Annotated in this window: 51 protein-coding genes (2 of these 51 only partly in view); 29 read left to right on the forward strand and 22 right to left on the reverse strand. The window is 59.6% G+C overall.

What is annotated here, in order from left to right; all coding sequences use genetic code 11:
- Together rlmM and tusA are read left to right on the forward strand one after the other, a co-directional pair.
- Positions 1–772 carry the 3' portion of a 23S rRNA (cytidine(2498)-2'-O)-methyltransferase RlmM gene (gene rlmM / locus PSFL_RS20435; RefSeq protein ID WP_029300064.1) on the forward strand. The gene continues 302 nt to the left of window position 1, outside the view, so only the last 772 of its 1,074 coding nucleotides appear in the window; its start codon lies beyond the left edge, outside the window; it ends in the stop codon at positions 770–772.
- Between the two features lie 23 nt (positions 773–795).
- On the forward strand, positions 796–1,047 hold the full coding sequence (gene tusA / locus PSFL_RS20440) for a sulfurtransferase TusA (RefSeq protein ID WP_057438513.1): 252 nt from the start codon (positions 796–798) through the stop codon (positions 1,045–1,047).
- On the opposite strand, the gene PSFL_RS20445 is transcribed toward tusA, so the two are convergent.
- Positions 1,044–2,429, reverse strand: a complete 1,386-nt coding sequence (locus PSFL_RS20445) for an MATE family efflux transporter (RefSeq protein ID WP_057438638.1) — start codon at positions 2,427–2,429, stop codon at positions 1,044–1,046. The two genes, tusA and PSFL_RS20445, sit on opposite strands and share 4 nt — an antisense overlap.
- A 142-nt stretch (positions 2,430–2,571) precedes the next feature.
- Between PSFL_RS20445 and pdxB the strand changes: the two genes are divergently transcribed.
- A complete protein-coding gene (gene pdxB / locus PSFL_RS20450; protein ID WP_057438514.1) occupies positions 2,572–3,714 on the forward strand; it encodes a 4-phosphoerythronate dehydrogenase PdxB in 1,143 nt (380 codons plus the stop codon).
- A 63-nt stretch (positions 3,715–3,777) separates the two neighbouring features.
- Here pdxB and PSFL_RS20455 read toward each other — a convergent pair whose 3' ends face one another.
- The gene (locus PSFL_RS20455; RefSeq protein ID WP_032863322.1) at positions 3,778–3,951 is read right to left on the reverse strand and encodes a PA1571 family protein; all 174 of its coding nucleotides are present in this window, start codon (positions 3,949–3,951) and stop codon (positions 3,778–3,780) included.
- 245 nt (positions 3,952–4,196) lie between these two features.
- Between PSFL_RS20455 and PSFL_RS20460 the strand changes: the two genes are divergently transcribed.
- Positions 4,197–5,972: an ABC transporter transmembrane domain-containing protein gene (locus PSFL_RS20460; protein ID WP_164844806.1), complete on the forward strand. Its 1,776-nt coding sequence runs from the start codon at positions 4,197–4,199 to the stop codon at positions 5,970–5,972.
- A gap of 63 nt (positions 5,973–6,035) precedes the next feature.
- On the opposite strand, the gene PSFL_RS20465 is transcribed toward PSFL_RS20460, so the two are convergent.
- Positions 6,036–7,964: a transglycosylase SLT domain-containing protein gene (locus PSFL_RS20465; RefSeq protein WP_170044388.1), complete on the reverse strand. Its 1,929-nt coding sequence runs from the start codon at positions 7,962–7,964 to the stop codon at positions 6,036–6,038.
- A 212-nt stretch (positions 7,965–8,176) separates the two neighbouring features.
- On the opposite strand from PSFL_RS20465, the gene PSFL_RS20470 reads away from it, so the two are divergent.
- Positions 8,177–10,093, forward strand: a complete 1,917-nt coding sequence (locus PSFL_RS20470) for an ATP-binding cassette domain-containing protein (protein WP_057960300.1) — start codon at positions 8,177–8,179, stop codon at positions 10,091–10,093.
- Between the two features lie 178 nt (positions 10,094–10,271).
- Here PSFL_RS20470 and PSFL_RS20475 read toward each other — a convergent pair whose 3' ends face one another.
- Positions 10,272–10,709, reverse strand: coding sequence for a universal stress protein (locus PSFL_RS20475; RefSeq protein ID WP_057438517.1), 438 nt, complete (start codon positions 10,707–10,709; stop codon positions 10,272–10,274).
- A 95-nt stretch (positions 10,710–10,804) separates the two neighbouring features.
- On the opposite strand from PSFL_RS20475, the gene PSFL_RS20480 reads away from it, so the two are divergent.
- Complete coding sequence (locus tag PSFL_RS20480) at positions 10,805–11,242, forward strand: hypothetical protein (protein WP_057438518.1); 438 nt, start codon at positions 10,805–10,807, stop codon at positions 11,240–11,242.
- A gap of 105 nt (positions 11,243–11,347) precedes the next feature.
- Here PSFL_RS20480 and PSFL_RS20485 read toward each other — a convergent pair whose 3' ends face one another.
- The gene (locus PSFL_RS20485) at positions 11,348–11,689 is read right to left on the reverse strand and encodes a hypothetical protein (RefSeq protein WP_157717225.1); all 342 of its coding nucleotides are present in this window, start codon (positions 11,687–11,689) and stop codon (positions 11,348–11,350) included.
- 17 nt (positions 11,690–11,706) lie between these two features.
- On the opposite strand from PSFL_RS20485, the gene fadB reads away from it, so the two are divergent.
- The 6 genes from fadB to PSFL_RS20515 all read left to right on the forward strand — a co-directional run bounded on the left by fadB (position 11,707) and on the right by PSFL_RS20515 (position 19,134).
- Positions 11,707–13,854 (forward strand): fatty acid oxidation complex subunit alpha FadB, encoded by a 2,148-nt coding sequence (gene fadB / locus PSFL_RS20490; RefSeq protein WP_057438519.1) that lies wholly within the window; start codon positions 11,707–11,709, stop codon positions 13,852–13,854.
- Positions 13,855–13,883: 29 nt separating this feature from the next.
- Positions 13,884–15,059: an acetyl-CoA C-acyltransferase FadA gene (fadA, locus tag PSFL_RS20495; protein ID WP_005786153.1), complete on the forward strand. Its 1,176-nt coding sequence runs from the start codon at positions 13,884–13,886 to the stop codon at positions 15,057–15,059.
- A gap of 95 nt (positions 15,060–15,154) precedes the next feature.
- Positions 15,155–15,391, forward strand: a complete 237-nt coding sequence (locus PSFL_RS20500; protein WP_029300088.1) for a DUF1653 domain-containing protein — start codon at positions 15,155–15,157, stop codon at positions 15,389–15,391.
- A 114-nt stretch (positions 15,392–15,505) separates the two neighbouring features.
- Entirely contained in the window at positions 15,506–18,127 is a 2,622-nt protein-coding gene (gene topA / locus PSFL_RS20505; protein ID WP_057438521.1) for a type I DNA topoisomerase, read from the forward strand.
- Positions 18,128–18,256: 129 nt separating this feature from the next.
- Positions 18,257–18,778, forward strand: coding sequence for a DUF6586 family protein (locus tag PSFL_RS20510; protein WP_057438522.1), 522 nt, complete (start codon positions 18,257–18,259; stop codon positions 18,776–18,778).
- A 122-nt stretch (positions 18,779–18,900) separates the two neighbouring features.
- A complete protein-coding gene (locus tag PSFL_RS20515) occupies positions 18,901–19,134 on the forward strand; it encodes a hypothetical protein (protein WP_026136850.1) in 234 nt (77 codons plus the stop codon).
- 150 nt (positions 19,135–19,284) lie between these two features.
- Here the strand turns inward: PSFL_RS20515 and sulA are convergent, their stop codons facing one another.
- Together sulA and lexA are read right to left on the reverse strand one after the other, a co-directional pair.
- Positions 19,285–19,764, reverse strand: a complete 480-nt coding sequence (sulA, locus tag PSFL_RS20520) for an SOS-induced cell division inhibitor SulA (protein WP_057438523.1) — start codon at positions 19,762–19,764, stop codon at positions 19,285–19,287.
- A gap of 10 nt (positions 19,765–19,774) precedes the next feature.
- Positions 19,775–20,383, reverse strand: a complete 609-nt coding sequence (gene lexA, locus PSFL_RS20525) for a transcriptional repressor LexA (protein ID WP_029300096.1) — start codon at positions 20,381–20,383, stop codon at positions 19,775–19,777.
- Between the two features lie 263 nt (positions 20,384–20,646).
- Here lexA and PSFL_RS20530 point away from each other — a divergent pair, with 263 nt between their 5' ends.
- Positions 20,647–21,354 carry a TetR/AcrR family transcriptional regulator gene (locus PSFL_RS20530; protein WP_057438524.1) on the forward strand — a complete coding sequence of 236 codons (708 nt, stop codon included), beginning with the start codon at positions 20,647–20,649 and terminating at the stop codon, positions 21,352–21,354.
- 140 nt (positions 21,355–21,494) lie between these two features.
- Positions 21,495–22,505 (forward strand): beta-N-acetylhexosaminidase, encoded by a 1,011-nt coding sequence (gene nagZ / locus PSFL_RS20535; RefSeq protein WP_057438525.1) that lies wholly within the window; start codon positions 21,495–21,497, stop codon positions 22,503–22,505.
- A gap of 528 nt (positions 22,506–23,033) precedes the next feature.
- On the opposite strand, the gene PSFL_RS20540 is transcribed toward nagZ, so the two are convergent.
- The 3 genes from PSFL_RS20540 to mfd are packed head-to-tail and all read right to left on the reverse strand — an operon-like array spanning position 23,034 to position 29,766.
- A complete protein-coding gene (locus tag PSFL_RS20540; RefSeq protein WP_397470421.1) occupies positions 23,034–25,727 on the reverse strand; it encodes an SNF2-related protein in 2,694 nt (897 codons plus the stop codon).
- 9 nt (positions 25,728–25,736) lie between these two features.
- The gene (locus PSFL_RS20545) at positions 25,737–26,306 is read right to left on the reverse strand and encodes a CsiV family protein (RefSeq protein ID WP_057438527.1); all 570 of its coding nucleotides are present in this window, start codon (positions 26,304–26,306) and stop codon (positions 25,737–25,739) included.
- A gap of 10 nt (positions 26,307–26,316) precedes the next feature.
- Entirely contained in the window at positions 26,317–29,766 is a 3,450-nt protein-coding gene (mfd, locus tag PSFL_RS20550) for a transcription-repair coupling factor (RefSeq protein ID WP_057960297.1), read from the reverse strand.
- Positions 29,767–30,104: 338 nt separating this feature from the next.
- Between mfd and PSFL_RS20555 the strand changes: the two genes are divergently transcribed.
- Positions 30,105–31,568, forward strand: coding sequence for a glyceraldehyde-3-phosphate dehydrogenase (locus tag PSFL_RS20555; RefSeq protein WP_115128680.1), 1,464 nt, complete (start codon positions 30,105–30,107; stop codon positions 31,566–31,568).
- A gap of 176 nt (positions 31,569–31,744) precedes the next feature.
- On the opposite strand, the gene PSFL_RS20560 is transcribed toward PSFL_RS20555, so the two are convergent.
- A complete protein-coding gene (locus PSFL_RS20560; protein ID WP_397470422.1) occupies positions 31,745–33,043 on the reverse strand; it encodes an MFS transporter in 1,299 nt (432 codons plus the stop codon).
- 263 nt (positions 33,044–33,306) lie between these two features.
- Between PSFL_RS20560 and PSFL_RS20565 the strand changes: the two genes are divergently transcribed.
- Positions 33,307–34,320 (forward strand): FAD:protein FMN transferase, encoded by a 1,014-nt coding sequence (locus tag PSFL_RS20565; RefSeq protein ID WP_397470423.1) that lies wholly within the window; start codon positions 33,307–33,309, stop codon positions 34,318–34,320.
- A 190-nt stretch (positions 34,321–34,510) separates the two neighbouring features.
- On the forward strand, positions 34,511–35,905 hold the full coding sequence (sthA, locus tag PSFL_RS20570) for a Si-specific NAD(P)(+) transhydrogenase (RefSeq protein ID WP_057438530.1): 1,395 nt from the start codon (positions 34,511–34,513) through the stop codon (positions 35,903–35,905).
- Positions 35,906–35,947: 42 nt separating this feature from the next.
- Here the strand turns inward: sthA and PSFL_RS20575 are convergent, their stop codons facing one another.
- Entirely contained in the window at positions 35,948–36,670 is a 723-nt protein-coding gene (locus PSFL_RS20575; RefSeq protein WP_057438531.1) for a glycerophosphodiester phosphodiesterase, read from the reverse strand.
- A gap of 43 nt (positions 36,671–36,713) precedes the next feature.
- Positions 36,714–37,298, reverse strand: coding sequence for a PilZ domain-containing protein (locus tag PSFL_RS20580; protein ID WP_057438532.1), 585 nt, complete (start codon positions 37,296–37,298; stop codon positions 36,714–36,716).
- A 94-nt stretch (positions 37,299–37,392) separates the two neighbouring features.
- Here PSFL_RS20580 and PSFL_RS20585 point away from each other — a divergent pair, with 94 nt between their 5' ends.
- The 3 genes from PSFL_RS20585 to PSFL_RS20595 are packed head-to-tail and all read left to right on the forward strand — an operon-like array spanning position 37,393 to position 40,637.
- On the forward strand, positions 37,393–38,643 hold the full coding sequence (locus PSFL_RS20585; protein WP_057438533.1) for a lipoprotein-releasing ABC transporter permease subunit: 1,251 nt from the start codon (positions 37,393–37,395) through the stop codon (positions 38,641–38,643).
- 7 nt (positions 38,644–38,650) lie between these two features.
- Positions 38,651–39,334 (forward strand): lipoprotein-releasing ABC transporter ATP-binding protein LolD, encoded by a 684-nt coding sequence (gene lolD, locus PSFL_RS20590; protein ID WP_019818240.1) that lies wholly within the window; start codon positions 38,651–38,653, stop codon positions 39,332–39,334.
- 58 nt (positions 39,335–39,392) lie between these two features.
- A complete protein-coding gene (locus PSFL_RS20595; RefSeq protein ID WP_057438534.1) occupies positions 39,393–40,637 on the forward strand; it encodes a lipoprotein-releasing ABC transporter permease subunit in 1,245 nt (414 codons plus the stop codon).
- 56 nt (positions 40,638–40,693) lie between these two features.
- Here PSFL_RS20595 and PSFL_RS20600 read toward each other — a convergent pair whose 3' ends face one another.
- A complete protein-coding gene (locus tag PSFL_RS20600) occupies positions 40,694–42,103 on the reverse strand; it encodes a heavy metal sensor histidine kinase (RefSeq protein ID WP_397470424.1) in 1,410 nt (469 codons plus the stop codon).
- A complete protein-coding gene (locus PSFL_RS20605) occupies positions 42,100–42,780 on the reverse strand; it encodes a heavy metal response regulator transcription factor (RefSeq protein ID WP_057438535.1) in 681 nt (226 codons plus the stop codon). Before PSFL_RS20605 ends, PSFL_RS20600 begins: the two co-directional genes overlap by 4 nt.
- 156 nt (positions 42,781–42,936) lie before the next feature.
- On the opposite strand from PSFL_RS20605, the gene PSFL_RS20610 reads away from it, so the two are divergent.
- The gene (locus tag PSFL_RS20610; protein ID WP_057438536.1) at positions 42,937–43,461 is read left to right on the forward strand and encodes a plastocyanin/azurin family copper-binding protein; all 525 of its coding nucleotides are present in this window, start codon (positions 42,937–42,939) and stop codon (positions 43,459–43,461) included.
- Positions 43,462–43,528: 67 nt separating this feature from the next.
- Positions 43,529–44,359 (forward strand): NADPH-dependent 7-cyano-7-deazaguanine reductase QueF, encoded by an 831-nt coding sequence (gene queF / locus PSFL_RS20615; protein ID WP_397470425.1) that lies wholly within the window; start codon positions 43,529–43,531, stop codon positions 44,357–44,359.
- Positions 44,360–44,495: 136 nt separating this feature from the next.
- Here queF and PSFL_RS20620 read toward each other — a convergent pair whose 3' ends face one another.
- Positions 44,496–44,762, reverse strand: coding sequence for a DUF4404 family protein (locus tag PSFL_RS20620; protein WP_057438538.1), 267 nt, complete (start codon positions 44,760–44,762; stop codon positions 44,496–44,498).
- A 110-nt stretch (positions 44,763–44,872) separates the two neighbouring features.
- Positions 44,873–45,484 (reverse strand): HAD family phosphatase, encoded by a 612-nt coding sequence (locus PSFL_RS20625; RefSeq protein ID WP_169960496.1) that lies wholly within the window; start codon positions 45,482–45,484, stop codon positions 44,873–44,875.
- 196 nt (positions 45,485–45,680) lie between these two features.
- Here PSFL_RS20625 and PSFL_RS20630 point away from each other — a divergent pair, with 196 nt between their 5' ends.
- Entirely contained in the window at positions 45,681–46,367 is a 687-nt protein-coding gene (locus PSFL_RS20630) for a VacJ family lipoprotein (protein ID WP_057438540.1), read from the forward strand.
- Positions 46,368–46,426: 59 nt separating this feature from the next.
- Here the strand turns inward: PSFL_RS20630 and PSFL_RS20635 are convergent, their stop codons facing one another.
- Positions 46,427–46,723, reverse strand: coding sequence for a PilZ domain-containing protein (locus PSFL_RS20635; protein WP_032863288.1), 297 nt, complete (start codon positions 46,721–46,723; stop codon positions 46,427–46,429).
- A 277-nt stretch (positions 46,724–47,000) separates the two neighbouring features.
- Between PSFL_RS20635 and rssB the strand changes: the two genes are divergently transcribed.
- Both rssB and rssC read left to right on the forward strand, forming a co-directional pair.
- Positions 47,001–48,182, forward strand: a complete 1,182-nt coding sequence (rssB, locus tag PSFL_RS20640) for a two-component system response regulator RssB (RefSeq protein WP_032863287.1) — start codon at positions 47,001–47,003, stop codon at positions 48,180–48,182.
- The gene (gene rssC / locus PSFL_RS20645) at positions 48,182–48,664 is read left to right on the forward strand and encodes an anti-sigma factor antagonist RssC (protein ID WP_029293846.1); all 483 of its coding nucleotides are present in this window, start codon (positions 48,182–48,184) and stop codon (positions 48,662–48,664) included. Before rssB ends, rssC begins: the two co-directional genes overlap by 1 nt.
- Before the next feature lie 130 nt (positions 48,665–48,794).
- Here rssC and tal read toward each other — a convergent pair whose 3' ends face one another.
- Positions 48,795–49,721, reverse strand: a complete 927-nt coding sequence (gene tal / locus PSFL_RS20650; protein WP_057438541.1) for a transaldolase — start codon at positions 49,719–49,721, stop codon at positions 48,795–48,797.
- A gap of 229 nt (positions 49,722–49,950) precedes the next feature.
- Complete coding sequence (gene dusA / locus PSFL_RS20655; RefSeq protein WP_397470426.1) at positions 49,951–50,946, reverse strand: tRNA dihydrouridine(20/20a) synthase DusA; 996 nt, start codon at positions 50,944–50,946, stop codon at positions 49,951–49,953.
- 859 nt (positions 50,947–51,805) lie between these two features.
- Here dusA and PSFL_RS20660 point away from each other — a divergent pair.
- Both PSFL_RS20660 and PSFL_RS20665 read left to right on the forward strand, forming a co-directional pair.
- Complete coding sequence (locus PSFL_RS20660; protein ID WP_029293933.1) at positions 51,806–52,576, forward strand: hypothetical protein; 771 nt, start codon at positions 51,806–51,808, stop codon at positions 52,574–52,576.
- A 74-nt stretch (positions 52,577–52,650) separates the two neighbouring features.
- A complete protein-coding gene (locus PSFL_RS20665; RefSeq protein ID WP_397470427.1) occupies positions 52,651–53,433 on the forward strand; it encodes a hypothetical protein in 783 nt (260 codons plus the stop codon).
- Between the two features lie 246 nt (positions 53,434–53,679).
- Here the strand turns inward: PSFL_RS20665 and PSFL_RS20670 are convergent, their stop codons facing one another.
- Complete coding sequence (locus PSFL_RS20670; protein ID WP_397470428.1) at positions 53,680–54,030, reverse strand: Bro-N domain-containing protein; 351 nt, start codon at positions 54,028–54,030, stop codon at positions 53,680–53,682.
- A gap of 947 nt (positions 54,031–54,977) precedes the next feature.
- Positions 54,978–55,298, reverse strand: a complete 321-nt coding sequence (locus tag PSFL_RS20675) for a hypothetical protein (RefSeq protein ID WP_273506548.1) — start codon at positions 55,296–55,298, stop codon at positions 54,978–54,980.
- Between the two features lie 189 nt (positions 55,299–55,487).
- On the opposite strand from PSFL_RS20675, the gene PSFL_RS20680 reads away from it, so the two are divergent.
- Positions 55,488–56,345: a winged helix-turn-helix domain-containing protein gene (locus tag PSFL_RS20680; RefSeq protein WP_143110362.1), complete on the forward strand. Its 858-nt coding sequence runs from the start codon at positions 55,488–55,490 to the stop codon at positions 56,343–56,345.
- A protein-coding gene (locus PSFL_RS20685; RefSeq protein ID WP_273506554.1) for a hypothetical protein crosses the window boundary here: on the forward strand, positions 56,342–56,689 show its 5' portion. 147 nt of this gene lie beyond the right edge of the window; only the first 348 of its 495 coding nucleotides appear in the window; it begins with the start codon at positions 56,342–56,344; its stop codon lies beyond the right edge, outside the window. The genes PSFL_RS20680 and PSFL_RS20685 overlap by 4 nt, the downstream gene beginning before the upstream one ends.

The raw sequence follows: 56,689 nt of genomic DNA on the forward strand, positions 1-56,689 counted from the left end.
GCTGGAGATGGTCGATACCAACGACGGCAAGGAACTGTCGAACTTCTGCAAGAAATTCGAAGTGCATCTGCGCAAGGCCCTGCTGGCCGCCGGCAAACTGGTCGAAGACCCGAGCAAGCCGCGCCTGCTGCTGACCTTCAAGAGCGGTCGCGAAGTGTTTATGGGCCTGGCCGAGTCAAACAACTCGGCGATGTGGCCGATGGGCATCCCGCGCCTGAAATTCCCCCGTGACGCGCCCAGCCGCTCGACCTTGAAGCTGGAAGAGGCCTGGCACCACTTTATCCCCCGCGACCAGTGGGACGAGCGCCTGCACGGCGACATGACAGGGGTAGACCTCGGCGCAGCGCCAGGCGGCTGGACCTGGCAGTTGGTCAATCGCGGCATGCTGGTGACGGCGATTGATAACGGCCCCATGGCCGAAAGCCTGATGGACACCGGCCTGGTGCAACACTTGATGGCGGACGGTTTTACCTTCACCCCCAAGCAGCCGGTGGACTGGATGGTCTGCGATATCGTCGAGAAACCGGCTCGTAACGCGGCCCTGCTGGAAACCTGGATTGGCGAGGGGCATTGCCGCGAAGCGGTGGTCAACCTCAAGTTGCCGATGAAACAGCGCTACGCCGAAGTAAAACGCCTGCTGGAGCGCATCGAAGAAGGCTTCAAGGCGCGGGGCATCCGGGTAGAAATCGGTTGCAAGCAGCTGTACCACGACCGTGAGGAAGTGACCTGCCACCTGCGCCGCCTGGACGTAAAGAAACCCAAGGCCCGCTAAAGACGACCTTGTAGGAGTGAGTGATGAGCGACATTTTTGACCCTGCCGTCGACGGCACCCTCGACGCCACCGGCCTCAACTGCCCGGAGCCGGTAATGATGCTGCACCAGCACATCCGTGACCTGGCGCCCGGCGGCCTGCTCAAGGTGATCGCGACTGATCCCTCGACCCGCCGCGATATCCCCAAGTTCTGCGTGTTCCTGGACCATGAGCTGGTGGAACAGCGCGAAGAGGCGGGGACTTACCTGTACTGGATCCGCAAGAAGCTCGCTTAAACCGCCGTGCGGATACGCTTGCGCGCACTGCGTGCCAGGCGCACCACCAGCATCGCCGCCGCGCAACTGAGGCCGACGATCAGGCCCTGCCACAAGCCGCTCGGGCCGCTGGGCTGGCCCAGCCAGTCGGTCAGCCCCAGCAAGTAACCCACCGGCAGGCCCAAGCCCCAATAGGCGAACAGGGTCAGGACCATGGTCACCCGGGTGTCCTGGTAGCCACGCAAGGCGCCGGCGGCCGTCACCTGGATCGCATCCGAGAACTGGAACAGCGCCGCAAACACAATCAGCATCGCCGCCACCTGGACCACCTGCGGGTCGGCGGTGTAGATCGTGGCGATCTGCTCGCGAAACAACAGCATCAGGCTGCACGATAGGCAGGCATAGGCCAGTGCGGTGCCCATCCCCACGCCAGCGGCGAAGCGCGCTTCACGGGGTTCGCCACGGCCCAGGGCCTGGCCGACCCGCACGGTCACGGCCATGCTCAGGGAGTAGGGGATCATGAACACCAGGGAACTGAAGTTCAGGGCGATCTGATGCCCGGCGACCACGGTTGCGCCCAGGCTGCCGATCAGCAGGGCGATCACCGCAAAGATGCTCGACTCGGCAAATACGGCGATGCCAATCGGCAGGCCGATGCTCAGGATACGCTTGATCACCGACCATTTCGGCCAGTCGAAGCGTTTGAACAGCTCGCTGGCGTGATAGGCCGGGGCCCAGCGGGTCCACCCGACGAAGCCCAGCATCATTGCCCACATCACAATTCCGGTGGCCCAGCCGCAGCCCACGCCGCCCATGGCCGGCACACCGAAATGGCCATAGATGAACACGTAGTTCAGCGGAATATTCAACGCCAGCCCGCCCAGGCCGAGGAGCATGCTTGGGCGCGTGCGGCCCAGGCCGTCACTGAAGCAGCGCAGCACGTAGTACAGCGCCACCGCCGGCATGCCCGCCGCGATGCCGTGCAGGTAGCCCATGCAGGGGGCGATCAGCTCGGGATCAACGTTCATCGCATGCAGGATCGGTTCGGCACTGATCAGCAGCAATGACGCGGTGCCTCCCACCACCAGCGCCAACCACAACGCCTGGCGCACCAGCGGGCCGATCTCGGCGTGGCTGCCGGCGCCAAAGCGCTGCGCGACTTTTGGGGTAGTGGCCAGCAAGGTGCCGGTCATCAACAGATATACCGGAATCCAGATGGAGTTACCCAGGGCCACCGCCGCCAGGTCTCGCGCACTGACGCGCCCGGCCATCACCGCATCGACAAAACCCATGGCGGTGGTTGCCAGTTGCCCGATCATGATCGGCAGGGCCAGCGCCAGCAGGCTGTGGACTTCCCGGCGAACGCGGGCAGGGCGGGAGAGGGTTGTGGTGGCAGTGTTCACGTACAGATGTCCGATAAGGGAGAACTCAGGACGGCGCATTCTACGCCTTGACGGATGGGTCAGGAAAATACCTGTGTAGCGGATTTGTAAACGCGCCGCAGGCTGGTGCCTGTACACTGCGGGTCCGCCAAAGGAGCCTGCCATGCTGATTGTTGCCGACGAAAATATCCCGCTGCTCGATGCGTTCTTCGAAGGGTTTGGCGAGATCCGCCGCGTGCCCGGTCGGGCCATTGACCGCGCCGCCATTGAACAGGCCGATGTGCTGCTGGTGCGCTCGGTGACCAACGTCAACCGCGCGCTGCTGGAAGGCACGCCGGTACGGTTCGTCGGCACCTGCACCATCGGCACCGATCACCTGGACCTCGATTACTTTCAGCGGGCCGGTATCCAATGGTCCAGCGCGCCGGGTTGCAACGCCCGGGGGGTGGTGGATTATGTGCTGGGGAGCCTGTTGACCCTGGCTGAAATCGAGGGCGCAGACCTGAACCAGCGGACGTATGGCATCGTCGGTGCCGGTGAAGTGGGCGGGCGCCTGGTCAAGGTGCTCAAGGGCCTGGGTTGGAAAGTGCTGGTCTGCGATCCGCCACGCCAGGTCGCCGAAGACGGTGATTACGTCAGCCTGGAACAGATCATCGAGCAATGTGATGTGATCAGCCTGCATACCCCGCTGAAAAAATCCGGCAGTGGCTCGACCTGGCACCTGCTGGATCGCCAGCGCCTGGAGCAGTTGCAGCCGGGTACCTGGCTGATCAACGCCAGCCGCGGCCCGGTGGTGGATAACGCGGCGCTGCGCGAGGTGTTGCTGGACCGCGAAGACCTGCAGGCGGTGCTGGATGTGTGGGAAGGCGAGCCCGAAGTGGATGTCGAGCTGGCCGAGTTGTGCGTGCTGGCGACCCCGCATATCGCCGGCTACAGCCTGGACGGCAAGCAGCGCGGCACGGCGCAGATCTACCAGGCGCTGTGCGCGCACCTTGGGCAGCCGGCGAGCATTCAGTTGAGTGACTTGCTGCCTGAGCCTTGGCTGGCGGAGGTTAACCTCAATGCCAGCACCGACCCGGCCTGGGCCCTGGCGACGCTGTGCCGCAGCGTCTACGACCCGCGGCGCGATGATGCAGATTTCCGCCGCAGCCTCGTGGGCACTGTGGAGGAGCAGCGCAAGGCGTTCGACCTGCTGCGCAAGCACTACCCGGACCGCCGCGAGATTGACGGCTTGAAGGTGCGGATCAGCGGTGAGTCGGCAGCCTTGCAGACCCTCGTCACCAGCTTGGGCGCAAGCCTTTGCTGATCGACATAGCGCAGGCATAAAAAACCCGGCCACCTGGGCCGGGTCTGAAAGAGCTGGGGCGTATCAGCCTTGCTGGGCAGGCTTGACCAGTTTCTGCTCCAGTTCGGCGCAGGCGCCCTGGATCATCTCTTCGGTAATCTGCACTTCACGGCCTTGTGCATCGATGTACGAGCAAGGCAACTGCTGTGGCTGGCGGATTACTTCAACTTTGTCAGTGCTGCTGGTTTGCAAGGACATGGCCTGTCTCCTCATCAGGTTGTGTACCTACTCTAATTCCCCCGCGTGACCGAGCTGTTACAACTCCATGGCCCGTCGACGGATCGAATGCCCACTCCAGCAGAAATCACGCTGGATTTCCAGCCGGAGTTTAGACCGATAGCCTCTAGGGCCTAGTCTTGCCGGGCATAATTAACCTGACTCATTGTGATTTGCCCAAGTTCAATCCGATTGCAGTGTAGGCTTGGGGTTGTCTTCCTCAGGTGATGCTTTCCATGCTTTCAGCCCGTCAACGCCGCGCCATTCGCCTGGCCACCCGCTTTATTGCCCCCTATCGCTGGCAGGCCGTCGGCGCCTTGCTCGCGCTGATCGTCACCGCAGGCATTACCTTGTCCATGGGCCAGGGCATTCGCCTGTTGGTGGACCAGGGCTTTATGACCCAATCGCCGCACCTGCTCAACCAGTCCATCGGCCTGTTCATGATCCTCGTGCTGGGCCTGGCGGTGGGCACGTTTGCGCGCTTTTACCTGGTGTCGTGGATCGGCGAGCGGGTGGTCGCGGACATTCGTCGGCTGGTGTTCAACCACCTGATCTACCTGCATCCGGGGTTCTACGAGCACAACCGCAGCTCGGAAATCCAGTCGCGCTTGACCGCCGACACCACATTGCTGCAATCGGTGATCGGCTCATCCTTGTCGCTGTTCCTGCGCAACGCGTTGATGGTGATCGGCGGGATTGTGTTGCTGTTTATCACCAACCCCAAGCTCACCAGCATTGTGGTGGTGGCGCTGCCGCTGGTGCTGGCGCCGATCCTGATCTTCGGTCGCCGCGTGCGCAGTTTGTCGCGCCAGAGCCAGGACCGGATTGCCGACGTCGGCAGCTACGTGTCCGAGACCCTGGGCCAGATCAAGACCGTGCAGGCCTACAACCATCAGGTGCAGGATGAGCAGCGCTTCGCGCGGACGGTGGAGGAGGCGTTCACCACGGCGCGCAAACGCATCGTCCAGCGTGCCTGGCTGATCACCCTGGTGATTGTGCTGGTGCTGGGTGCCGTCGGCGTGATGCTGTGGGTGGGCGGCATGGATGTGATTGCCGGGCGCATCTCCGGCGGTGAGCTGGCGGCCTTTGTGTTCTACAGCCTGATCGTCGGCAGCGCCTTTGGCACCTTGAGCGAAGTGATCGGCGAGTTGCAACGGGCTGCCGGGGCGGCAGAGCGGATCGCCGAGCTGTTGCAGTCGAGCAATGACATCCAGGCGCCGGCGACTGGCGCGATCAAGTTGCCGCAACGGGTCAGTGGCCGTCTGGAGCTGCAAGACCTGTATTTCTCCTACCCCTCGCGTCCCGACCGCTATGCCATCGAGGGCCTGAACCTGAGCGTCAAGGCTGGCGAAACCCTGGCCCTGGTCGGCCCGTCCGGGGCGGGCAAGTCCACCCTGTTCGACTTGCTGTTGCGTTTCTATGACCCGCAGCAGGGGCAGGTGCTGCTCGAAGGCCAGCCGCTGACCGATCTCGACCCGCTGGATCTGCGTCGCTGCTTTGCCTTGGTGTCCCAGAGCCCGGCGCTGTTTTTTGGCAGCGTCGAAGACAACATCCGCTACGGCAACCCGCAGGCCAGTTTTGCCCAGGTCGAAGAAGCGGCGCGCATTGCCCATGCCCACGATTTCATCCTGCAAATGCCTGACGGTTACCAGACCCATCTGGGAGATGGCGGCCTGGGCCTTTCCGGCGGTCAGCGCCAGCGTCTGGCCATTGCCCGGGCCTTGCTGGTGGATGCGCCCATTCTGTTGCTGGACGAGGCCACCAGTGCCTTGGACGCGCAGAGCGAGCATTTGATCCAGCAGGCGTTGCCGCAACTGATGCAGGGGCGCACCACCCTGGTGATCGCCCACCGCCTGGCCACGGTAAAAAACGCCGACCGGATTGCGGTGATGGATCAAGGGAAATTGGTCGCAGTGGGCACCCATCAGCAGCTGATTGCCAGCAACCCGCTGTATGCGCGGCTGGCGGCCCTGCAATTCAGCGATGGCCACGACGAACCCTAAAAAAATGCCCGCGTCTCACAACGCGGGCACTTGCAGCTTCAAGCGGGCAGCATCTACCGGCTGTTACTGGTCATCAAAATAACGTTCGTGCCAGTCCACCAGCGGCTGTGGCGAGTTGAGCTTCTGCCCGTAGATCACCGAATAAGACAGCACGTTCTGCACATACTGGCGGGTTTCGTCGAACGGGATGCTTTCCACCCACACGTCGAAACTCAGGTGGTCGGCGCCGCGCAGCCATTGGCGTACGCGGCCAGGGCCGGCGTTGTAGGCCGCGGAGGCGAGCACGCGGTTGCCGTTGAACTGGCTGTGCACCTGGCTCAGGTAGGCGGCGCCGAGTTGGATATTCTTGTCCGGGTCCAGCACCTGCTGCGGTGACGCCAGCGGGATGCTGAACTTGCGCGCGGTTTCCTTGGCGGTGGCGGGCATCAGTTGCATCAGGCCGCTGGCGCCGACGCCGGAGCGGGCGTCATCCATAAACGCGCTTTCCTGACGGGTGATGGCGAACACCCAGCTCGAATGCAGGCCACGGACCTTGGCTTCACGCACCAGAGTGTCGCGGTGGGCCATGGGGAAACGGATATCCAGGTCGTCCCAGTACTTGGCCTGGCTGATGGTGCGGATCGCCGGGAAGTACCACTTCATGTCGTAGGCGAGCTTGGCCTGGGCAACCATTTCGTCACGGTTGAAGTGGCGGCTGACGTGATACCACTCGCGGCGGCCGTCGACGATCTGGCCACGGGCATAAAACTCCAGGGCGCGGCGTACACCCGGGGTATTGCGCACCTTGTTGACCAGCGCCTGGCTCATGACCAGCGGCTGATTATTGAGTTGATACGGGGCCTGGGAGCGATCCGCGGCAAGGAAACCATAAAAATCCCGCTCCTTTGCCAGGCCCTTGTACAGCACCAGTGCATGGGGGTTCTTCGGCTCGGCCAGTTCCAGGGCGCGGGCCTGCCAGTAGCGCCAGCGGTTGGTGGTGGCCAGGTCCTGGGGCAGCTTGCGGGTCAACTGGTAGGCATCTTCCCAGCGGGCCAGGCGCAGCAGCAGGCGCAGGCGCCATTCGGAGACGGTGTTGTCACGCAGCTCCGGGTCGTACTTGGTCATCACATCCAGGGCGCGCGGGTCGTAGCGGCGCGCCAGGGTCAGGCCGATTTCCCGGGCGATGGAGACTTTTTCGTCACGGGAGAAGTGCATGCTGCTGGCATACCCATCCAGCAGGGCCATGGCTTGTTCCGGGTCCTGGCGCGCCAGGCGGCGCAAGCCCAGGCCGACGGCGTCGGACATGGCCTCGGTGGCCGGCAGGAAGCGTGATGGGTCGCTGAGCATGGCGGGCTTTTGCGCCACATCCACCATCAAGCGGCCCTGTGCGCCCAGGGTGGGCAAGGTTTTCACCAGGCTGTTGGCCAGCGCATAGTTACGGGCTTCGGCGGCCAGCTTGGTGCGGTCCCAGATTTTCTGTTCGGTCAATTGCCCGGCGGCGGCCCATTGGCCAAAGGTGGCATCGCAGGCGGCGGGTTGGGATTTACCGGTCATCCACAGGGCTTCGGCGGTCTTGTAGCCTTCGGCCTTGAGGTTGTGGCTCAACTGGTATTGGCCGTGGAGGCAGTCCAGTTCGGTGAAATTGAGCTTGGCGTCGTAGTACTTTTCAAAGGTCTGCCAATCGCCACGCTCGGCCAGCCAGCGCAACCAGCGCAGTTTCATCCAGTTGGCCTGGGGCAGGTCGCCATGTTTGGCCAGGAACTGTTCGATTTCCTGGTTGCTCGCGGACTTCAGGCGGGCGGTCAGTTCGTCATAGGCCAGGTAAGGCGTCAGCGGATAGTCGGCCAGGGCCTGGCTGTATTGCATGTACGGCCCGGTGTCACCTTTGGCCAGGGCGCGCTTGGCTTGGTCGTAATATTGGCGTTGGGTGGTCAGGTCCACGGCCTGGGCGGTCTGGACGGCGGTGGAGGAAAGAAGCAGGCAAGATAAAAAGCTGAAAAGGCGACTGCGCATGAGACGTCCGTGCAAAGAAATCAGGACTAGTGCCGGCGCCGCCGACACTGATTACCCCTAGCTTAGCCTTTTGCCTACAGCCGGTGAAAGCTTTGCTGGCTGCTTCGCTGAAGTTCTCAAGAAATGTCCTACAGAACGTGTCGGGCACGAAAATGCCGGCCGCTTCACCCCCCAATTCAGGTAGAATGCGCGCCCAGTTTTTGGAGAAGCGTATGACCCTGCTCAAATTCAGCGATGTGTCCCTTGCTTTCGGCGCTATGCCGTTGTTGGACAAGGTGTCCTGGCAGATCGCCCGTGGTGAGCGGGTGTGCATCATCGGCCGCAACGGCACCGGCAAGTCCAGCATGATGAAGCTGGTAAAAGGCGACCAGAAGCCCGATGACGGCTCCGTGTGGCGCGCCCCGGGCCTGAAGATCGGCGAATTGCCGCAAGAATTGCCGGTGGCCGACGAACGGACCGTGTTCGACGTGGTTGCCGAAGGCCTCGACGGTGTGGGCGCATTGCTTGCCGAATACCATCACCTGGCGCAGAACTGCGTCACCGATGCCGACCTGGACAAACTGATGCACGTCCAGCAAGACCTCGAAGCCCGTGATGGCTGGCGCTTGCAGCAATTGGTCGACAGCACCCTGAGCCGCCTGCAACTGCCGGCCGACAAGACCCTCGCCGAATTGTCCGGCGGCTGGCGTCGCCGTGTGCTGCTGGCCCAGGCTCTGGTTTCCGAGCCGGACCTGCTGCTGCTCGACGAACCAACCAACCACCTGGACATCGGCGCGATTGCCTGGCTTGAAGAAGCCCTCAAAGACTTCCAGGGCGCCGTGCTGTTCATCACGCACGACCGTTCTTTCCTGCAGAACCTCGCCACGCGCATCCTCGAGCTGGATCGCGGCGGCCTGATCGACTGGAACGGCGACTACGCCAGCTTCCTGGTGCACAAAGAAGCCACCCTGGCCGCTGAAGAAACCGCCAACGCGCTGTTCGACAAGAAGCTGGCCCAGGAAGAAGTGTGGATCCGCCAGGGCATCAAGGCCCGCCGCACCCGTAACGAAGGCCGTGTACGGGCCCTGAAAGCCTTGCGTGTGGAGCGCAGCGAACGTCGCGAGCGCACCGGCAAGGCCAATATCCAGCTCGATACCGCCGACAAGTCGGGCAAGCAGGTGATGGTCCTGGAGAACGTCAGCTTCCATCACCCGGATGGCCCGTTCCTGATCAAAGACTTCTCCATGGTCCTGCAGCGCGGCGACCGCATCGGCCTGCTGGGTGCCAACGGTACCGGCAAGACCACCCTGCTCAAGCTGATGCTCAGCGGTCTGCAACCGACCAGCGGCACTGTGGAAGAGGGGACGCGCATCGACGTGGCCTACTTCGACCAGTTGCGCCACCAGTTGGACCTGGAAAAGACCGTGATCGACAACGTCGCCGAAGGCCGCGACTTTATCGACATCGACGGCCAGAGCCGCCACGTGTTGAGCTACCTGGGCGACTTCCTGTTCAGCCCGCAACGTGCGCGCACGCCGGTCAAGGCGTTGTCTGGCGGCGAGCGTGCGCGCCTGCTGCTGGCCAAGTTGTTCAGCAAACCGGCCAACCTGCTGGTGCTCGACGAACCGACCAACGACCTCGACGTGGAAACGCTGGAGTTGCTGGAAGAGGTCCTGCTGACCTTCAACGGCACCGTACTGATGGTCAGCCACGACCGGGCATTCCTCGACAACGTGGTCACCAGCACCCTGGTCTTCGAAGGTGAAGGCAAGGTGCGCGAATACGTCGGTGGTTACCAGGACTGGCTGCGCCAGGGCGGCTCGCCGCGCCTGCTGGGCGTGACCGAGAGCAAGTCTGGCAAGGCCGACTTGAACTCTGCTGTGGTTGCACCGGCTGCTGTTGCGCCGGTTCAGGAAGCCGCGCCGGCTGCCAAGAAGAAGCTCAGCTACAAGCTGCAGCGTGAGCTCGAAGCCCTGCCGGGTGAAATCGAAGCCAAGGAAAAGCAGATTGCTGCAGTGGAGGCCGACATGGCTGACGCGGGCTTCTACCTGCGTCCGGCGGCAGAAACGGCCAAGGTCATCGAGTCCCTGGAGAAGCTGAACCAGGAGCTGGAAGTCTTGGTTGAGCGTTGGGCCGAGCTGGATGCCTGATTGATTCAGCGGCAATAAAAAACCGGTGCTCTTACGAGTACCGGTTTTTTTATATGAAATGCACTTCAACAGTTAGGAGCTGGCTTGCCGGCGATAGCGGTCTGCCAGCCACCAGCTGTATCAGCTGACAGGCTGCTCTCGCAGGTAAGCCAGCTCCTACATTTGATGTGCAGTGCTCTTACGAGCTTTTTACCAGCTTCACTGCCAGTACGTCGCACGGTGCGCCGTGCAATACGTCGTTGGCGGTCGAACCCAGCAGCAACGCCAAGCCGTGGCGACCATGGCTGCCGACCACGATCAGGTCGCAGTTCTGTTCCTTGGCCAGATGATGGATTTCCTGGCGTGGCTGGCCGTAAGTCAGGTGGCTTTGGTCTTTTTTCAGTGCGGGATACTTGGCAATCAGTCGGTCCAGGCGCTCCTTGGCCTGGTCGAATTGCTGCTGTTGCAGTTGCGAAAGGTCCATCGGTACGTCGCCGCCAAAGGCCATGGCCATGGGTTCGACGATATGCACCAGGGACAGCTTCACGGTATCACCGGCAATGGCCACGGCGCGCTTGATCACCGGATCGCACTCTTCGGTCAGATCCACGGCGACCAGAATATGTTGGTAAGTCATGAGGCGTTCCTCCAGGGGACTGCAATAAGTTCAGTATGGCTGCTTTCAAGCGGATGGGGTCAAATCCGCTCATCTAGAAATTCGGGAGTACACATATGACGGTCTGGATAGTGGTGTCAATCCTTCTAGTGGTCTTGAGCCCTCTGGCATGGCTGCGGCCCTCGCGCCACCAGAGCGGGCGCATGGCCCTGCGCATGGAGGCGCGACGCATCGGCCTGGCGATGCAACTGTCGCCCCAGGAATGGCCGCACTGGCTCAAGCAGGAGCCGCCCAGCCCCTGTGCGCAGTACTGTCGGCCACGGCGCGGCAGCAAACCCGCGCTGTGGGTTTACTGGCAGCAGGAGCCAGGTGTGTGGGTCAACCAATGGCAGGAAATCTGCGTGGACGAGAAGTTGTTGCCGCATTTTGCAACGCTGCCGGCCAATGTCTTCAAAGTGGAGGCGGACAAGCAGATGATCGCCCTGTACTGGGGCGAGAAGGGCGAGTCCAGCGACTTGCAGGCCATCAGTGCGTTACTCAAGGCCCTGGCCTGAGGCAATAAAAAGCCCGACATCATCATCGGGCTGGAGTTGGCCAGGCAGGCCGGTCATTCTGCGTTTCATCGCGCCGCGCATTCGCGCCGGCGTTCCCACATGCGGCTAGCCTAGCCGGATATCCGCCGCTGTACAGGCCTTTGCTGGCTCTTTTGGATTATTGATCAGGTGAATACCTGCGCATTGATTCGCCTTGGCGGTTATGAAATGACTGAAAAGTCGCGTTTTTACGGCGCTTTCGGGCGATTGACAATTGTCGGAATTTGGCTGAAGGTGGCGTACCCAAATCAAACGGGCGTATGAATTGAGTGTTTGTCTGTCAGGCATCTCATACATAATCCCGACTATCGCATTGGCGGGTGTGCCTGGCGCGTTGGCGTGAGCATTGACGAAATGATCAATGCCCGACCAGGGGCCAGCGTCCGATGTGTACTGTTCAGCTTCCATATCGTGGAGATCAGTTGATGATTTACGAAGGTAAAGCCATCACGGTTAAGGCTCTTGAAAGTGGCATCGTCGAATTGAAATTCGACCTCAAGGGTGAGTCCGTCAACAAGTTCAACCGTCTAACCCTGAACGAACTGCGTCAGGCCGTAGACACCATCAAGGCTGATGCATCGATCAAAGGTGTGATCGTCTCCAGCGGCAAGGACGTGTTTATCGTCGGCGCTGACATCACCGAATTCGTCGACAACTTCAAGCTGCCCGATGCCGAGCTTGTGGCTGGCAACCTCGAAGCCAACAAGATTTTCAGCGATTTCGAAGACCTCAACGTGCCGACCGTTGCCGCGATCAATGGCATCGCTCTGGGCGGCGGTCTGGAAATGTGCCTGGCTGCGGACTTCCGCGTCATGGCTTCCAGCGCGAAAATCGGCCTGCCGGAAGTCAAGCTGGGTATCTACCCGGGCTTCGGCGGTACCGTGCGCCTGCCGCGTATCATCGGTGCCGACAACGCCATCGAGTGGATCGCCGCCGGCAAGGAAAACCGTGCTGAAGACGCGCTGAAAGTCGGCGCCGTTGATGCTGTGGTTGCTCCGGAAAAACTCGCAGAAGCTGCACTGAACCTGATCAAGGGCGCCATCAGCGGCGAATTTGACTACAAGGCCAAGCGTCAGCCTAAGCTGGAAAAACTCAAGCTCAACGCCATCGAACAAATGATGTCGTTCGAAACCGCCAAGGGTTTCGTGGCCGGTCAAGCGGGCCCTAACTACCCGGCGCCGGTCGAAGCGATCAAGACCATCCAGAAAGCCGCGAACTTCGGTCGCGACAAGGCCCTGGAAATCGAAGCTGCCGGCTTCGTCAAGCTGGCCAAGACTTCTGCTGCGCAGAGCTTGATCGGCCTGTTCCTGAACGATCAGGAACTGAAGAAAAAAGCCAAGGCCTACGACGAAATCGCCAAAGACGTGAAACAGGCTGCCGTACTCGGCGCCGGGATCATGGGCGGTGGTATTGCCTATCAGTCGGCGTCCAAAGGCACGCCGATCCTGATGAAAGACATCAACGAGCACGGTATCGAGCAAGGCCTGGCGGAAGCTGCCAAGCTGCTGGTCGGCCGCGTTGATAAAGGTCGCATGACCGCTGCGAAAATGGCTGAAGTGCTTAACGGCATTCGTCCTACGCTGTCCTACGGTGATTTCGGCCACGTCGACCTGGTGGTCGAAGCGGTTGTCGAGAACCCGAAGGTCAAGCAGGCGGTACTGGCTGAAGTCGAAGCCCAGGTCAAAGAAGACACGATCCTGGCGTCCAACACCTCGACCATTTCCATCACCTTGCTGGCCAAGGCCCTCAAGCGTCCGGAAAACTTCGTCGGCATGCACTTCTTCAACCCGGTGCACATGATGCCGCTGGTAGAAGTGATCCGTGGCGAGAAGTCCAGCGAGCTGGCTGTTGCCACCACCGTTGCCTACGCCAAGAAAATGGGCAAGAACCCGATCGTGGTCAACGACTGCCCGGGCTTCTTGGTCAACCGCGTGCTGTTCCCGTACTTCGGCGGTTTCGCCAAGCTGGTCAGCGCTGGCGTGGACTTTGTGCGTATCGACAAGGTCATGGAAAAATTCGGCTGGCCCATGGGCCCGGCGTACCTGATGGACGTGGTCGGCATCGACACCGGCCACCACGGTCGCGACGTCATGGCTGAAGGCTTCCCGGACCGCATGAAGGACGACCGTCGTTCGGCTGTCGATGCGCTCTACGAAGCCAAGCGCCTGGGCCAGAAGAATGGCAAGGGCTTCTACGCCTACGAGACCGACAAGAAGGGCAAGCAGAAGAAAGTTGCCGACCCATCGGTCCACGAAGTGCTGGCACCCATCGTCTACGAGCAGCGTGAAGTGTCTGACGAAGACATCATCAACTGGATGATGATCGCCCTGTGCCTGGAAACCGTACGTTGCCTGGAAGACGGCATCGTCGAAACCGCCGCCGAAGCCGATATGGGCCTGGTGTACGGTATTGGTTTCCCTCCATTCCGTGGCGGTGCGCTGCGTTACATCGACTCGATCGGTGTGGCCGAGTTCGTTGCCCTGGCTGATCAGTACGCTGATCTGGGCCCGCTGTACCACCCGACTGCGAAGCTGCGCGAGATGGCCAAGAATGGCCAGAGCTTCTTCGGTTAAGTGCCCAGACGACTAGAGCGAGAATATTTATGAGCTTGAATCCAAGAGACGTCGTGATTGTCGACTTCGGTCGTACTCCGATGGGCCGCTCCAAGGGCGGCATGCACCGCAACACCCGTGCCGAAGATATGTCGGCGCACCTGATCAGCAAGTTGCTGGAGCGTAACGTCAAGGTCGACCCGAACGAGGTCGAGGACGTGATCTGGGGCTGCGTCAACCAGACCCTGGAGCAGGGCTGGAACATCGCGCGCATGGCTTCCTTGATGACGCAGATCCCGCACACCGCGGCCGGCCAGACCGTCAGCCGCCTGTGTGGCTCGTCGATGAGCGCGCTGCACACGGCCGCCCAGGCGATCATGACCGGCAACGGTGATGTATTCGTGGTCGGTGGCGTGGAGCACATGGGTCACGTCAGCATGATGCACGGTGTCGATCCTAACCCGCACATGTCGCTGTACGCGGCGAAAGCCTCGGGCATGATGGGCCTGACTGCGGAAATGCTCGGCAAGATGCATGGCATCACCCGTGAAGCCCAGGACGCCTTTGGCTTGCGCTCCCACCAGTTGGCCCACAAGGCGACTGTGGAAGGCAAGTTCAAGGATGAAATCATCCCGATGAACGGCTACGACGAGAACGGTTTCCTGAAACTGTTCGACTACGACGAAACCATTCGTCCGGACACCACCCTGGAAAGCCTGGCGGCCTTGAAGCCGGCGTTCAATCCAAAGGGCGGCACCGTGACAGCCGGTACGTCGTCGCAGATCACCGATGGTGCTTCGTGCATGATCGTGATGTCGGCCCAGCGTGCCCAGGACCTGGGGATCCAGCCTCTGGCGGTGATCCGTTCCATGGCCGTAGCGGGTGTGGACCCGGCGATCATGGGCTATGGTCCAGTACCGGCCACACAAAAAGCCTTGAAGCGCGCAGGTCTGAGCATCTCCGACATCGACTTCTTCGAGCTCAACGAAGCTTTCGCCGCACAGGCCCTGCCAGTGCTGAAAGATTTGAAAGTACTCGACAAGATGAACGAGAAGGTTAACCTGCACGGCGGTGCGATTGCCCTGGGCCACCCATTCGGTTGCTCCGGTGCACGTATCTCCGGCACCTTGCTTAACGTGATGAAGCAAAATGGCGGCAACCTGGGGGTTGCAACCATGTGCATTGGTCTCGGCCAAGGCATTTCCACCGTCTTCGAACGCGTCTAAGCGTTGGGTTGACGGAAGCCGGGGCCCAGTGCCCCGGTTTTTGTTTTTTGGAATTTTTAATTTTTTTTTAATAAATTTTGTAAGAGGGTCAGAGCATGAAAGTCGAACCAGGGCTCTACCAGCATTATAAAGGTCCCAAGTACCGCGTTTTTAATGTGGCACGGCACTCCGAGACCGAGGAAGAAGTGGTGTTCTACCAAGCACTGTATGGCGATTACGGCTTTTGGGTGCGTCCCTTGAGCATGTTCCTGGAGACCGTCGAGGTTGACGGCAAGCAGGTCCCGCGCTTTGCTTTGGTGCAGGTCGAACCCAGTCTTTTTTCAGGGCAATAACGGCAGGTTGCGCGCAATGCTGCGCTTGACCTCACTGTGTTGCCACTATATATAGCGTTGCCGCGTCAGGCGCCAACCGCCTTTCTCTTCTCGAATTCAGGAATTTTCCGATCCATGGGCAAATCGCTGGTCATTGTGGAATCCCCGGCTAAGGCCAAGACCATCAACAAGTACTTGGGTAACGAGTACGTGGTGAAGTCGAGTATCGGCCATATCCGAGACCTGCCCACCAGCGGTTCGGCTAGCGCCAGCAAGGAGCCTGCTGCCAAGCGCGGCAAGGCGGCTGCGGGCGAAGGTCCGGTGCTCTCGCCTAAAGAGAAGGCGCGCAAGCAGCTGGTCTCGCGCATGGGTGTGGACCCGGATCATGGCTGGAAGGCCAAGTACGAAATCCTTCCGGGCAAGGAAAAGGTGATCGAGGAGCTGCGCCGGCTCGCCAAGGATGCTGACACCATCTATCTCGCGACGGACTTGGACCGCGAAGGGGAAGCCATTGCCTGGCACCTGCGCGAAGCCATCGGTGGGGATGACAGCCGCTATAAACGCGTGGTGTTCAACGAAATTACCAAGAAGGCGATCCAGGAAGCCTTCTCCAAGCCGGGCGAGCTGGACATTGACCGCGTCAATGCCCAACAGGCGCGGCGCTTCCTCGACCGCGTCGTCGGCTACATGGTCTCGCCACTGCTGTGGGCGAAGATCGCCCGCGGCCTGTCCGCTGGCCGTGTGCAATCGGTAGCGGTCAAGCTGGTGGTGGAGCGTGAGCGCGAGATTCGTGCGTTCAACCCTGAAGAGTACTGGGAAGTCCACGCGGACCTCGGTACCGCCAAGGGCAATAACGTGCGCTTTGAAGTGGCCCGCGAGAAAGGCGAGGCCTTCAAGCCGCTCAACGAAGCCCAGGCCATGGCCGCGCTGGACAAGCTCAAGGCTTCCAGCTACAGCATCGTCAAGCGTGAAGACAAGCCCACCAGCAGCAAGCCGTCGGCGCCGTTCATCACCTCCACCCTGCAACAGGCCGCGAGCAACCGCCTGGGCTTTGGCGTGAAGAAGACGATGATGATGGCCCAGCGTCTGTACGAAGCGGGCTACATCACTTATATGCGTACTGACTCCACCAACCTGTCGGTGGACGCGGTGGCAATGGCGCGTACTTATATTGAAAGCGAGTTCGGCAAGAAGTACCTGCCGGAGAAGCCAAACGTCTACAGCAGCAAGGAAGGCGCACAAGAGGCTCACGAAGCGATTCGTCCGTCTGACGCCAATACCGAGCCAAGCAAGCTGACCGGCATGGAGCGCGACGCTGAGCGCCTCTACGAGCTGATCTGGCGCCAGTTCCTGGCGTGCCAGATGCTGCCGGCGCAATACCTGTCCACCACTGTCACAGTGGGTGCCGGGGACTTCGAGCTGCGTGCCAAGGGCCGGATCCTCAAGTTCGACGGCTATACCCGCGTGATGCCGCAAATCGCCAAGCCGGGTGATGACGACGTGCTGCCAGACATGGCTCAGGGCGATGCGCTGAAGCTGATCAAACTCGATCCGAGCCAGCACTTCACCAAGCCACCACCCCGTTATTCGGAAGCCAGCCTGGTCAAGGAAATGGAAAAACGCGGTATCGGTCGTCCTTCGACCTATGCGGCGATCATTTCCACGATCCAGGACCGTGGCTACGTTGCCTTGCACAACCGCCGTTTCTATTCGGAAAAGATGGGCGATATCGTCACCGAGCGTCTGTCCGAGAGCTTCTCCAACCTGATGGACTACGGCTTCACTGCCGGTATGGAAGAGAATCTCGATGACGTGGCCCAGGGCGAGCGCGACTGGAAAAACGTACTCGACGAGTTCTATGGCGACTTCAAGAAAAAACTCGAAGTAGCCGAGAGCCCGGAAAACGGCATGCGTGCCAACCAGCCGGTGATGACGGATATTCCGTGCACCACCTGCGGTCGTCCAATGCAGATCCGTACCGCGTCGACCGGTGTGTTCCTGGGTTGCTCGGGCTACAGCCTGCCGCCCAAAGAGCGCTGCAAGGCCACCGTCAACCTGGTGCCGGGTGATGAAATCGCTGCCGATGACGAGGGTGAATCCGAGTCGCTGGTACTGCGTGGCAAGCACCGTTGCCCGATCTGCAGCACGGCCATGGACGCCTACCTGCTGGACGAGAAGCACAAGCTGCACATCTGCGGTAACAACCCCGATTGCAACGGCTACGAGATCGAAGAAGGCACCTATCGCATCAAGGGCTATGAAGGCCCGAGTCTGGAATGCGACAAGTGCGGCAGCGAGATGCAGCTCAAGACCGGTCGTTTCGGCAAGTTCTTCGGTTGCACCAACCCGACCTGCAAGAACACCCGCAAACTGCTGAAAAGCGGTGACGCGGCGCCGCCGAAGATGGACCCGGTGAAGATGCCCGAGCTCAAGTGCGAGAAGGTCAACGACACCTATATCCTGCGTGACGGCGCTTCGGGCTTGTTCCTGGCCGCCAGCCAGTTCCCGAAAAACCGCGAGACCCGTGCGCCGCTGGTGCTGGAGATCGTGCCGCACAAGGATGAAATCGATCCGAAGTACCACTTCTTGTGTGAAGCGCCGAAGAAGGATCCCGACGGTCGCCCGGCCGTGATCCGCTACAGCCGCAAGACCAAGGAGCAGTACGTGCAGACCGAAGTGGACGGCAAGCCTACGGGCTGGAAAGCCTTCTACGATGGTGGCAAGTGGAAGGTCGAGGATAAGCGCCAGGGCGCTTGATCCAGCACCTGCGTTGAAGTAAAGGCCGCCTTCACAGGCGGCCTTTTGGTTTGCGCTTGCAGTGGACTTGTCTCATCCTTGACACTGTTCAGCCAGCATCACATCTATGTCGTTGTGGAGACTGCCGTCATGGCCAACGAACTCTATACCCGTACCAACCAGAAAATTTACTTCGCGGGTTTGTCCCTGGAAGCCCTTGGCCGCGCCGAGGAAGGAAAGGAGATGAACGCTATCGCGCTGGTCCAGGCGGGGCGAGAGTCGGCGTTGTTTCACCTGTACGGGGCCTTGCTGGGCCTGTGTCATGAAATTGCCGGCTTCTATCGTTTGCCCCAGGCGAATGCGCCACGGGCCGAGGATATCCTGACCCGTGAGGTGCAGGAGTCGCTGGCTATTCCTGAGTTGGCTGAATTGGTGGAAATGGCCCGGAGCCCCGACAGTTGGCTGGCACGCTTGTTGGCTGCGCATTCGGCGATGTTCCAGCCGCCGCGTGTGCCGCACAAGCCCAAGGGCGATGTGACCCAGCCGCTGATCGTTGCGGTCAGCCTGGAAGAAGAAGGGCCGGAGCCACTGAGCCGGGCCGAACTGGAGAGTTGGCGCCAGGAGCTGAAGAAGCTGGCGATCCGCTTTCGGGATGGATTGAACGAGTGCTGAGCCGGGTGTACTCGGCAGGCCTTTGACCATTCATCAAGCCGCACGGCAAGCTGCCTCAGATACCGAGCGATGCAGCCCTCATGCCTGATATAATGCCGGGCTATCCTGGAGAACAGATTTTTATGCCAACGTCCTTTCTGGAAATTGTTGAATTGCCCGACGGCCGAATTGAGCTGCGCAGGGCTGAGGACGAGGGTTCTCTGGTGACTTTGGATTTTTCCGAGGACGCCAAGGCGTTCCTGCAAGGCCAGCATGTGGAAGTGGCAAAAGCCATGTTGAGCGTGGGTGTGCAGATGGCGGGGCGCCTGGCTGAAGGCGAACCTGAAAAAGACGACGGTCCACGGGTTCTTCACTGAGTCCGTTTGGCGTTTTTTAAGATTCAAATGTTCAATCGGCTTCTCAATTCTGTAGAAGCCTTGCGTCCATCGCAGGCACTGACCTGACGTCAGGCTGCAATCGGACGACCTGTGCCACTCCCGAGAACGCGTTGCGCGCCAGTCTCGGGTTTATCCCAATCGAATATTCAAACTCTGTGCATCGCCTGTGCGCGCTGCGCTGATCAACTGCTGCTTGGCCGAAGCGCCCAGCGGGTTCAGCCAGCTGACGACGGTGTGGCTACGCCCCAGGCGCAATGCCTCGCAGGTCAGTTGCTGGGCGCTCTGGGCACCGCGTGGTTGCAGCAGCAGGATGCGCTCGCGGTTCAGGCCTGCATCCCGCAGCCAGGCCTGGGTCAGGCTGGAGGGTGGGGCGATCAGGGTCAGCCAGCGGGCGTCCTGTTCCTCGCTCAGTTCACGTAGGATCGGCGCCAGCAAGCTCAGGCAGTTCCCGGCAGCACCGCGCAACGACAATTCACTGAAGACCTCCGGTTCGGCGGGGGCGGTCCATGGGGACTCCACTGCCTCGCTGAGGATAGGTGCAAGTGGCTGGGCCAGAAAGGCCTCAAACAGCGGCAGTTGTGTATGTTGTTGCGCGTGTGGGAACTGCATGATGCCTCCGTTAGCGGCGAATTACGCCGACACTCAAGCCTTCGATCACCAGGTCCTGATCCTTCAGGTTGACTTCAATCGGCGAAAACTCAGGGTTTTCTGCCAACAGCCAGACTTTGCTGCCTTCGCGCTTGAAGCGCTTGACCGTTACTTCATCGCCAATGCGGGCCACGACGATCTGGCCGTTACGCGCTTCGCGGGTGGTGTGCACGGCCAGCAGGTCGCCGTCGAAGATGCCCACATCCTTCATGCTCATGCCATGGACCCGCAACAGATAGTCGGCGCGAGGATGGAAGAAGGTCGGGTTGATGTTGCAGGACTCTTCGACGTGCTGTTGTGCCAGAATCGGCGCACCGGCAGCGACCCGGCCGATGATCGGCAGTGTCGATTCGTCAGCCTTGGCTTCGAAGCCAGGGATACGAATACCGCGGGACGCACCCGGGGTCATTTCGATCGCACCCTTGCGGGCAAGGGCCTTCAGGTGTTCTTCGGCAGCATTGGGGGATTTGAATCCCAGCTCCAGGGCGATTTCTGCCCGGGTCGGCGGATAGCCGTTGTCGTCGAGGCAGCGCTTGATAAAAGCGAGAATCTCAGCTTGGCGTGGCGTCAGTTTTAGCATGTTGATCGCTCTGTCTTTTTATACAGTGACTGGGATTATATACAGTGAACTGCGCTTGGCAATCATCGTTTTTGCCGACTCCGCCGGACGGTCATCCGTCGGGCCCTGCAAAGCCTGGAGACAGCGCTGCCTACAGGCAGTGGAAGATGTGATTAAATAGGTGCGAATCGGGTGACTGACCGGCCGGAAAACGGACCTGCAGGCTTGACATTGCACAAGGTGAAACGTATGTTTCAAACAAGTGTTTGTCAGGCGGAGTAGCCATGGCCCAGTCGGAAACCGTTGAACGCATTCTTGATGCTGCCGAGCAGTTGTTCGCGGAAAAAGGATTTGCTGAAACTTCATTGCGGCTTATCACCAGCAAGGCCGGGGTCAACCTGGCAGCAGTGAACTATCATTTCGGCTCGAAAAAAGCCCTGATTCAGGCGGTGTTCTCGCGCTTCCTGGGGCCATTCTGCATCAGCCTCGACCGTGAGTTGGAGCGGCGCCAGGCCAAGCCTGAGAATAAGCCGAGCCTGGAAGACCTGCTGGAAATCCTCGTCGAGCAAGCCCTGGTGGTACAGCCGCGCAGCGGCAACGATCTGTCGATCTTCATGCGCCTGCTGGGCCTGGCGTTCAGTCAGAGCCAGGGCCACTTGCGACGTTACCTCGAAGATATGTACGGCAAAGTATTCCGTCGCTACATGTTGCTGGTGAACGAGGCGGCCCCGCGTATTCCCCCTATCGAATTGTTCTGGCGCGTGCACTTCATGCTCGGTGCTGCTGCGTTCAGCATGTCCGGGATCAAAGCCTTGCGCGCCATCGCCGAGACCGATTTCGGCGTCAACACCTCCATCGAGCAGGTGATGCGCCTGATGGTGCCGTTCCTGGCCGCCGGCATGCGCGCGGAAAGCGGCGTCACCGACCCGGCCATGGCCGCCGCTCAACTGCGCCCGCGTAGCAAGTCCGTCCCGGTGGCGGCCAAGGTTTAGCCACTGGCGTCTGGGCGCAACCGCTTGCATCCGCTAAGCTAGCCGCCCATGCCGATTTCAACTATTTATCCGCACTTCACCGCCTTGCCTGGCTTGACCTGGCGAGGCGGTGAAGTGCGCGCGTCATTCAAGGAAAATTTATGACTGCTGCCCTGCAAGGCTCTTTAATGGTGGACGTCGCCGGCACCTGGCTGACGGCTGAAGATCGCCACTTGTTGCGCCAGCCTGAAGTGGGCGGCCTGATCATTTTTGCGCGCAACATCGAGCATCCGCGCCAGGTGCGGGAATTGAGCGCCGCCATTCGCGCAGTGCGCCCGGACCTGTTGCTGGCTGTGGATCAGGAAGGCGGTCGGGTCCAGCGCCTGCGCCAGGGGTTTGTGCGCCTGCCGGCCATGCGGGCGTTGGCGGACAATGCCAATGCCGAATACCTGGCCGAGCAGTGCGGTTGGGTCATGGCCACGGAAGTACTGGCCGTCGGCCTGGACCTGAGCTTCGCCCCCGTGCTGGACCTCGACTACCAGCGCAGCGCCGTTGTAGGCACGCGCTCGTTCGAAGGTGATCCCGAGCGTGCCGCGTTGCTGGCCGGCGCCTTTATCCGAGGCATGAACAGCGCTGGCATGGCCGCCACCGGCAAGCACTTCCCGGGTCATGGCTGGGCCGAGGCAGATTCCCACGTCGCCATTCCCGTTGATGAGCGCAGCCTGGAACAACTGCGCACCCATGACCTGGTGCCGTTCGCGCGCCTGAGCAAGCAATTGGCCGCGGTCATGCCGGCCCACGTTATTTACCCACAGGTGGATAACCAGCCGGCCGGCTTCTCGCGTCGCTGGTTGCAGGACATCCTGCGCGGCGAATTGCAGTTCGATGGGGTGATTTTCAGTGATGACCTGTCCATGGCCGGTGCCCACGTGGTGGGGGATGCGGCGAGCCGGATCGAGGCTGCTTTAAGTGCTGGCTGCGACATGGGCCTGGTGTGCAATGACCGCGCAGCGGCCGAACTGGCCCTGAGTGCCGCCCAGCGCATGAAGGTCACGCCATCGGCACGTATTGCCCGTATGCGTGGGCAGGCGATTGCGTCGACTGACTATAAGCAGGATCCGCGTTGGTTGGCGGCGCTTGGCGCGCTTCGGGATGCACAGTTGATCGAATGAGATTGAGGTGCGCCCATCGCAGGCAAGCCAGCTCCCACATTTGATTTGTGGCGGGGCCATAATTCTCTGCCCCAGTGAGATCCCCTGTGGGAGCGGGCTTGCCCGCGATGGCGGCAGCCCAGTCACTCTTTCTGGCGGCTGACCCACCGCTATCGCAGGCAAGCCAGCTCCCACATTTGATTTGTGGCGGTACCAAAAATCTCTGCCCCAGTGAGCCCCCTGTGGGAGCGGGCTTGCCCGCGATCGCGGCAACCCAGTCACTCTTTCTGGCGGCTGACCCACCGCTATCGCAGGCAAGCCAGCTCCCACATTTGATTTGTGGCGGTACCAAAAATCTCTGCCCTAGTGAGGCCCCCTGTGGGAGTGGGCTTGCCCGCGATGGCGGCAGCCCAGTCACTCTTTCTGGCGGCTGACCCACCGCTATCGCAGGCAAGCCAGCTCCCACATTTGATTTGTGGCGGTACCAAAAATCTCTGCCCCAGTGAGCCCCCTGTGGGAGCGGGCTTGCCCGCGATAGCTATCTAGCTATCAACGCTTCTCTAGCTTTTGGGGCAACGGCGCAAACAGCGCCTCGATATCCTCGTTGCCCAGCTTCCAGTCGCCCGTGGTGCGGCCATCCAGCACCCCCGCTGCCAGGTCTGACTTTTCTTGCTGCAGCGCCTGGATCTTCTCTTCCACGGTGCCCCGGGCAATCATCTTGTACACAAACACTGGCTTTTCCTGGCCGATGCGATACGCACGGTCAGTCGCCTGGTTTTCCGTGGCCGGGTTCCACCAGGGGTCGTAGTGGATCACGGTATCGGCTTCGGTCAGGTTAAGTCCCACGCCGCCCGCCTTGAGGCTGATCAGGAAGATCTGCAGCTTGCCACTCTGGAAGTCCTTGACCGGCGTGCGTCGGTCGCGGGTCTGGCCGGTCAGCAAGGCGTAGGCGACCCCGCGTTTTTTCAGCTCGAGCTCAATCAGGCTGAGCATCGAGGTGAACTGCGAGAACAGCAGGATCCTGCGCCCTTCGGCAAACAGTTCCTCGAGCATCTCCATCAGGCTGTCGAGCTTGCCGGAACTGCTGCCGCGTGCGGGCAGGGTGGCGTCGTTTACCAGGCGCAGATCGCAACAGACCTGGCGCAGCTTGAGCAGCGCTTCCAGAATGATGATCTGGCTGCGGGCCACGCCCTTGCGGGTGATCTCGTCGCGCACCTTCTTGTCCATGGCCAGGCGCATGGTTTCGTACACATCGCGCTGGGCTTCATTGAGATCGACCCAGTGGATGATCTCGATTTTGGGCGGCAATTCAGTAGCCACCTGTTCCTTGGTACGGCGCAACAGGAACGGCTTGATCCGACCGTTGAGGTGTTGCAATCGCACGTCGCTGCCGCGTTTTTCGATGGGCACGCGGTAGTCACGGTTGAAGCTTTTTACATCGCCCAACCAACCCGGCAGCAGGAAGTGGAACAGCGACCACAGCTCGCCCAGGTGGTTTTCCAGGGGCGTGCCGCTCAGGCACAGGCGCTGGCGTGCATTCAGCTCGCGGGCGGCCTGGGCGGCCTTGCTGGTGGGGTTCTTGATGTACTGGGCTTCGTCGAGGATCAGCACATGCAGTGGCTGCACGGCCAGTTGTTCGATGTCTTTGGGCAGCAGGGCGTAGGTGGTCAGCAGCAGGTCGTAGTCCTGCAACTGGGCGAAGTGTTTCTTGCGCCCGGCACCGTACAGTGCCAGCACCTTGAGCTGCGGGGTGAAGTGCGCCGCTTCGTCGAGCCAGTTGGGGATCAGGCTGGTAGGCATCACCACCATGCACGGCCGGTCCAGGCGCCCGGCGATTTTTTCGCTGAGAATATGCGCCAGGGTCTGCAGGGTTTTGCCCAGGCCCATGTCATCCGCGAGAATCCCGCCCACTTCCAGTTGGCGCAGGGACTGCATCCAGCTCAGGCCTTCGAGCTGGTAGGGGCGCAACGTGGCGTTTAGGCCCTCGGGGGCGGCGCAGGTGAAGTCCTTGATGTCGCGCAGGCGCTGGGCAAAGTTGCGGATCTGCTCGCCACCTTCCCATTGCAGCGGCAGGTCTTCCAGCGGGTTGAGGCGAATCGCGTCGGCCTTGGCCAGGCGCAAGGCGGTGGTGCCAGGCTCCTGCAGGTAGAACTCACCGAGGGTCGCCAGCACCGGTTTGAGCCGGCCGTAGGGCAGGGCGACTTGCAGCGGGCCGTGGCCACCGTTGGGCAGGCCGGGGATGTTCACCAGGATCAGTTCGTCGTCGCGGCGGCGCGCGAGCTTTTCCGGGTTGAGGATTTCGGTGTGGGAGCGCATCAGGTTCAGCAGGATCGGCAGCAGGCTCAGCCGTTCGCCATTGACGATAATCCCCAACTCCAGGTCGAACCAGTCGCGCTCCGGCACTTCATCGACGCTGGCGTACCAGTCCTCGACCGGGCTCAGGTCGAAGCCGAAATCCTCGTCGATCTGCAGTTCCCAACCGGCAGCCCGCAGGCTTGGGGAGGCGTTGAGGGTGAAGTTCAGCCAGGCGCTGTCATTGACCATCTCAAACAGCTCGCCGGCGCTTTCCGGCAGGGCCTTGCTCTGGCGGGTGGCGATCTTGAAGCCCAGCAGGCGCAGGTGCTCGCGAAAGCCTTGCTCCACCTCGGGATGGCGCTTGATCCGCAGGCTCTGGGTTTCCTGGCGGACAACGATGTCGGCGTTTTTCTGGCCGCTGACATAGTTACCCTGGTAATTGAACGACAGCGCTGCGCGGTGCTGGATATAGCGCTGCATCTTGCCGTTGCGCGGCTCAAAGGCGCTGAACTCGATGCTGGCCAGCCACAGCCGGGGAATCGGCTGCACATCCTCGAGCACCACTTGCGGCAGGACCACGCGGTTATCCAGCACGGCCTGCAGTTTCTCCAGCAGCTCGGCATCCTTGGCCGCCGCCGGGTAGGCCAGGGTTTCCTGGACCTGCAGCAGCACGGCCGCGATGTGTTTGCAATTGGTGTGCACGGGGCAGGTGCAACGGCTGTCCACCAGGATCAGGGTGCCTTTGGCCGATTCGCGCAGGGAGATGGTCTGGCGATACACATTGCCGCCCGAGCCTTCGCAACTGGCGATGATGGTGCTGTCGCCGGACTCGACAATCCTTACGCGGTTTTCCAGGGCGTAGCGCCGGCCGCGCTCCAGGCTTTGTTCCTTGAAGCGGTTGGCCCAGGACGGAGCCAGGGGTTTGGTCAGCGACGACGTCAGGGGCATGGCGCTGGATCAGTCCGCCAGGCCGGGCGGCGGCGCGCTCGGTGGCTTGGCAGTAAGGGAGGTGATCTTGATCAGCAGGGCCAGGTGGCCAGCGTCCAGGTAATTGAGCTGGTTGTTCTTGGTGCGCACGTCCGGTTGGCTCAAGTGTTCGCTGGCAATCACGCTGCCGTTGTTGTCGAACTGGTTGAGCCAGAAGCTGGCGTCAATACGGGTAAAACGCCCCAATTGCAGGTCCAGGGTGCCCTGGATGGGGTATTGGCCAAACTGTTCCTGGCCGTCGGTGATTTTCACCTTCACCGGCTGCTCGCCCAGGTTCTGCTCCCAGGCTTTGTGCAGCAGCACGGTGTAGTCGCCATTGGCCTGGAGTTTCTCGACGATATTGTTCAGGCGCGGCGGGCTGATTTTCTCGATCCCTTGGCGCGGCGCCCCGGCGGCCCAGTCTTCCGGGGCCGGCCGACTATTGATCAGCGGCTCTGCATTCTGGCGGATCAGGATCATTTCCACCTGGTAGAGGCTGTCGGCAAACGCCGAAGGTGCGACTACCACCAACAACAGGCTCAGGATACGAAGCAGGCGCATGGGGCGTCCTTCAAGCAGGTTTCGGGATGAGGCGCTCAAACAGCGCCTCCAATGTATTAAAGCGCTCTTCTGCACGTTCCATCGGCACCATGAACTTGAACAGCGTAGCGCCTTCGAATTTGTAGCGGTTGGGCTGGCCCTGGATCAACTTGATCAGTACCAGCGGGTCTACCGGCGTCTGCGCTTCGAACTCGATACGCCCTCCCTGCGGCCCGGCGTCGACCTTCTTGATCCCCAGTTGCTCGGCCTGCAATTTGAGCAGGGTCAGGCGCACCAGGTTCTTGGTCGGCTCCGGCAACAGGCCGAAGCGGTCGATCATCTCCACTTGCAGGTCCTTGAGACCTTCTTCGTCAGTGGCCGAGGCGATGCGCTTGTACAGGATCAGGCGTGCATGCACATCCGGCAGGTAGTCTTCGGGAATCAATGCCGGCAGACGCAGGTTGATTTCCGGCCCGCCGCCCAGGGGTTGGTCGAGGTTCGGTTGTTCGCCTTTGCGGATGGCCTTCACCGCGCGCTCCAGCATCTCCATATAGAGGGTAAAGCCCACGGCCTGGATCTGCCCGCTCTGGCCGTCGCCCAGCAGTTCGCCGGCGCCGCGGATTTCCAGGTCGTTGGTGGCCAGCACAAAACCCGCGCCCAGGTCCTGGGTGTTGGCGATGGCTTCCAGGCGCTTTTCCGCATCGCCGGTAATTTGCTGGCGCGGTGGTGTCAGCAGGTAGGCGTAGGCCTGGTGGTGACTGCGGCCGACCCGGCCACGCAACTGATGCAACTGCGCCAGGCCGAACTTGTCGGCGCGCTCGATGATAATGGTGTTGGCGCTCGGCACGTCGATGCCGGTCTCGATAATGGTCGAGGCGATCAGCACGTTGAAGCGCTTGTGGTAGAAGTCGCTCATCACCTGTTCGAGTTCGCGTTCGCGCATCTGCCCGTGGCCGATGCCGATCCGCGCTTCCGGCACCAGTTCGGCGAGGTCGGCGGCGCATTTCTCGATGGTTTTCACATCGTTGTGCAGGTAGTAGACCTGGCCGCCGCGCAGCAACTCGCGCAGCAGGGCTTCCTTGATCGTGCTGTTGTTCTGCTCCATGACGAAGGTGCGCACCGACAGGCGTCGTGCCGGCGGCGTGGCGATGATCGACAGGTCGCGCATGCCCGACACCGCCATGTTCAGCGTGCGCGGGATCGGTGTGGCGGTCAGGGTCAGGATATCGACCTCGCTGCGCAGGGCCTTGAGCTGCTCCTTCTGGCGTACGCCAAAGCGGTGCTCTTCGTCGATGATCACCAGGCCCAGGTTCTTGATCTTCACATCGTCCGACAGCAGCTTGTGCGTACCGATCACGATGTCGATCTTGCCTTCGGCCAGGTCGGCCACGGCTGCGTTGACTTCCTTGGCGGACTTGAAGCGGCTCATCACCTCCACGGTCACCGGCCAATCGGCAAAGCGGTCGCGGAAGCTGTTGTAGTGCTGCTGGGCGAGCAGGGTGGTTGGCACCAGGATTGCCACCTGGCGGCCGCCATGCACCGCGATAAACGCGGCGCGCATCGCCACTTCGGTCTTGCCAAAGCCCACGTCACCGCAGACCAGGCGGTCCATGGGCTTGGGCGCGAGCATATCGGCGCGCACGGCGTCGATGGTGGTTTGCTGGTCCGGGGTTTCTTCGAAGGCGAAGCCGGCGCTGAACGTGGCGTAGTCGGCCTTCGGGTCGGCGAACGCATAGCCTTCGCGGGCCGCGCGGCGAGCATAGATGTCCAGCAGCTCGGCGGCTACGTCGCGCACCTGCTCGGCGGCCTTGCGCTTGGCCTTCTGCCAGGTCTCGGAACCCAGGCGGTGCAACGGCGCCAGGGCGTCGTCGCTGCCGGTGTAGCGCGCGATCAGGTGCAGGTTGGCCACCGGCACATAGAGCTTGGCGCCCTCGGCGTATTCCATGGTGAGGAATTCGGCGGCCTGGTTGTCGATCTCCAGGGTCTGCAGGCCCAGGTAGCGCCCCACGCCGTGGTCGATATGCACCACCGGCGCGCCTTCGCGCAGTTCGGTGAGGTTCTTGATCACCGCGTCGTTGTTGGCGTCGGCACGTTTTTCCCGGCGCCGGCGCTGCATCACGCGTTGGCCGAACAGCGGGCTCTCGGCAATCAGCGCCAGGGCCGGATCATCCAGTTGCAGGCCTTCGTTCAGCGGCGCAATGGTGATCGCCAGGCGGTCCTTGCCGGCGACAAAGTCCGGCCAGCTGTCGACGGTTTTTGGTCGCAGCTTCAGACGTTCGAGCAACTCCAGCAGCACTTCGCGGCGCCCGGCGGATTCGGCGGTAAACAGCACGCGGCCGGGGAAGTCGCCGAGGAAGTCGGACAACGCTTGCAGCGGCTGGCTGGCCTTGGCTTCGATGGCCAGGTTGGGCAGGGTTTGGGCGGGGAAGCGTTCGCGGCCGACGCCGGCTTCCACATCCTGTTGGCTGGCGACCACCCGTGGCCAGTTCTTCAGGCGGGCGAAGCAGTCCTCTACCGGCAGGAACAGCTCGGCAGGCGGCAATAAAGGCCGGGATGGATCGACGCGGCGTTCTTCATAACGGTTGCGCACGTCGTTCCAGAAGTTTTCCGCCGCCTGTTCGATGCCCGGCAGCGAGAACACCTGAGTGTCCTGGGGCAGGTAATCGAACAGGGTCGAGGTTTCGTCGAAGAACAGCGGCAAGTAGTACTCGATACCGGCGGGGGTAATCCCGCTGCTCAAGTCCTGGAAGATCGGGCAACGGCGGAAATCCACGTCAAAGCGTTCGCGAAAGCGCGCCTTGAAGCGCGTGACGGCGTCTTTTTGCAGGGGGAATTCCCTGGCCGGCAGCAGCTTGATCGACTGTACTTTGTCGATGGAGCGCTGGTTTTCCGGGTCGAAGGTGCGCAGGGTCTCGATTTCGTCGTCGAACAGGTCGATGCGGTAGGGCAGTTTGCTGCCCATCGGGAACAGGTCGATCAACGCGCCACGCACGGCGAACTCGCCATGCTCGTACACCGTATCGACGCAGCGGTAGCCGCTGGCTTCCAGGCGCGTGCGCATCTGTTCCACGTCGAGTTTCTGGCCGATATCCAGCACCAGGCTGCTGCCCAGCAGGAACTTGGTCGGCGCCAGGCGGTGCAGGGCCGTGGTGATCGGCACCACCAGTACGCCGTGGGCCAGTTCCGGCAAGCGGTACAGGCTGGCGATGCGCTGGGAGATGATGTCCTGGTGCGGCGAGAACAAGTCGTAGGGCAGGGTTTCCCAGTCCGGGAAATGCAGCACCGGCAAATCGGGGGCAAAGAAACTCAGCTCCTGCTCCAACCGTTCGGCGCTTTGGCTGTCGGCGGTCAATAGCAGGGTAAAGCGCTTGGCTGCACTGGCAGCCTCGGCAATGGCCAGGCTCAGGGCGGCACCGGGCAGATTGCCCCAATGCTGTTTACCTGCCTCGGCAGGGAGTAGCGGTAGACGCAGGACGGGCACGGACGTTTGAGCTCCAGCGTTGCGACAAAGTCGGTAATTGTAACGGCCCGGAGTGCCGCCTGTCAGTTGCTGACTGTGCCTATTACGGTTTGTAGGAAATGTAGTGGCTAAGACAAACAATGCGCGGTTTTGACTCAAAATGTAGTGCCAAAATGCACGTATGTTTCGGAGGGTTACGGACAAGTGGCCCGAGGCTTTCACCAGGGGGGGCGCTGGAAGCCGCGTATTTACTGGCCTGTAGCGCGGCGAAAATTATGTGCAAGGGCTTTTGTTGCGTGGCGCGCATTGCTCCGGGGGCGGTCGGGCGGCATAATGTAGCCCCTTTTTTCAGCCCCTACATGTGGAAGGTTCCCGTGACTCAGAAGCCCGACCAGTGTCTTGGTGAATGGATCGACCGTGAAGCACTCGCAGAAGCGATGATCCCGCTTATCGGTCAGCTGTACCGCAATAACAATGTGGTGAGCTCGATCTATGGCCGCAGCCTGATCAACCAATCAGTCATCGCGATTCTCAAGGCTCATCGCTTTGCTCGCCATCGTTCTTCGGACGATAGCGAACTCTCCGTCCACGAAACATTCCCTCTGCTTAAAGCCATGAGCGAGCTCAAGCTCGGCGCGGCTTCGGTGGACCTGGGCAAGTTGGCGTTCAAATTCCGCGCTCAAGGCAATGGCCGCAGCGCCGAGCAGTTCGTGCGTGAAGAACTGGCCGACGTGGTTGGCCAGCAAAACGCCGCATCCCGTAAAGGCACTGACGTGGTGCTGTACGGCTTCGGTCGTATCGGCCGTCTGCTGGCACGCATCCTGATCGAAAAAACCGGCGGTGGCGACGGCCTGCGCCTGCGGGCCATTGTCGTGCGCAAAGGCGCCGAAAATGACCTGACCAAGCGCGCCAGCCTCTTGCGTCGCGACTCGGTACACGGTTCGTTCAATGGCACCATCACCATCGACGAAGAAAACAACACCATCACCGCCAACGGTAACCTGATCCAGGTGATCTACGCGAAGAACCCGACCGAGGTGGATTACACCCAGTACGGCATCCAGAACGCCTTGCTGGTGGACAACACCGGCGTATGGCGTGATGCCGACGGCCTGGGCCAGCACCTGGCCTGCCCGGGTATCGACCGCGTTGTGCTGACTGCGCCTGGCAAGGGCAAGCTGAAGAACATCGTTCACGGCATCAACCACAACGAAATCACCGCTGACGACAAGATCGTGTCCGCCGCTTCCTGCACCACCAACGCCATCGTGCCGGTGCTCAAGGCTGTGAATGACAAGTTCGGCATCATCAACGGTCACGTCGAAACCGTTCACTCGTACACCAACGACCAGAACCTGATCGACAACTTCCACAAGGGCGATCGCCGTGGCCGTAGCGCCGCGCTGAACATGGTGATCACCGAGACCGGTGCTGCCACCGCTGCTGCCAAGGCCCTGCCTGAGCTGGCCGGCAAGCTGACCGGTAACGCGATCCGTGTACCCACGCCGAACGTGTCGATGGCCATTCTCAACCTCAACCTTGAGAAAGCCGCCACCCGCGAAGAGATGAACGAGTACCTGCGCTACATGGCGCTGCACTCCGATCTGCATAAGCAAATCGACTTCGTCAATTCCCAGGAAGTGGTGTCCACCGACTTCGTTGGCTCGCGCCACGCCGGTGTGGTCGATGCTGAAGCGACCATCACCCAGGATAACCGCGTTGTACTGTACGTCTGGTACGACAACGAGTTCGGTTACAGCTGCCAGGTGGTGCGCGTGATGGAAGACATGGCTGGGGTCAACCCGCCAGCGTTTCCGCGCTAAGCGTTAGCGGTAAATGAAAAAGCCCCGACTGGTTCGGGGCTTTTTTGTGGCTGGGGGTTTGTGTGGGGTTTGAAGGCCTCATCGCGGGCAAGCCCGCTCCCACAGTTTGATTTGCGAATACATTCAAATGTGTGGGCGGGCTTGTCGGGCCGCCGCATCGCCGCGATAGCGATCTATCAGGCCCCACCGACTACCGAAGCCTGCGCAGTGCGCAGTTCGTGCCGATTCCCCTTGAACAGCACCAGGGTCGCCACTAGCCCCAGCACCGCCGCCCCACTGAGCCAGATCCCCGGCGCTGCCTTGTTATCCAGTACATGGATCAGGTAAGTACAGGCGGCCGGGGTAAAGCCGCCAAAGGTTGCGGTCGCCAGGCTGTAGGCCAATGAAAAGCCTGTGGTGCGTACTTCCACTGGCATGATTTCGGTCAGCGCGACGACCATGGCGCCGTTGTACGAGCCATACAGAAACGACAGCCATAACTCGACGAGCAGCAGGTGGCTGAAGCTCGGATTGGCCACCAGCCATGACAGGGCCGGGTATGCCGTGAGGATTGCCAGAATAGTCGCCCCCAGCAGCAAGGGTTTGCGACCCACCTTGTCGGATACCGCGCCCATCACGGGCAACCAAAAGAAGTTCGACAGGCCGATGCACACGGTGACCAGCAACGCATCCAGGTCCGACAGGTGCAGTTCGGCCTTGCCGAAGGTCGGTGTGTAGGCGGTGATCAGGTAGAACGACACGGTCGTCATCACCACCAGCGCCATGCCTGCCAGGACGATGCCGAAATTCTGGCCGATGGAGCGGATGATTTCCTGCAGGGTAGGGCGATGTTTACGTGCATGGAATTCCGGGGTTTCCTCCAGGGAGCGGCGAATCACGAAGATCACCGGCACGATCAGGCAGCCGATCAGGAACGGCACGCGCCAGCCCCACTCACCCATCTCCTCGGGGCTCAGCCAGTGGTTCAGGCCCACGCCCAGCAGGCCGGCGAAGACCACGGCGGCTTGTTGGCTGGCGGACTGCCAACTGACGAAGAAACCTTTACGTCCCGGCGTGGCGATCTCCGCCAGGTACACCGAGACCCCGCCCAGTTCGACACCTGCCGAGAAGCCTTGCAGCAATCGGCCAAACAGCACGATCAGCGGCGCGGCTACCCCGAGGGTGGCGTAGCCGGGCACGCAGGCGATCAGCACGGTGCCGGCGGCCATCATGGCCAGGGTGATCACCAGGCCTTTTTTACGGCCATGGCGGTCGATGTAGGCACCGAGGAAAATTGCCCCCAGCGGACGCATCAGGAACCCGGCACCGAAGGTCGCCAGGGACAACATCAGGGACGCAAAGGCGCTGTCGGCAGGGAAGAAGGTCTTGGCAATGGCCGTGGCGTAGAAACCGTAGACCATGAAGTCGAACATTTCGAGAAAGTTACCGCTGACAACGCGAAAGATCGCCTTGCCTTTGCCCGTGGTGTTGGACATGTCATTTACTCAACTGGCTATCTTGTTGGAAATCCCTGGTCGTCGTTCTTCCTTGCTGCAAGGTCTGGGCGCTGGCTGGCGCTCAAGAGTTTTGTAACCATATGTGTATCCGTGTGGGCGAGCAACAAAAACCGTTAGCAAGCTGGCTATTTGTCATGAAGCAACCCGCGTCAGGCGACGACATGCCGCATAATGGCCAGCCCCGGAAATGTGCTTGAGTGCGGCTTCATTGGGTTTTCAGCAGCGATAAGGTTGTGTGGCTTATGGGCGGTTTGCGATGCGCGATGGTGGGTGCTGCGTTGGCGATCTTGACGGGCTGCGGCGGCGATGAGCTCCTGGAGGCGTTTGGCGGCCCGACCATGGGCAGCACTTATTCAATCAAATATGTCCGTACCCCCGGGACGCCGGCGGCCAATGATGTGCAGCCGCAGGTCGAGCGCATCCTTGCCGAGGTCGACCGACAGCTGTCGACCTATCGCAGCGATTCCGATATCGAGCGCTTCAATGACTTGCCGGCCAACCGCTGCCAGCCGATGCCCGAGTCGATCCTGCAGTTGGTACGCACGGGCGAGCAGTTGTCCCAGGCCAGTGGCGGCGCTTTTGACCTGACCGTCGAGCCACTGCTCAACCTGTGGGGCTTCGGACCCCAGGCGCGGCAGGTAAAAGTCCCGGATCCCATGACGCTGGCCTTGGCGCGCCAGCGCGTCGGTCATCAGCACTTGCGCATCGACGGTCACCAGCTGTGCAAGGACGCGGCGGTGCAAGTGGACTTCAACAGCATCGCCGCCGGCTACACGGTAGACCGGATCGCCGAGCGGCTAGGGCAGTTGGGCATTCAGCGGTACCTGGTCGAAGTGACTGGCGAGCTCAAGGCTGCCGGGCGCAAACCCGATGGCACGCCCTGGCGTGTGGCCCTGGAGGAGCCCCGCGATGACCAGCAGGTGGCTGAGCGCGTGATCGTGGTGGACGGCTTCGGCGTGTCTACTTCAGGTGACTATCGCAATTATTTCCAGCAGGATGGTCGCCGCTATTCCCACACCCTCGATGCCCGTAGCGGGGCGCCGATCACCCATCACCTGGCGTCGGTCACGGTGCTGGAGCCTTCGGCGCTTATGGCGGACGGCTTGTCGACCTTGCTCCTGGTGCTGGGGCCCGACGAGGGCTGGGACTATGCAGAAAAACAGCGGATCGCGGCATTTTTTGTGATGCGTGAGGGGGATGCTTTCGTCACACGCAGCAACAAAGCGTTCGAACAACTGACGACGGTCAAGCCGTAATCAATACTGTGTAGTAAAGGCAAAACTGGCCTACGACGCGACCAAGGGTTAATGTGCGCGGCGTTGAGCCTTATATAGACTGTGCCCCGGCTCACACACCTGAGCCTATTTGATCCTTCATGACCGCTGGCCGCGGCATGATTTAGCCAGGCGCCCAACCGTGCGTCCTGGCCTGTTCTGAGGAGTACGCATGGCTGTCTACAACTACGACGTGGTGGTACTGGGTTCCGGCCCAGCTGGAGAAGGTGCGGCGATGAACGCCGCCAAAGCAGGACGCAAGGTGGCGATGGTCGATAGCCGTCGTCAGGTCGGCGGTAACTGCACCCACCTGGGCACCATCCCGTCCAAGGCCTTGCGTCACTCGGTGCGCCAGATCATGCAGTTCAACACCAACCCGATGTTCCGGGCCATTGGTGAGCCGCGCTGGTTCTCGTTCCCGGATGTACTGAAAAGCGCCGAGAAAGTCATTTCCAAACAAGTCGCCTCGCGTACCGGCTACTACGCCCGTAACCGCGTCGACCTGTTCTTCGGCACCGGCAGCTTCGCCGACGAGCAAACCGTCGAAGTGGTCTGCGCCAATGGCGTGGTCGAGAAGCTGGTGGCCAAGCACATCATCATCGCCACCGGTTCGCGTCCGTATCGCCCGGCCGATATCGACTTCCACCACCCGCGTATCTACGATAGCGACACGATCCTCAGCCTGGGCCACACCCCGCGCAAACTGATCATCTACGGCGCCGGCGTGATCGGCTGTGAATACGCCTCGATCTTCAGCGGCCTGGGTGTGCTGGTGGAGCTGGTGGACAACCGCGACCAGTTGCTGAGCTTCCTCGACTCGGAAATTTCCCAGGCGTTGAGCTATCACTTCAGCAACAACAACATCACCGTGCGCCACAACGAGGAATACGACCGCGTTGAAGGCCTGGACAACGGTGTGATCCTGCACCTCAAGTCCGGCAAGAAGATCAAGGCCGATGCCTTGCTCTGGTGCAACGGCCGTACGGGCAACACCGACAAGCTGGGCATGGAAAACATCGGGGTCAAGGTCAACAGCCGTGGCCAGATCGAGGTGGATGAGAACTACCGCACTTGCGTCACCAATATCTATGGTGCCGGCGATGTGATCGGCTGGCCGAGCCTGGCCAGTGCCGCCCACGACCAGGGCCGTTCGGCGGCTGGCAGCATTGTCGACAATGGCAGCTGGCGCTATGTCAACGATGTGCCGACCGGGATCTACACCATTCCCGAGATCAGCTCCATCGGCAAGAACGAGCACGAGCTGACCAAGGCCAAGGTGCCTTACGAAGTGGGCAAGGCGTTCTTCAAGAGCATGGCGCGTGCGCAGATCGCCGGCGAGCCGCAAGGCATGCTGAAGATCCTGTTCCACCGCGAGACCCTGGAAGTGCTTGGCGTGCATTGCTTCGGCTACCAGGCCTCGGAGATCGTGCACATCGGCCAGGCGATCATGAGCCAGCCGGGTGATCTCAATACCCTTAAGTATTTTGTGAACACCACGTTCAACTACCCGACCATGGCTGAAGCCTATCGGGTAGCGGCCTACGACGGCCTCAACCGGCTTTTTTGAGCGGCTCCGGCCGGTGGCCTGAGCCGGCCGGGGAGACCGATTTCAGTAATTCCCGAGAGTGGCAGTGGCCAAACCGGGAAAGTCTGTAATCAGGCTATCTACGCCGAAGTCGGCGAGCCTGCGCATCAGCGCGGGTTCGTTGACTGTCCACACGGACACGTGCAAGCCCTGGCGCTGGGCTTTTTCCAGTCGCTCGGGAGTGCACAACGTCCAGTTCAACGCCAAATACTCACAGCCATAGTTCTGCGCGACCTTCAGCGGGTCGAGCCAGGCGTATTCGGCCACCAGTCCACGGGACAGGTCCGGCGTCAGCTCCAGGGCGGCTTTCAACACTTCCCGCGAGCTTGAAGTCACGGTGACCTTGTCCAGCAGGCCAAAGCGCTGGGCCATTTCCCGGATCGCCAGTACGGTGGTCGCGGCGCGGGTGCGCGAGGCGCTTTTGACTTCCAGTTGCCAGTGGTCGAAGTCGCACTGCTCAAACAGTTCTTCCAGGCGCGGGATCGGGCAAGGGGTGACCCAGCCTGGGCCGCCTTTGCGTGCGTCCATCTTCACCAGGTCGGCGGCGACGTATTCCACCACCTTGCCGCGTCGGTCTGCGGTGCGCTTCAAGGTCGGGTCGTGGATCACCATCAACTCGCCGTCCATGGACAGGTGCAAGTCCAGTTCGCAACGGCGCACGCCGTGCTTGAGGCATTGCTGGAAGCTGGTCAGGGTGTTTTCCGGTGCTTCGCCTTTAGCGCCGCGGTGGCCATAAATCAGGGTCACAGTTGCTCCTTTTCGCCAGGTGTCTGGCTGGATAAATACGAAATCAGGTGTCTTGGCCGTCGCTTTGTTCCCGGGCCAGGCGCCGTTCCTGGGCCTGTTTTTGCAAAATATAGCGAGCCAGCAACTGGCGCTGGGCGTCAGTCATGGATTCGAATTCGGTACCGATGTCAAAACTGTCGCCCTTGGGATCGCAATGGGTGACCTTGGCCCGCAGCAGCAGGCCCAGCGCCTGGGGCATCAGCACCAGCTTGACCGCCAGGTGGCTGCCGGGCGTGAGCACCGTGGGGTGTTGGAAGTCGATGCCACCTTCGGAAATGATCACCGGCTGCGGCGCGCCGATCTCGCCCAGCAGGCTTTGCGCCATGACCTGGCTGAGCAAATCCATGCGTTTGTTCTGCACTTTGAGGAAGGCGGCGAGGGTGCGGTCGCGCTCGCCGAGCTGGCGCAGCAGGTGTTGGGACTCGAATTCGCTCAGGTGCAGTTCACTGAGCAGGTTGAACAGCGGGGAATCATCCAGCAACACTTCCTTGCTCGCCGCTTGCGGGGCCGACAGGCTTTTGATTTGGAGTGCGATCATGTCGTCGATACGGTAGTATTCGCGGCGATCTTCTTCATCTAATGTCGTCATGGCGAACCCCAGGTAACGGTAATGGTCTGAGTGTAAAGCTGCTTACCAGACCCCGCCACCGGGACGTCTTCTTTTCCTCCGAACAAGCCCCGACATGTTCAGACCTCTCTTCGTATTTATTGGCACGCGTTATACCCGTGCAAAGCGTCGCAATCATTTTGTGTCGTTCATTTCCCTGACCTCCATGATCGGACTCGCCCTGGGCGTCGTCGTAATGATCGTGGTGCTATCGGTGATGAATGGCTTCGATCATGAGATGCGCACCCGCGTGCTGGGCATGGTGCCCCACGCGACCATCGAGTCCGGCGAGCCCCTGGGCGACTGGCAAGGCCTGGCCGACAAGGTCAAGCAGAACCCCAAGGTGCTGGCCGTCGCGCCATTTACCCAGATGCAGGGGCTGTTGACCAACAATGGCAAGGTGCAGAAAGTCCTGCTCAATGCCATCGACCCGGCACAGGAGCGCAAGGTCTCGATCATTGATCAGTTCATGCAGCAGGGCCAGCTCGATGCCCTGTCGCCTGGCAGCTTCGGCATCGTGATCGGCGACCGCGCGGCGGCCAAGCTCGGCGTGGCCATTGGCGACAAGCTGACCTTCGTCGCCCCGGAAGTCACCGTGACCCCGGCGGGCATGTTCCCGCGCATGAAGCGCTTTACCGTAGTCGGCATCTTTCATGTCGGCGCCGGCGAAATCGACGGCTTCCTCGGCCTGACCAACCTTACCGACCTGGCCCGCCTGCATCGCTGGAAGCCGGACCAGGTGCAGGGCCTGCGCCTGAAGTTCAACGACCTGTTCGAGGCGCCGCGCGGGGCCTGGGAAATCGCCCAGCACCTGGGTGAAAGCCAGTACTACGCCCGTGACTGGACCCGTACCCACGGCAACCTGTACCAGGCGATCCGCATGGAAAAGGCCATGATTGGCCTATTGCTGTTGCTGATTGTCGCGGTGGCCGCCTTCAACATCATCTCCACCCTGGTGATGGTGGTGAACGACAAGAAGGGCGACATCGCCATCCTGCGCACCCTGGGCGCCACGCCGGGGCAGATCATGGCGATCTTTATGGTCCAGGGCACGGTGATCGGTGTGGTCGGTACCTTGATCGGTACGGCCGTGGGGATCTTCGCCGCGCTGAACGTCAGTGCTGCCATCGCCGGCGTCGAAACCCTGATCGGCCACAAGTTTCTCAACGCCGACGTTTACTTCATCGACTATTTGCCGTCCCAGGTGCAGAGCCAGGATGTGTTGATGGTCGGCGGCGCCGCGTTGGTCCTGAGTTTCCTTGCCACCCTATATCCAGCCTGGCGCGCGGCACGTACCCAGCCGGCGCAGGCTTTACGCTATGAGTGAATCGGGCATGAGTGAAAAAGCAATCCTGAGCTGCCGCAACCTGGGCAAATCCTACGAGGAAGGCCCGGAATCGGTAGTGGTGCTGTCCAACCTGCAACTGGAACTGCATCCGGGCGAGCGCGTGGCGATCGTCGGCAGTTCCGGCTCCGGCAAAAGTACCTTGCTCAACCTGTTGGGCGGCCTTGATACGCCGTCCCAGGGCAGCGTATGGCTGGCCGGTGAAGAACTCTCGGCGTTGAACGAGAAGGCCCGTGGCCAGTTGCGCAACCGCTCCCTGGGCTTTGTGTACCAGTTCCACCACTTGCTGCCAGAGTTTACGGCCCTGGAAAACGTGTGCATGCCGCTGTTGATCGGCAAGACCGCGATCCCGGAGGCGCGTCAGCGTGCTACGGCGCTGCTGGAGCGCGTCGGCCTGGGGCATCGCCTGGAGCATAAGCCGGCAGAGCTGTCTGGCGGCGAGCGCCAGCGTGTGGCGATTGCCCGTGCCCTGGTGAACAACCCAGGCCTGGTGATGCTCGATGAGCCGACCGGCAACCTCGATTCCCACACTGCCCAGGGCATCAAGGACTTGATGCTGGAGCTGAGCACCCAGATGCGCACCGCGTTCCTGGTGGTGACCCATGACATGAGCATGGCCCGGCAGATGGACCGCGTGTTGCACCTGCAGGAAGGTCATCTGGTCGCCATCTGACCTGTTTCAGCCCGGGCATTCGTGCCTGGGTTTTCTATTTTTTCAACGGTGCCCGCGAATGTTCAGACCGTTATCGATTTTTATCGGCACGCGCTATACCCGCGCCAAGCGCCGCAACCGTTTTGTCTCGTTTATCTCGATGACCTCGATGATCGGCCTCGCCCTGGGCGTGCTGGCGATGATCGTGGTGTTGTCGGTGATGAATGGCTTCCAGCGGGAAATGAGCTCGCGCATTCTGGGCATGGTGCCGCATGCCACCATCGTCGGCGTCAACCCGATCAGCGACTGGCAGCCCGTGGCCGCCGCCGCTCTGAAAAACCCCGAAGTGACCGCCGCCGTGCCGTTTACCGAGATGGAAGGCATGCTGTCCTATAAGGGCTCGATGCAGCCGATCCAGATCAGCGGGATCGACCCGGCCCAGGAAGGCAAGGTGTCGATCGTCACCCAGCATATCGTCCAGGGCAACCTGGAAAACCTGCAGCCGGGTGAGTTCGGCGTGGTGATCGGTGAAATCACCGCGCGCCGTTTCCGCTTGAATGTGGGGGACAAGCTGACCTTGATCGTCCCGGAAATCAGCACTGCACCCGGCGGCATCACCCCGCGTATGCAGCGTTTGAACGTGGTGGGGGTGTTCAAGGTGGGTGCCGAACTGGATGGCTCGATGGCGCTGATCCACGTCGCCGATGCCGCGCAAATGCTGCATTGGCAGCCGAACCAGGTGCAAAGCGTGCGCCTGGCGGTCAAGGATCTGTACGCGGCACCGAAAGTGTCGGCGGACATTGCCGGCAGCCTGGGCGCCGCCTACAAGGCCGATGACTGGACCCACACCCAGGGCAGCCTGTTCAGTGCAATGAAGATGGAAAAGACCATGATCGGCCTGCTGTTGCTGATGATCGTCGCCGTCGCCGCGTTCAATATCATCGCCACGCTGATCATGGTGGTGAACGACAAGGGCGCGGACATCGCGATCCTGCGCACCATCGGCGCCACGCCACGACAGATCATGGCGATCTTCATGGTCCAGGGCACGGTGATCGGTATCGTCGGCACCCTGATTGGCGGCGTGCTGGGAGTGATTGCCGCGCTCAACGTCAGTGAGCTGGTGGGCTGGATGGAGCGCGTGACCGGGCAGCATATCTTCAGTTCGGACGTGTACTTTGTCAGCAACCTGCCTTCGGAGCTGCAAGGTGGCGATGTGTTGCTGATTTGCAGCGCGGGGTTTGTGTTGAGCTTTCTGGCGACGATCTACCCGGCGTATCGGGCGGCGAAAATTGAGCCGGCGCATGCCCTGAGATATTCGTAGGTCTTGAGATCGCTATCGCAGGCAAGCCAGCTCCCACATTTGACGGTGTTCGCAAATCAACATGTGGGAGCGGGCTTGCCCGCGATGAGGCCCGCCCAGCTTGCACCCCCCTGTGGCAACTCAATCACAAACCGCGTCCACCCCGGTTGTGACTCACAGAAAATCCTCCCCCCGTGTGCCTGCACAATCGACTGGGTAATCGCCAGCCCCAGCCCTGCATGCTCACTGCTGCCTTCATGGCGTGCCGGATCCACGCGGTAGAACCGGTCAAACAGCTTGGGCAGTAATCCCTGGGGAATCCCGGTGCCGGTGTTTTCCACGCTCAGCGTCACGCCCTGGGCGTTTTCGCTGATCCTCACCCGTACTTCGCCACCTGGCGGGGTAAAGCGCACAGCGTTATCCAATAGATTGGAACAAGCACGGCGCAGCATGCTGCGGTCACCGACGGTACTGGCGCTGCCGTCGCGCAGCAGGTTGACCTGGGCGTCCTCGGCCAACGGCGCGAAGAACTCCAGCAAGGCATCCACCTCGTCGGCCAGGGCCAGGGGCTCGCGCCTGGGGTTCAGCAAGCCGTGATCGGCCTTGGCCAGGTACAGCATGTCATTGACCAGTTGGGCCATCCATTGCAGCTCTTCCAGATTGCTGTGCAGCGCTTCGCGGTAGTCCTCCAGCGGCCGGGGCTGGGTGAGGATCACCTGGGTCTGGGTCAGCAGGTTGGATAGCGGCGTGCGCAGCTCGTGGGCGATATCGGCAGAGAACGCCGACAGCCGCTGGAACGCGTCGTCGAGGCGGCTGAACATGGCGTTGAAGGCCTGGGCCAATTCCGCCAGTTCGGCGGGCATCTGTTCTTCGGGCAGGCGCTGGGTCAGGGAGTGGGCGCGCACGCGGCTGGCCACTTCAGTCATTCGCCGCAACGGACGCAACCCGCTGCGTGCGGCCCAGGCGCCGAGAAGCGCGGTGGCCAGGGCGGACAGGCCGACCGTCAGCCAGATCAGGTGCTGCATGCGCTGCAGGAAGTGTTGGTGATGGGTGATGTCCAGCATCAGGACCAACTGCGCGGAGCCGGGCTGCTCGGGATTCAACGGCGCGTTGTACACCCGGTAGCTGGTGCCGGCGCTTTGCAGGCTGTGCAGGCCGGGCGCAGTGGGCAGGTCATTGGGGATGCGCAGCGCGCTGTCAAACCAGCGCTGGCCGTCGGCGGCATTGATGCGCACCGACAGGTCGGGTTGATGGCTCAGCTCGTCTTTCAATGCAGCGATGCGTGGGGCGAACAGCGCCGGGGTGTCGGCGCCTTGCAGGGCGCTGCGCAGGGTCATCAGCTTGCTGTCGAGCAATTGCTGGTCCAGCTCGATGAAGTGTTTCTCGCTGGCCTGGTTGAACAACACGCCCGCCAGCAGCGAGACCACGGCGGTGCAGCCGGCAAACAACAGGGCCAGGCGGCTGGCCAGGGACAGGCGCTTGATCAACTGAACCGCTCCTCCAGCACATAACCCATGCCGCGCACGGTGTGGATCAGCTTGTTGGGAAAGCTGTCATCTATCTTCAGGCGCAGGCGGCGGATAGCCACTTCGATGATATTGGTGTCGCTGTCGAAGTTCATGTCCCAGACCTGGGAGGCTATCAGCGACTTGGGCAGCACTTCGCCCTGGCGGCGCAGGAGCAGCTCCAGCAGGGCGAACTCCTTGGCGGTCAGGTCGATGCGCTGGCCGCTGCGATCCACGCGGCGGCGGATCAGGTCCAGGCGCAGGTCGGCCAGGTGCAGGCTGGTTTCCTGGGGGGTGCTGCTGCCTCGGCGCAACAGGCTGCGCACCCGGGCCAACAGCTCGGAGAACGCGAATGGCTTGACCAGATAGTCGTCGGCCCCCAGCTCGAGGCCGTGGACCCGATCTTCGACCGCATCCCGCGCAGTCAGGAACAACACCGGAATCTCCAGGCCGGCGCTGCGCACCGCCTGCAGGATCTGCCAGCCGGTGCGGCCTGGGAGCATCACGTCGAGGATCAGCAAATCGTAGTCGCCCGTCAGCGCCAGGTGCTGGCCGGTGGTGCCGTCGGCCACCAGTTCGGTATTGAACCCGGCTTCGGCCAGGCCCTGGCGCAGGTAGTGGCCGGTTTTGGGTTGGTCTTCGACGATCAGCAGTTTCATAGGCAACTCATGGCAACAGGTAGCAGCAGGCTTTATACCGTGTGCGCCGTGGTGCTGGCGCAACCTGACAAAGTTGTAATCTAACAGTCAGCTGGCTGGCAGCGACGCATTACTAGAGTGTCCCACAAGCGGATCCCGTACCTTTGGAGAATGAACATGTTATCGCGCAAAGCCTGGTGGTTGGTGGGTTGTCTGATGATGCTGAGCGCTGCGGCGCTGGCCGATGGTGCGCACACTTTCGCCTTTGGCGAGGCTGCCCCGGCGACCAAGGCCACGCGGACTGTAGAAGTGCTGCTGCAGGATATTTCCTTTGCTCCTACATCCCTGGATGTAAAAGCCGGCGAGACGGTGCGCTTTGTGCTGGTCAACAAGGGCCAGTTGCTGCATGAGTTCAACCTGGGGGACGCGGCCATGCATGCCGATCACCAGAAGGAAATGCTCAAAATGCAGGCCAGCGGCATGTTGACCACCACCGGCATGGGCCAGATGGATCACGCGGCAATGGGTCATGGTGACATGGGCAGCATGAAGCACGACGATCCCAACAGCGTGCTGGTGGAGCCGGGCAAGACCGCCGAATTGACCTGGACCTTCAGCAAGGCTGGGGCCCTGGAGTTTGCCTGCAATCTCCCCGGGCATTACCAGGCGGGGATGGTCGGCAAGCTGAACGTCAGCCAGTGAACCTCGGGCTCAAAGGCGGGGGCAAAGGCTGGTAGACTGGCGGGGTTTATTTAGCCAGGTTTCCGCCATGCATCCCGCAGCCGAACATTCGCCGCTGGGCAAGTCCAGTGAATACATCTCCACTTACACCCCTTCATTGCTGTTTCCCATTCCTCGCGCCGCCAAATGGGCCGAGCTGGGCCTCACCGCCGAGACGCTGCCCTACAAGGGCGTGGACTTCTGGAACTGCTTTGAATTGTCCTGGCTGCTGCCGTCTGGCAAGCCGGTGGTGGCCATCGGTGAGTTCAGCATCCCGGCCGACTCGCCGAACATCATCGAATCGAAATCCTTCAAGCTCTACCTCAACTCGCTGAACCAGACGCCGTTTGCCGATGGGCCAAGCCTTGAGGCGACCCTGCGTGCCGATCTGAGCGCGGCGGCCGGTAAGCCGGTGGGCGTGCGCATCCGTAGCCTGGCCGAAGTGGAAGACGAAGGCGTGGTGCGCCTGCCGGGCGTGTGCATTGATGACTTGGATATCAGTGTCAGCAACTACGAGCATCCGCGCCCGGAACTGCTGCGCTGTGATGATTCCCGTGTGGTGGAGGAGAGCGTGCACAGCCATCTGCTCAAATCCAACTGCCCGGTGACCAGTCAGCCGGACTGGGGCAGCGTCGTGGTGGAATATCGCGGCGCGGCGCTGGACCATGCGAGCCTGCTGGCGTACCTGGTGAGTTTCCGCCAGCACTCGGACTTTCATGAGCAGTGCGTGGAGCGGATCTTTCTCGACCTGCAACGGTTGCTCAAGCCTGAGAAGTTGACGGTTTATGCGCGGTATGTGCGACGGGGTGGGTTGGATATCAACCCGTATCGCAGCACTGAGGATGTACAGTTCCAGAACCTGCGCCTGGCCCGACAGTAAGCTTCACACCCAGCAAATGTGGGAGCGGGCTTGCTCGCGATAGCGGTGTTTCAGTCAATATCTTCGGTGACTGACACTCCGTTATCGCGAGCAAGCCCGCTCCCACATTGGGTTTTGTACCTGGCTCGGGTTGGGATTAAATCCCCATATTGCCCAAGGCCACCACAATATTGCGCAATGTCCCGGCAATGCCCGGATGGTCCAATTCGAAACGTTCGACTGCCAGGTTCACATCATCGGAGATGCTCGGCGGCTGGGTCGCAGGTTCCAGTTCCAGTTGCACTTCAAATTTGGCAATCAATGCTTCCAGCGCTTCGCGTTTTTCCAGCGGCAGAGGCGGCTCCTGGTTCAATTGCTCGCGCAGGATGTTGACCTGTTCTTGCAGTTTTTCGCGGGCAGGCATGGCGTTCTTCCTTTTATCAATAGGCACTGGCATAGACCACGGCACGCCGAGAAAGGTCTACGGTATGACCTGTAGATTAATCCACTGGCGGCGACTGTGCATGATCTTGATCAGGGCTTCTCGCCTTTGAGCCGGCGCAGGCTGATGTCCGCCAGGCAGGTGCCCAGCTCACCCAGATGATCAATCACCGAGTGCACGCCGAGGCCGTACAGCGCGACGGTAGCTTTGGCGCGTTTGTGTTCGCGCGCCTGTTCGCTCAGGGCTTGCCATTGGCTGGGGGGCAGCCCGCACAGTGAGCCGCAGGACGCCAGGCCAATGGTCCAGAGCCCGGCGTTGAGCCCGGCTTGCAGCAGCCGGGGCTCGCCGCTGACCAGTACGCAGCCATCCAGGCGCTGGATGTTCAGGTCCATCAAGGCTTGCCAGCAGGCATGGGGCGCCGGCCAGGGTGCGGTCGCAGGGCGGGTGCCTTGGATCCAGTCCGGCAGGGCTGCGGCCAACGGCGTGGTGACGGTGGGGGGCAGCTCATCCAGCCAGGCGCAAGGGGTGCCTTGACCGTTGAGCCATTGCAGGATGTTCAGGGCGCCAGGGGTGGCCAGGGCTTCGCCGGTGGGGATGGTGTCTGCGTGGGCCATGGAACCGAAGTCCACCAGGCAGCCACTGAGGCCAAAGAGTACGGCGGTCAAGGACGGGGCGTTGTCTGCAGCGATCTGGGGGTGGGGCATTGGGACGTCCCTGAAAATAGCTGTGACGCTATCGGAAGCCCATGACAAGCAGATGACACCTGATCTTGGATGTAGGAGTTTTGTATATTTGCTGAATGACAATTCCGTCAAGCTGCCTAATCTTACACTTCCGTCATATACTGCCGTCTTATTCAGGGCATAGCGCCCATGACAGATCATTCAAGGAGTTCAAGCTATGCGCTGGAGCCAGTGTCTTGCTCAACTATCGGTATGTGCCAGTGTGTTGCTGGTGCCTTTCGCCGCCCAGGCTGCGGAAGACGATCCATGGGAAAGCATCAACCGCCCGATTTTCACCTTCAACGACACCGTTGATACCTACGCCCTCAAGCCATTGGCCCAAGGCTATCAGTTCATTACCCCGCAATTTGTCGAAGACGGTATCCACAACTTCTTCCGCAACATTGGTGACGTGGGCAACCTGGCCAACAATGTGCTGCAACTCAAGCCATACCAGGCGGGTGTCGATACCGCGCGTTTGCTGGTCAATACCACGTTTGGCGTGCTCGGCGTCATCGACGTAGGCACCAAAATGGGGCTGCAACGCAGCGACGAAGACTTCGGCCAGACCCTCGGCTACTGGGGCGTGGGCAGCGGTCCGTACGTGATGCTGCCGCTGTTGGGCCCAAGCACCTTGCGTGATGCGCCGTCCAAGTACGTCGACAGCTACACCGAACCGTACCGCTACATGAGCGATATCCCTACACGCAACAGCGCCATGGGCCTGGATATCGTCGATACCCGTGCGAGTCTGCTGTCGGCTGAAAAGCTGATCAATGGCGACAAATACACCTTTATCCGCAATGCCTACCTGCAGAACCGTGAGTTCAAGGTCAAAGATGGCAAGGTAGTGGATGACTTTTAAGGTTAACCCTTGAATGGAAAAGGCGGCCTTCGAGGCCGCCTTTTTTGTGTGCATTAATTTCAGTACATCTTGAGGATTTTCAGGCCCAGGTGTTGGTCGTCACCTTCTTTCCTGGCCCAGACCACCTCGGTGTCCGCCTCCAGGCCTTTAAGTGCAGCGTGCTCTGAGTCAATACGCACCTTCAGTTGGTCGCCCACGTTGAACGGGTGCTGGGCCTGGACCTGCATGCCAGAGCTGGAGAGGTCCAGGCAGACGCCGGCAATCTCTTGCCCGGCATGGATCAACGACACGCCGGCATCCACACGCATGCGGATGAAATCGCGCTTTTCTGCATAGTCACGTTCATTTGCGCTCATAGCTTTCATCCTTCCATTGCGTTGTGGTTTTGCCTGTTCTTATAACTCCCGGTGATTTGCGATGTAAAGACGTCCAGCGACCATCGGCATGAGCTTGAAACCCCTGGCGGATGGGAGTACCGTCTGCGCCTTAGAAGGGCACCTCTGCTTTACCTTTGTGCGTGAGCCAAAAGCTCACCTTTTGTAGGACAGAGAGGCTAGAAAGCGAATCCAGTAGTGCGAGCCGGGCCATTGCCTGACTGCCTACGCCAACCTAATTCTGGCGCCGTTTGCCCACATGCAAAAAACCAGTGCCACGCTGCTGATAATCGATGACGACGAAGTAGTGCGCGCGAGCCTCGCGGCCTATTTGGAAGACAGTGGCTTCAGCGTCCTGCAGGCCGGCAATGGTCTTCAGGGTCTCCAGGTGTTCGAGCGCGACCAGCCCGACCTGGTGATCTGCGACCTGCGTATGCCCCAGATGGGCGGCCTTGAGCTGATCCGCCAGGTAACCGAGCTTGCTCCGCAGACGCCGGTGATTGTCGTGTCCGGTGCCGGGGTGATGAACGACGCCGTGGAAGCCTTGCGCCTGGGCGCTGCCGATTACCTGATCAAGCCCCTGGAAGATCTGGCCGTACTGGAGCACTCGGTGCGCCGGGCGCTGGATCGTGCCCGCCTGCTGCTGGAAAACCAGCGCTACCGCGAGAAGCTCGAAACCGCCAACCGTGAACTCGAAGCCAGCCTCAACCTGCTCCAGGAAGACCAGAACGCCGGTCGCCAGGTGCAGATGAACATGCTGCCGGTGAGCCCCTGGAGCATCGACGAGTTCCAGTTCGCCCACCAGATCATCCCGTCGCTGTACCTGTCGGGGGATTTTGTCGACTACTTCCGCGTGGATGAGCGCCGGGTCGCGTTCTACCTGGCCGATGTCTCCGGGCACGGCGCATCCTCTGCATTCGTGACCGTGTTGTTGAAGTTCATGACCACACGGCTGTTGTTCGAATCCAAGCGCAACGGCACCTTGCCGGAGTTCACTCCCTCGCAAGTGCTGGGCCACATCAACCGGGGCCTGATCAGCTGCAAGCTGGGCAAGCACGTGACGATGGTGGGCGGCGTGATTGATGAAGAAACCGGTCTGTTGACCTACAGCATTGGCGGTCACCTGCCATTGCCGGTTTTATACACTCCAGACAGTGTGCGTTATCTGGAAGGGCGCGGTCTGCCGGTTGGCTTGTTCAATGAAGCCACCTATGAAGACCACATCCTGGAGCTGCCACCGGCCTTCAGCCTGACGCTGATGTCCGATGGCATCCTGGACCTTCTTCCAGAGCCTACACTCAAAGAGAAAGAAGCCGCCTTGCCCCAACGGGTCAGGTCGGCGGGCGGCAGCCTGGATGGCCTGCGGCAGGTTTTTGGATTGGCCACGCTAGGGGAGATGCCGGATGATATCGCCCTATTGGTGTTGAGCAGGAATCTTTGATGAGTACCGGAAGAATCCAATTCGCCGAGCAAGACGGGACCTTCGTCCTGAAGTTTGTCGGTGAAGTGCGCCTGACCCTGTGTTCGGCGCTGGATGCAACGATTGAGCGGATTTTCACAGCCTTGAATTTCTCGGCGATCGTGATCGATCTGACCGAAACCCGCAGCATCGATAGCACCACCCTTGGGCTGTTGGCCAAGTTGTCCATTCTGTCGCGGCAGAAGGTCGGACTGCTGCCGACCGTGGTCACCACCCACGAAGACATCACCCGGCTCTTGCAGTCGATGGGTTTCGACCAGGTGTTCAACATCGTTGACCGCCCGATCCCCTGCCCGGAATGCCTGACCGACTTGCCTTCCCAGGACCAGTCCGAGGAAGTGGTGCGGCTCAAGGTGCTGGAGGCGCACAAGATCCTGATGGGCCTGAACGAGTCCAACCGCGAAGCGTTTCACGACCTGGTCAACGCCCTGGAGCGTCACTGATCTCGCTGTGAGCACGGTCAACATGTGGGAGCTGGCTAGCCTGCGATAGCGCCAGCCCAACCAACACAAATTGAGCTACAAAAAAGGGCGGCATCCCTACGGATGACGCCCTTTTTGCCGCCCTCGCTTTTTACAGCTTGGCGCTCAACAACGCTTCCAGCTTCTCCTGGTCCCGAGCAAACTGACGAATGCCCTCTGCCAGCTTCTCAGTGGCCATCGCGTCCTCGTTGGACTCCCAGCGGAACTGCGCCTCTGTCATATGCACACGGGGTTCACCGGCATGGCCTGGCGCCAATTTGCGCTCCAGCTTGCCATTGTCGGCCGCCAGCTTCTCCAGCAAGTCCGGGCTGATGGTCAGGCGGTCGCAACCGGCCAACTCTTCGATCTGGCTCAGGTTACGGAAGCTCGCGCCCATCACCACCGTTTTGTAGTCATTGGCCTTGTAGTAGTTGTAGATGCGGGTTACCGACTGCACACCAGGATCATCGGCACCGGTGTAGTCGTTGCCATTGGCCTTTTTGTACCAGTCGTAGATACGACCGACAAACGGCGAAATCAGGAACACCCCGGCTTCAGCGCAGGCTACGGCCTGGGCGAAGGAGAACAACAGGGTCAGGTTGGTCTGGATGCCTTCTTTCTCCAGTTGCTCGGCGGCACGAATACCTTCCCAGGTGGATGCGATCTTGATCAGCACGCGGTCGCGGCCGATACCTGCCTTTTCGTACAGGTCGATCAGGCGATGCGCACGCTTGAGTACCGCGTCCGTGTCGAACGACAGCCGCGCATCCACCTCGGTGGAGATGCGCCCTGGCACCACCTTGAGGATCTCCTGGCCCACAGCCACCGCAAAGCGGTCACTGGCCAGGCCGACATCGCCGTTGCAATCCTGCACGCAGGCGTCCAGCAGCTTGGCGTAAGCCGGAATGGATGCGGCTTTGAGCAAAAGGGAAGGGTTGGTGGTGGCATCCTGCGGCTTGACGCGAGCGATAGCTTCAAAATCGCCAGTGTCGGCAACTACAGTGGTGAATTGCTTGAGTTGTTCCAGTTTGGAAGTCATGGGCGTGCTCTGTCCTATGGGTCTGATGACATTACCCGAGGGCCGATAGCCGCTCAAGGGCGCAAACGCGTTCGATCGTTTGCGAGGGCAATAACCTGAAAACAGTCGTTTGAATGACCGACCGTGCTGCTAGATAGGAGGGCAAAATCGCTATCAGGTTCAACCAGCAACGCGATCAGAATGTGGGAGCGAGCTTGCCCACGATAGCGATGGACCCGTCGCCGCTCCGTCAACGGCCTTCCAGCAACGCTCCGGCCTGATCCAACAACGCCAACGGATCCGCGGCCTTGTGAATATCCACCGACAACAACTGCCGAAACCTGCGCGCCCCCGGAAACCCGGTGCCCAACCCCAACACGTGCCGCGTAATGTGATGCATCGCGCCACCGGTGGCCAGGTGCTCGGCGATATACGGCCGCAACTGCGCCAACGCCTCGGCCCGACTGATCACCGGCGCCGTACTGCCAAACAACTGCTGATCCACTTCTGCCAGCAAATACGGATTGTGATAAGCCTCACGCCCCAGCATCACGCCATCAAACACCTGCAGATGCTCTGCGCATTGCTCCAGCGTCTTGATCCCGCCATTGAGAATAATCTCCAGCTCGGCAAAATCGCGCTTCAACTGCGCCGCCACGTCATAACGCAGCGGCGGAATGTCCCGATTCTCCTTGGGCGACAACCCCTCCAGAATCGCAATCCGCGCATGCACGGTAAAACTGGTGCACCCCGCGTTCTTCACCTGCCCGACGAAATCACACAACTGAGCATAACTGTCCCGGCCATTGATCCCGATGCGATGCTTCACCGTCACCGGAATCGACACCGCATCCCGCATCGCCTTGACACAATCCGCCACCAGGGCAGGGTGCCCCATCAGGCACGCGCCGATCATATTGTTCTGCACCCGGTCGCTGGGGCAGCCGACGTTCAGGTTCACTTCGTCGTAACCGGCGGCCTCAGCCATGCGTGCGCACGCGGCCAGGTCGGCTGGAACACTGCCGCCCAGCTGGAGGGCGAGAGGATGCTCGGCTTCGTTGTGACGCAGAAAGCGTTCGTGGTCGCCGTGGAGAATGGCGCCGGTGGTGACCATTTCGGTGTAGAGCAGGGCGTGCTTGGAGAGCAGGCGTAGGAAGTATCTGCAATGACGGTCAGTCCAATCCATCATGGGGGCGACGGAGAAGCGACGGGAGAAAGCTTGTGGTGGAGCTGTGTGCTGGGGCATGAGGATCTGAGGTGAGCTTTGCGAAGGGGAGGCAGTTTAACAGGAATGGGTTGGTGGGGATGGGGGAGCTTCTTTGGGAGGGATTGTTGTGTTAAATAAATCTGTCCCCTTTCCAACTCGCACACTGTGCAATAAACGAGGCAGCTGAATGGTGCGCGAACATCAACTTTTCGAGTGCTTAAACCGTGCATCTTCTATTAAACCGGCCTCGTACGACGGCAAATATTTAGGGAGTATCCGGGCCTTTCCAGCGTTGGCGGGCCCTGCTCTTGAGTGCCAGAGATTGGGGAGCAACTGAGCGACATTTCCTGCGTCGGTCGGCTTTGCAGCTTTGCGATCCTGCTTTCACGCTCCCTGTACACGTCTTTCCAATCTTCTTGTTGTGATCAGCAACGTGTCGCTTGAGAGTATTTTGATGACTTTCCGTTTTTTGACTGAGGAATATCTGACTTTACTAATTGCTTATGCCAAATCGGGATATAGAACGTATTCTGGAGTATTCGGAAGTTTAACTATTTTTTAACCTTGACACTACAAGGTTTCCCGTCTTAACTCTCAGTCGTGGCATATCAGCGGAAGGATTCCGCACTGCATGTCTATATCGCGTAGATGGTTTGTCCCAAGGAGTGGGAAAATGTGCACATGTCGTTTCAATTGTATTTATACACACTCGCCTTTCAGAACCTGTCTATTAATTGCGTTCCTGCCTCAGGACGAAGCGTGCGCGTCTAGTTTATAAAAAATAAAGTCCTCTTTATTGAGCCGCAGACCATTGTTCATCAATGACTGACTCGATAGAAGGCTTTGTGTGCAGTAAAAATCGTTGTATCTCACCTTTGAAATTACAAGGAGTATCATCATGGGTTCCATTACTGATCATAATCAACTGCTGGCCTGGGTAGCATCCTTGGATATTCCCGAAGCTTCCGGAGTAAAAACCCGTTCGCGCAATGTGGTTGCGCGTGCCAATGCCGAGGACGAAGGCGCGGCAGTAGTACGCGGTAGTATTACTTCGTTTGTGACCGGCCTGAGTCAACAAGCGCGTGATGACGTGCAAAACAGCACGTTGTTGATGCAGTTGGCTGCGGATAAAAAATTCAATCCGGAAAAACAACGGGAAGAGTGGTTCAAGTTCTATACCGATGGCCTTGCTAACCTGGGCTGGGGGCGTGTTAGCTCGTATTATCAGAGCTATCAGCCGCGTAATACCAATGTCACCATGGACCAGGTCGTCCTTGAGGTGATTGCTGCAGTCGTGGGTGCTGACAGTGCTGTGTACAAGGTGACTGAAAAAACCTTCTCGTCACTCCAAGACAATCCGAAGAACCAGGCCCCGCTGAAACTGTTCGACAGTAGCAGCACTCGGGACAGCGTGGGCACGTTCCAGATCCTCCCAGTGATGCAGGACAGAGACGGAAACGTGGTAATGGTACTGACTACCGTCAACGCCAGTACCACGGTACAGCGAGGCAGCTTCCTGTTCTGGAGTTGGAGCAAGACCACCGCGTGGATGTATCGGGCTGCACAGCAGACGGTGCTCAATGAGTCGGTATATGCGACTGTTCGCCAATCTGTCATCAAGAAGCTGGGCAAAAACGCTGAAGAATTCATCGATGATCTGGAAATTTAAATGACCCCCGCGGGCCGACGTTAACCGTCGGCCCGCGGGCTATTCAGATTCTATCAGTTCAAGGAGGAACGATCATGAAATTGTCTGCCGACGAAGTTTATGTGATTTCGGGTAACTTGCTTTCCGCGACGCCTTCGCTCACCGATCCTGCGGTACTTGAAGATATCGCCAATTCAAACCTTTTGTGCCAGTTGGCAGCCGATAAGAATCAAGGCACGCGGTTTATCGACCCAGCTGCGTGGCTGGACTTCTATAGAAACTCACTAGGTAAGTTGTTCTGGCGAATCAGTAATTCAGGCACGGTTAGTTATGCTATACCGCAACTCGTGCATAAAATTACCGTGAAAGAAGTTCTGGAAAAAACGTTCTACAAGAATCTGGACCGCCCCCAGCGCATCCGGGTTGAAGATAGTATTGAATTATTGGGTGAGCAATCAGTCGACAGTCCGTCGGCGACATTGTACAGCCTCAAGACCCAGGTCAATTTCAATGAGACGACATCATCTCCAGGTCTCTTGCCCCACTCTGTATCGTCCGTTAACTTGCAACTCAGTGTGGTGCACAGTGAGACGTGCATTTCGGTGTGCAGTGTTTACTTCAAAACGTCGACCCGGATCGGTGATGATGTATTCAATCAGAAGTTCCCGGTAAAAGAACTGCTGGGCAATGTTAGTGTGAGTACGTTCGAAGCCAAGCTGCTGGAATCGAGTTATGCCAGCATAAGGCAGAGCATCATCGATAAGTTGGGTGAGGACAATATTCGCGAGAACATTCTGCTTGTCCCCGCCGTTTCACCGTCGTTGTCCAACTCGCGCCACGCGGGGGCGCGGCAGTTCGTGCAGGAACTGGATATTTAGAAAGCTACTGTGGCCAGCGCCGCCGTCCGGCACAAATCGAGTGTCAACACTCCGTTTGTGCCGTTTTATCGTTCAACGGTGGAAAGTACCGACGCTCGCCACGCATCAAGAACGGCAAGGCATCTGGGGTGTGTAAGGTACACATTGCGCAGTCGCCAGCTCTTGGCGATATCAGCTTGCAAATCCACTTGGAGCTTGATCAAAACGCTAGGATGCAGCAGTTATGCGACTGCCAGTATGGTCTGTTCAGTGACACGAGCGCTTGATATATGCGATAGCTGCCGGTCTGCGCAGTGCTGGAAGTACCTCATCGCAAACCCACGACTCGAAATGCTTGGCCTCTTCCTTCCTGCTCCTGATGATGAGCCTGTATAGGTTGTCCTCATCAATAAATTGCAGTTCCTGCTTACCCTTTTCTCTAAGGGTGTCCGTTCTACGGACACCCTTCTCGCGGCAGTTGTCGCTGATCACTTGTTTTGAGTTGCTGTAGCCGGGAATCGTGCAAACATCCTTGGCGCAAAACCAATGCTCACCGTTCTGTTCGGTAACGACTTGCACCGGCAACCCTTCAAACTCAAACAATATGGGCATGGTCATCGGTGCGGTCCTTACGAGGTCGTGTCCAAGGGGGGCATCGAGCATTTCGCCCAGCCTGGCTACGTTCGGCAACCCGATCTGCACCTGTCGCGCGCCGTCGTCCCCCCACCTCGCCTGCGGGCTAAATGGGTCGTTTTTTCTGCGCACCTGCGGACCATTCCCCGCAGCCCAGGCTGTGGCTCTGCTCGGCGTTCTGCGGGGGTTAAAACCCTGCGGAACCCTGCGAAGGTGGGTAGTTTTCGCAAAGCTCACAAGCGCGCATGGGCAGCCGGATTCAGTTGGTGCCTCGGGAAAAGGGTTAGGTTTTTTTTGAGTGGGGTGTGTTTGGCTGGAGGCCCCGTATTTACTGGGTGCAATATTGCAGGTGTTGTATAAGAAATACGTTGTGAGGTGATGGTGACTTAACTAAGTTGTAACCGACAATAATTCTCTAACTGTCAGATAAGGCTGTAGGGGCGGTGAAGTACTATCTTCCTAGACTCGTTGATTTCTAATTTTACTGCGAGGCATCATTTTTATTGTTGTGCCGGTCAGAAGCACAGCCCTAAGACCTCCTGAAAACTAGAGGGACGATGAGGGGAATACGCATTATACATCTCAAGAATTTTTAGTGTCAGTGACGGATCTCCTGCTCAAGCTTTTAATAGTTAGAAGCCTGCTGGAGGATTCAAGGAGGTCGATGTGCAATGGTGGGGTTTTTAATTAATCCATTGGTCGGTGGTGAAGTTGCACCTTGATGTATGTCTTGACTGTGAATGCATAATGATTACCAAAGCTCAGAAGTTAAGCATAAGTTATGAATGTCTTGTGCTCTGCCTCTATTGAAGGATGGGCAAGCTCCAGTATCTCTAGGTATCCAGATAAGGCAAGCCGGTTTTTATACGAATCGACTGTAATAGTCTTTGAAATGCTCGGTTTTTGAAGTATGGCCAGTTCTTGGAACTGGCTTAACTCTTTGCTGGCAATTGTTTCTCTATTAGAAAAGTGTTGTTGCTGATGGTTAGCTTGAGGTTAATAGAGCTTTTGCTTGTTGAGGTTATCTCGATTGAGATTTTATCGCAGAAACTTGATGAGTTGTGGGCTGGGCTCGAGGGAAGATTGCTAATGATAATACGATCACCAAGCGCGGCGCTAAAAACCTGGCTAAACGAGTGTGCAGGAATTAACTGTCGCTTGTTTAAATCGAGGATCTGCTGTTGGTAATCCTTCGACAGTTGGTCGTATTCGACAAAGCTGTTGGCATTATTGGTGTTCGACTTATTTTGCATATTCGTTGCTCCACAATTCGTTACGTCAAATTTGGAGGTTGTTTAACGCTCGGTCAAATCATTGATCGTTTATTAATTTTATTTGCTTGGGGGTGAGAGAGATTTTGTAGGCGGGGGTTTCCTTTGCGTTTCTACTGCTTCAGTATCGTCTATATTGATTATGAGTCCGATCTAGAGTGAGAAGCGGCTATGCCTGATCAGGAAATAGGTGTGGGGGTTGAAGTTTTTACAGTCTATATGGACTCTGGGAAGAAGAGGTGGGCTCGTTTGTTTTTTGACGGTCCTAAAAAAAGGTTGAGGGTGAGAGATCTCGAGGAGCAGCCTATCATCTGCAACCTTGGTACCGCGGAGATTAGGGTCTTGTACCAACTTATCTCTAGGTCGGGAGAAGTGTTTAATAAGGAGCAGTTAATTCTATTTGGTTGGCCTGGACGTGTAGTGGCAACTGGTAGCTTGGCGCAGGCTATTTTTAATATAAGGTCTTTCTTTGGTGCGGATGGGCATGGAATTATTGTCACTAGCCCGAAAGCTGGCTATATGTTTAATTCGGATTTTTTAGTTGGCTCTCTCAGTGTTGAAAAGCAGCCGGTTCAGGAGCTGGATGTAGAAATTAATAGTGCGGATCTTACTTTTACGGTTGATGAGAGAACTAGCAAGTCTTTTGAGGGGGGAGGCCGGAAGCACGTTGGTGTGCGTTTGTTGAGGGCGGTTGTTTTTTTGTTTTTTTTGGCTTCTTTGATCTACCTGCTTAAGCCGGAATTTGAGATTTTAACTAGGGATCCTCTAAGAATCACAAGATTTAATGTTGGAGAGCTTGATGTTGAGTTTATTATTTCATTAAAAAAAGATATTGCAGCTCCTTTGGAAGCTCAAATCAAAAATATTCCTATGGGGGGTTATGGGAAAGTCTTGGTTAGGGTTCATGAAAAAAGATATAGGGTTGTATGCTATGTTTCCGCAGGCTTCAGCTCTTATACAGTGCCGATATCGGTACCGTTGGATTATGCTGTTGCGAATTGCCTGTCGCGCGCAGGAGGGGAATCATGAGCTTCAAAAAGTTTATGTTCTTGGTTGTTCTGGTCTGTAGTTTGGTCTTGGTTACGCTGGCAGTTTACTTGCGAGAATGGGGCGTTGAAAAAAATGTCGAGTATAAAATGCGCACTGCAATATACATCGAGAAAGATGATGCTTTGAAAAATGAGCACGTGATAAATAATGTTGAAACTATGACGCTGGGACACCGTTCGTTTCAATATACTTCGACTTGGCAAAAAGCGGGAGAAACGGAATACTTATATGTGACCGGTGATATTACTCCTATTTGGGGTGCATATGCCTATATGTCCATCGAAAAGCAAGTTGTGACGGATGGGCTGCGCACTTTATTAAGT

The sequence above is a fragment of the Pseudomonas sp. DD1 genome, assembly GCF_044510355.1.
GTDB classification, from domain to species: Bacteria; Pseudomonadota; Gammaproteobacteria; order Pseudomonadales; family Pseudomonadaceae; genus Aquipseudomonas; species Aquipseudomonas shahriarae.

Bases quoted from the DNA above. Each gene is read 5' to 3' on its own strand.
- tusA (WP_057438513.1), top strand. From the start codon at position 796: ATGAGCGACATTTTTGACCCTGCCGTCGACGGCACCCTCGACGCCACC.
- pdxB (WP_057438514.1), top strand. From the start codon at position 2,572: ATGCTGATTGTTGCCGACGAAAATATCCCGCTGCTCGATGCGTTCTTC.
- PSFL_RS20455 (WP_032863322.1), bottom strand. From the start codon at position 3,951: ATGTCCTTGCAAACCAGCAGCACTGACAAAGTTGAAGTAATCCGCCAG.
- PSFL_RS20460 (WP_164844806.1), top strand. From the start codon at position 4,197: ATGCTTTCCATGCTTTCAGCCCGTCAACGCCGCGCCATTCGCCTGGCC.
- PSFL_RS20465 (WP_170044388.1), bottom strand. From the start codon at position 7,964: ATGCGCAGTCGCCTTTTCAGCTTTTTATCTTGCCTGCTTCTTTCCTCC.
- PSFL_RS20470 (WP_057960300.1), top strand. From the start codon at position 8,177: ATGACCCTGCTCAAATTCAGCGATGTGTCCCTTGCTTTCGGCGCTATG.
- PSFL_RS20475 (WP_057438517.1), bottom strand. From the start codon at position 10,709: ATGACTTACCAACATATTCTGGTCGCCGTGGATCTGACCGAAGAGTGC.
- PSFL_RS20480 (WP_057438518.1), top strand. From the start codon at position 10,805: ATGACGGTCTGGATAGTGGTGTCAATCCTTCTAGTGGTCTTGAGCCCT.
- PSFL_RS20485 (WP_157717225.1), bottom strand. From the start codon at position 11,689: ATGGAAGCTGAACAGTACACATCGGACGCTGGCCCCTGGTCGGGCATT.
- fadB (WP_057438519.1), top strand. From the start codon at position 11,707: ATGATTTACGAAGGTAAAGCCATCACGGTTAAGGCTCTTGAAAGTGGC.
- fadA (WP_005786153.1), top strand. From the start codon at position 13,884: ATGAGCTTGAATCCAAGAGACGTCGTGATTGTCGACTTCGGTCGTACT.
- PSFL_RS20500 (WP_029300088.1), top strand. From the start codon at position 15,155: ATGAAAGTCGAACCAGGGCTCTACCAGCATTATAAAGGTCCCAAGTAC.
- topA (WP_057438521.1), top strand. From the start codon at position 15,506: ATGGGCAAATCGCTGGTCATTGTGGAATCCCCGGCTAAGGCCAAGACC.
- PSFL_RS20510 (WP_057438522.1), top strand. From the start codon at position 18,257: ATGGCCAACGAACTCTATACCCGTACCAACCAGAAAATTTACTTCGCG.
- PSFL_RS20515 (WP_026136850.1), top strand. From the start codon at position 18,901: ATGCCAACGTCCTTTCTGGAAATTGTTGAATTGCCCGACGGCCGAATT.
- sulA (WP_057438523.1), bottom strand. From the start codon at position 19,764: ATGCAGTTCCCACACGCGCAACAACATACACAACTGCCGCTGTTTGAG.
- lexA (WP_029300096.1), bottom strand. From the start codon at position 20,383: ATGCTAAAACTGACGCCACGCCAAGCTGAGATTCTCGCTTTTATCAAG.
- PSFL_RS20530 (WP_057438524.1), top strand. From the start codon at position 20,647: ATGGCCCAGTCGGAAACCGTTGAACGCATTCTTGATGCTGCCGAGCAG.
- nagZ (WP_057438525.1), top strand. From the start codon at position 21,495: ATGACTGCTGCCCTGCAAGGCTCTTTAATGGTGGACGTCGCCGGCACC.
- PSFL_RS20540 (WP_397470421.1), bottom strand. From the start codon at position 25,727: ATGCCCCTGACGTCGTCGCTGACCAAACCCCTGGCTCCGTCCTGGGCC.
- PSFL_RS20545 (WP_057438527.1), bottom strand. From the start codon at position 26,306: ATGCGCCTGCTTCGTATCCTGAGCCTGTTGTTGGTGGTAGTCGCACCT.
- PSFL_RS20555 (WP_115128680.1), top strand. From the start codon at position 30,105: ATGTGGAAGGTTCCCGTGACTCAGAAGCCCGACCAGTGTCTTGGTGAA.
- PSFL_RS20560 (WP_397470422.1), bottom strand. From the start codon at position 33,043: ATGTCCAACACCACGGGCAAAGGCAAGGCGATCTTTCGCGTTGTCAGC.
- PSFL_RS20565 (WP_397470423.1), top strand. From the start codon at position 33,307: ATGGGCGGTTTGCGATGCGCGATGGTGGGTGCTGCGTTGGCGATCTTG.
- sthA (WP_057438530.1), top strand. From the start codon at position 34,511: ATGGCTGTCTACAACTACGACGTGGTGGTACTGGGTTCCGGCCCAGCT.
- PSFL_RS20580 (WP_057438532.1), bottom strand. From the start codon at position 37,298: ATGACGACATTAGATGAAGAAGATCGCCGCGAATACTACCGTATCGAC.
- PSFL_RS20585 (WP_057438533.1), top strand. From the start codon at position 37,393: ATGTTCAGACCTCTCTTCGTATTTATTGGCACGCGTTATACCCGTGCA.
- lolD (WP_019818240.1), top strand. From the start codon at position 38,651: ATGAGTGAAAAAGCAATCCTGAGCTGCCGCAACCTGGGCAAATCCTAC.
- PSFL_RS20595 (WP_057438534.1), top strand. From the start codon at position 39,393: ATGTTCAGACCGTTATCGATTTTTATCGGCACGCGCTATACCCGCGCC.
- PSFL_RS20605 (WP_057438535.1), bottom strand. From the start codon at position 42,780: ATGAAACTGCTGATCGTCGAAGACCAACCCAAAACCGGCCACTACCTG.
- PSFL_RS20610 (WP_057438536.1), top strand. From the start codon at position 42,937: ATGTTATCGCGCAAAGCCTGGTGGTTGGTGGGTTGTCTGATGATGCTG.
- queF (WP_397470425.1), top strand. From the start codon at position 43,529: ATGCATCCCGCAGCCGAACATTCGCCGCTGGGCAAGTCCAGTGAATAC.
- PSFL_RS20620 (WP_057438538.1), bottom strand. From the start codon at position 44,762: ATGCCTGCCCGCGAAAAACTGCAAGAACAGGTCAACATCCTGCGCGAG.
- PSFL_RS20625 (WP_169960496.1), bottom strand. From the start codon at position 45,484: ATGCCCCACCCCCAGATCGCTGCAGACAACGCCCCGTCCTTGACCGCC.
- PSFL_RS20630 (WP_057438540.1), top strand. From the start codon at position 45,681: ATGCGCTGGAGCCAGTGTCTTGCTCAACTATCGGTATGTGCCAGTGTG.
- PSFL_RS20635 (WP_032863288.1), bottom strand. From the start codon at position 46,723: ATGAGCGCAAATGAACGTGACTATGCAGAAAAGCGCGATTTCATCCGC.
- rssB (WP_032863287.1), top strand. From the start codon at position 47,001: ATGCAAAAAACCAGTGCCACGCTGCTGATAATCGATGACGACGAAGTA.
- rssC (WP_029293846.1), top strand. From the start codon at position 48,182: ATGAGTACCGGAAGAATCCAATTCGCCGAGCAAGACGGGACCTTCGTC.
- tal (WP_057438541.1), bottom strand. From the start codon at position 49,721: ATGACTTCCAAACTGGAACAACTCAAGCAATTCACCACTGTAGTTGCC.
- dusA (WP_397470426.1), bottom strand. From the start codon at position 50,946: ATGCCCCAGCACACAGCTCCACCACAAGCTTTCTCCCGTCGCTTCTCC.
- PSFL_RS20660 (WP_029293933.1), top strand. From the start codon at position 51,806: ATGGGTTCCATTACTGATCATAATCAACTGCTGGCCTGGGTAGCATCC.
- PSFL_RS20665 (WP_397470427.1), top strand. From the start codon at position 52,651: ATGAAATTGTCTGCCGACGAAGTTTATGTGATTTCGGGTAACTTGCTT.
- PSFL_RS20670 (WP_397470428.1), bottom strand. From the start codon at position 54,030: ATGACCATGCCCATATTGTTTGAGTTTGAAGGGTTGCCGGTGCAAGTC.
- PSFL_RS20675 (WP_273506548.1), bottom strand. From the start codon at position 55,298: ATGCAAAATAAGTCGAACACCAATAATGCCAACAGCTTTGTCGAATAC.
- PSFL_RS20680 (WP_143110362.1), top strand. From the start codon at position 55,488: ATGCCTGATCAGGAAATAGGTGTGGGGGTTGAAGTTTTTACAGTCTAT.